The 55,231-nt window shown below is 64.0% G+C and carries 55 protein-coding genes and 1 tRNA gene (1 of these 56 running past the window's edge); 32 read left to right on the top strand and 24 right to left on the bottom strand.

The window, feature by feature from the left end; all coding sequences use genetic code 11:
* Positions 1–157: 157 nt before the first annotated feature.
* From EB815_RS08840 to argJ, 3 genes are read right to left on the bottom strand one after another with little or no spacing between them, the layout of a single operon-like run.
* Positions 158–580 (bottom strand): (deoxy)nucleoside triphosphate pyrophosphohydrolase, encoded by a 423-nt coding sequence (locus EB815_RS08840; RefSeq protein WP_056576212.1) that lies wholly within the window; start codon positions 578–580, stop codon positions 158–160.
* 8 nt (positions 581–588) lie between these two features.
* On the bottom strand, positions 589–1,341 hold the full coding sequence (locus EB815_RS08835; RefSeq protein WP_056576210.1) for a GNAT family N-acetyltransferase: 753 nt from the start codon (positions 1,339–1,341) through the stop codon (positions 589–591).
* A 29-nt stretch (positions 1,342–1,370) separates the two neighbouring features.
* A complete protein-coding gene (gene argJ / locus EB815_RS08830) occupies positions 1,371–2,612 on the bottom strand; it encodes a bifunctional glutamate N-acetyltransferase/amino-acid acetyltransferase ArgJ (RefSeq protein ID WP_056576207.1) in 1,242 nt (413 codons plus the stop codon).
* Between argJ and EB815_RS33410 the strand changes: the two genes are divergently transcribed.
* Complete coding sequence (locus EB815_RS33410; protein ID WP_210261675.1) at positions 2,557–2,868, top strand: hypothetical protein; 312 nt, start codon at positions 2,557–2,559, stop codon at positions 2,866–2,868. The genes argJ and EB815_RS33410 overlap by 56 nt on opposite strands.
* A gap of 21 nt (positions 2,869–2,889) precedes the next feature.
* On the opposite strand, the gene EB815_RS08825 is transcribed toward EB815_RS33410, so the two are convergent.
* Positions 2,890–4,107: an MFS transporter gene (locus tag EB815_RS08825; protein WP_056576594.1), complete on the bottom strand. Its 1,218-nt coding sequence runs from the start codon at positions 4,105–4,107 to the stop codon at positions 2,890–2,892.
* A 275-nt stretch (positions 4,108–4,382) separates the two neighbouring features.
* Here EB815_RS08825 and EB815_RS08820 point away from each other — a divergent pair, with 275 nt between their 5' ends.
* Entirely contained in the window at positions 4,383–4,982 is a 600-nt protein-coding gene (locus EB815_RS08820; RefSeq protein ID WP_056576204.1) for a TetR/AcrR family transcriptional regulator, read from the top strand.
* Between the two features lie 74 nt (positions 4,983–5,056).
* On the opposite strand, the gene EB815_RS08815 is transcribed toward EB815_RS08820, so the two are convergent.
* On the bottom strand, positions 5,057–5,968 hold the full coding sequence (locus tag EB815_RS08815) for a peptidylprolyl isomerase (RefSeq protein ID WP_056576201.1): 912 nt from the start codon (positions 5,966–5,968) through the stop codon (positions 5,057–5,059).
* A 262-nt stretch (positions 5,969–6,230) separates the two neighbouring features.
* Between EB815_RS08815 and secA the strand changes: the two genes are divergently transcribed.
* The 4 genes from secA to EB815_RS08795 all read left to right on the top strand — a co-directional run bounded on the left by secA (position 6,231) and on the right by EB815_RS08795 (position 12,987).
* The gene (secA, locus tag EB815_RS08810; RefSeq protein ID WP_056576198.1) at positions 6,231–8,963 is read left to right on the top strand and encodes a preprotein translocase subunit SecA; all 2,733 of its coding nucleotides are present in this window, start codon (positions 6,231–6,233) and stop codon (positions 8,961–8,963) included.
* Between the two features lie 322 nt (positions 8,964–9,285).
* Positions 9,286–10,686: an oligosaccharide flippase family protein gene (locus EB815_RS08805; RefSeq protein ID WP_056576195.1), complete on the top strand. Its 1,401-nt coding sequence runs from the start codon at positions 9,286–9,288 to the stop codon at positions 10,684–10,686.
* Positions 10,686–11,966 carry a GNAT family N-acetyltransferase gene (locus EB815_RS08800; RefSeq protein WP_056576193.1) on the top strand — a complete coding sequence of 427 codons (1,281 nt, stop codon included), beginning with the start codon at positions 10,686–10,688 and terminating at the stop codon, positions 11,964–11,966. The genes EB815_RS08805 and EB815_RS08800 overlap by 1 nt, the downstream gene beginning before the upstream one ends.
* Positions 11,967–12,312: 346 nt before the next feature.
* Complete coding sequence (locus tag EB815_RS08795; RefSeq protein ID WP_155772509.1) at positions 12,313–12,987, top strand: hypothetical protein; 675 nt, start codon at positions 12,313–12,315, stop codon at positions 12,985–12,987.
* Between the two features lie 115 nt (positions 12,988–13,102).
* Here EB815_RS08795 and EB815_RS08790 read toward each other — a convergent pair.
* Positions 13,103–13,187 (bottom strand) — tRNA-Leu (locus tag EB815_RS08790).
* A gap of 18 nt (positions 13,188–13,205) precedes the next feature.
* On the opposite strand from EB815_RS08790, the gene EB815_RS08785 reads away from it, so the two are divergent.
* The 3 genes from EB815_RS08785 to EB815_RS08775 all read left to right on the top strand — a co-directional run bounded on the left by EB815_RS08785 (position 13,206) and on the right by EB815_RS08775 (position 14,643).
* On the top strand, positions 13,206–13,367 hold the full coding sequence (locus EB815_RS08785; protein WP_155772508.1) for a hypothetical protein: 162 nt from the start codon (positions 13,206–13,208) through the stop codon (positions 13,365–13,367).
* A 90-nt stretch (positions 13,368–13,457) separates the two neighbouring features.
* Positions 13,458–14,045, top strand: coding sequence for a YqaA family protein (locus tag EB815_RS08780; RefSeq protein ID WP_056576186.1), 588 nt, complete (start codon positions 13,458–13,460; stop codon positions 14,043–14,045).
* A 79-nt stretch (positions 14,046–14,124) separates the two neighbouring features.
* Complete coding sequence (locus EB815_RS08775) at positions 14,125–14,643, top strand: disulfide bond formation protein B (protein ID WP_056576183.1); 519 nt, start codon at positions 14,125–14,127, stop codon at positions 14,641–14,643.
* A gap of 189 nt (positions 14,644–14,832) precedes the next feature.
* Here EB815_RS08775 and EB815_RS08770 read toward each other — a convergent pair whose 3' ends face one another.
* Together EB815_RS08770 and EB815_RS08765 are read right to left on the bottom strand one after the other, a co-directional pair.
* Positions 14,833–15,390: an HNH endonuclease gene (locus tag EB815_RS08770; protein WP_008874122.1), complete on the bottom strand. Its 558-nt coding sequence runs from the start codon at positions 15,388–15,390 to the stop codon at positions 14,833–14,835.
* Positions 15,391–15,518: 128 nt separating this feature from the next.
* Positions 15,519–16,160 carry a DNA-3-methyladenine glycosylase family protein gene (locus tag EB815_RS08765; RefSeq protein WP_056576591.1) on the bottom strand — a complete coding sequence of 214 codons (642 nt, stop codon included), beginning with the start codon at positions 16,158–16,160 and terminating at the stop codon, positions 15,519–15,521.
* A 75-nt stretch (positions 16,161–16,235) separates the two neighbouring features.
* Here EB815_RS08765 and gluQRS point away from each other — a divergent pair, with 75 nt between their 5' ends.
* Positions 16,236–17,111 (top strand): tRNA glutamyl-Q(34) synthetase GluQRS, encoded by an 876-nt coding sequence (gene gluQRS / locus EB815_RS08760; RefSeq protein WP_056576180.1) that lies wholly within the window; start codon positions 16,236–16,238, stop codon positions 17,109–17,111.
* A 145-nt stretch (positions 17,112–17,256) separates the two neighbouring features.
* Positions 17,257–18,171, top strand: a complete 915-nt coding sequence (locus EB815_RS08755; RefSeq protein ID WP_056576177.1) for a DMT family transporter — start codon at positions 17,257–17,259, stop codon at positions 18,169–18,171.
* A 105-nt stretch (positions 18,172–18,276) separates the two neighbouring features.
* Here the strand turns inward: EB815_RS08755 and EB815_RS08750 are convergent, their stop codons facing one another.
* A complete protein-coding gene (locus tag EB815_RS08750) occupies positions 18,277–19,128 on the bottom strand; it encodes a YihY/virulence factor BrkB family protein (protein WP_056576173.1) in 852 nt (283 codons plus the stop codon).
* 59 nt (positions 19,129–19,187) lie between these two features.
* On the opposite strand from EB815_RS08750, the gene EB815_RS08745 reads away from it, so the two are divergent.
* The 7 genes from EB815_RS08745 (at position 19,188) to EB815_RS08715 (ending at position 24,633) form a co-directional block, all read left to right on the top strand.
* Entirely contained in the window at positions 19,188–20,054 is an 867-nt protein-coding gene (locus EB815_RS08745) for an SDR family oxidoreductase (RefSeq protein ID WP_081295033.1), read from the top strand.
* Positions 20,055–20,080: 26 nt separating this feature from the next.
* Positions 20,081–20,272 (top strand): twin transmembrane helix small protein, encoded by a 192-nt coding sequence (locus EB815_RS08740; RefSeq protein WP_056576167.1) that lies wholly within the window; start codon positions 20,081–20,083, stop codon positions 20,270–20,272.
* 19 nt (positions 20,273–20,291) lie between these two features.
* Complete coding sequence (locus tag EB815_RS08735) at positions 20,292–20,873, top strand: cob(I)yrinic acid a,c-diamide adenosyltransferase (RefSeq protein WP_056576164.1); 582 nt, start codon at positions 20,292–20,294, stop codon at positions 20,871–20,873.
* Between the two features lie 31 nt (positions 20,874–20,904).
* The gene (locus tag EB815_RS08730; RefSeq protein ID WP_056576161.1) at positions 20,905–21,705 is read left to right on the top strand and encodes a rhomboid family intramembrane serine protease; all 801 of its coding nucleotides are present in this window, start codon (positions 20,905–20,907) and stop codon (positions 21,703–21,705) included.
* A 233-nt stretch (positions 21,706–21,938) separates the two neighbouring features.
* Positions 21,939–22,688 (top strand): electron transfer flavoprotein subunit beta/FixA family protein, encoded by a 750-nt coding sequence (locus EB815_RS08725; RefSeq protein ID WP_056576157.1) that lies wholly within the window; start codon positions 21,939–21,941, stop codon positions 22,686–22,688.
* A 20-nt stretch (positions 22,689–22,708) separates the two neighbouring features.
* The gene (locus tag EB815_RS08720; protein ID WP_056576154.1) at positions 22,709–23,638 is read left to right on the top strand and encodes an electron transfer flavoprotein subunit alpha/FixB family protein; all 930 of its coding nucleotides are present in this window, start codon (positions 22,709–22,711) and stop codon (positions 23,636–23,638) included.
* A 116-nt stretch (positions 23,639–23,754) separates the two neighbouring features.
* The gene (locus tag EB815_RS08715; protein WP_015315562.1) at positions 23,755–24,633 is read left to right on the top strand and encodes a 3-hydroxybutyryl-CoA dehydrogenase; all 879 of its coding nucleotides are present in this window, start codon (positions 23,755–23,757) and stop codon (positions 24,631–24,633) included.
* A gap of 24 nt (positions 24,634–24,657) precedes the next feature.
* Here the strand turns inward: EB815_RS08715 and EB815_RS08710 are convergent, their stop codons facing one another.
* From EB815_RS08710 to EB815_RS08700, 3 genes are all read right to left on the bottom strand, one after another.
* The gene (locus tag EB815_RS08710) at positions 24,658–26,637 is read right to left on the bottom strand and encodes a PAS domain S-box protein (RefSeq protein ID WP_244494128.1); all 1,980 of its coding nucleotides are present in this window, start codon (positions 26,635–26,637) and stop codon (positions 24,658–24,660) included.
* A gap of 164 nt (positions 26,638–26,801) precedes the next feature.
* Positions 26,802–27,440 (bottom strand): NrsF family protein, encoded by a 639-nt coding sequence (locus EB815_RS08705; RefSeq protein WP_056576147.1) that lies wholly within the window; start codon positions 27,438–27,440, stop codon positions 26,802–26,804.
* Between the two features lies 1 nt (position 27,441).
* On the bottom strand, positions 27,442–27,993 hold the full coding sequence (locus EB815_RS08700; RefSeq protein WP_056576145.1) for a sigma-70 family RNA polymerase sigma factor: 552 nt from the start codon (positions 27,991–27,993) through the stop codon (positions 27,442–27,444).
* A 289-nt stretch (positions 27,994–28,282) separates the two neighbouring features.
* On the opposite strand from EB815_RS08700, the gene EB815_RS08695 reads away from it, so the two are divergent.
* The 3 genes from EB815_RS08695 to EB815_RS08685 all read left to right on the top strand — a co-directional run bounded on the left by EB815_RS08695 (position 28,283) and on the right by EB815_RS08685 (position 32,125).
* Positions 28,283–29,290, top strand: coding sequence for an iron ABC transporter substrate-binding protein (locus EB815_RS08695; RefSeq protein ID WP_056576143.1), 1,008 nt, complete (start codon positions 28,283–28,285; stop codon positions 29,288–29,290).
* Positions 29,291–29,465: 175 nt separating this feature from the next.
* The gene (locus EB815_RS08690) at positions 29,466–31,046 is read left to right on the top strand and encodes an ABC transporter permease (protein WP_056576140.1); all 1,581 of its coding nucleotides are present in this window, start codon (positions 29,466–29,468) and stop codon (positions 31,044–31,046) included.
* Positions 31,043–32,125 (top strand): ABC transporter ATP-binding protein, encoded by a 1,083-nt coding sequence (locus EB815_RS08685; RefSeq protein WP_056576137.1) that lies wholly within the window; start codon positions 31,043–31,045, stop codon positions 32,123–32,125. The genes EB815_RS08690 and EB815_RS08685 overlap by 4 nt, the downstream gene beginning before the upstream one ends.
* 100 nt (positions 32,126–32,225) lie before the next feature.
* On the opposite strand, the gene ugpC is transcribed toward EB815_RS08685, so the two are convergent.
* From ugpC to EB815_RS08665, 4 genes are all read right to left on the bottom strand, one after another.
* Positions 32,226–33,326, bottom strand: coding sequence for a sn-glycerol-3-phosphate ABC transporter ATP-binding protein UgpC (ugpC, locus tag EB815_RS08680; RefSeq protein WP_056576134.1), 1,101 nt, complete (start codon positions 33,324–33,326; stop codon positions 32,226–32,228).
* A 12-nt stretch (positions 33,327–33,338) separates the two neighbouring features.
* Positions 33,339–34,253 carry an ABC transporter permease subunit gene (locus EB815_RS08675; RefSeq protein WP_056576132.1) on the bottom strand — a complete coding sequence of 305 codons (915 nt, stop codon included), beginning with the start codon at positions 34,251–34,253 and terminating at the stop codon, positions 33,339–33,341.
* Positions 34,254–34,260: 7 nt separating this feature from the next.
* Entirely contained in the window at positions 34,261–35,145 is an 885-nt protein-coding gene (locus EB815_RS08670; protein ID WP_056576131.1) for a carbohydrate ABC transporter permease, read from the bottom strand.
* Positions 35,146–35,309: 164 nt separating this feature from the next.
* The gene (locus EB815_RS08665) at positions 35,310–36,662 is read right to left on the bottom strand and encodes an extracellular solute-binding protein (protein WP_056576128.1); all 1,353 of its coding nucleotides are present in this window, start codon (positions 36,660–36,662) and stop codon (positions 35,310–35,312) included.
* 318 nt (positions 36,663–36,980) lie between these two features.
* Between EB815_RS08665 and EB815_RS08660 the strand changes: the two genes are divergently transcribed.
* Positions 36,981–39,431, top strand: a complete 2,451-nt coding sequence (locus tag EB815_RS08660) for a sensor domain-containing diguanylate cyclase (RefSeq protein ID WP_056576125.1) — start codon at positions 36,981–36,983, stop codon at positions 39,429–39,431.
* A 61-nt stretch (positions 39,432–39,492) separates the two neighbouring features.
* On the opposite strand, the gene tlpA is transcribed toward EB815_RS08660, so the two are convergent.
* Positions 39,493–40,173 carry a thiol:disulfide interchange protein TlpA gene (gene tlpA, locus EB815_RS08655; protein WP_056576122.1) on the bottom strand — a complete coding sequence of 227 codons (681 nt, stop codon included), beginning with the start codon at positions 40,171–40,173 and terminating at the stop codon, positions 39,493–39,495.
* 37 nt (positions 40,174–40,210) lie between these two features.
* Between tlpA and argH the strand changes: the two genes are divergently transcribed.
* From argH to EB815_RS08625, 6 genes are all read left to right on the top strand, one after another.
* On the top strand, positions 40,211–41,611 hold the full coding sequence (gene argH, locus EB815_RS08650) for an argininosuccinate lyase (RefSeq protein ID WP_056576119.1): 1,401 nt from the start codon (positions 40,211–40,213) through the stop codon (positions 41,609–41,611).
* 93 nt (positions 41,612–41,704) lie between these two features.
* A complete protein-coding gene (locus EB815_RS08645) occupies positions 41,705–41,911 on the top strand; it encodes a hypothetical protein (RefSeq protein WP_056576116.1) in 207 nt (68 codons plus the stop codon).
* A 69-nt stretch (positions 41,912–41,980) separates the two neighbouring features.
* A complete protein-coding gene (lysA, locus tag EB815_RS08640; RefSeq protein WP_056576113.1) occupies positions 41,981–43,249 on the top strand; it encodes a diaminopimelate decarboxylase in 1,269 nt (422 codons plus the stop codon).
* Positions 43,250–43,277: 28 nt separating this feature from the next.
* A complete protein-coding gene (locus EB815_RS08635; RefSeq protein ID WP_056576110.1) occupies positions 43,278–44,219 on the top strand; it encodes a threonine/serine dehydratase in 942 nt (313 codons plus the stop codon).
* Between the two features lie 193 nt (positions 44,220–44,412).
* A complete protein-coding gene (locus EB815_RS08630) occupies positions 44,413–47,013 on the top strand; it encodes a TIGR02302 family protein (RefSeq protein ID WP_056576097.1) in 2,601 nt (866 codons plus the stop codon).
* A 41-nt stretch (positions 47,014–47,054) separates the two neighbouring features.
* On the top strand, positions 47,055–47,426 hold the full coding sequence (locus tag EB815_RS08625) for a glyoxalase superfamily protein (RefSeq protein WP_056576094.1): 372 nt from the start codon (positions 47,055–47,057) through the stop codon (positions 47,424–47,426).
* On the opposite strand, the gene EB815_RS08620 is transcribed toward EB815_RS08625, so the two are convergent.
* Positions 47,405–48,286, bottom strand: coding sequence for a LysR family transcriptional regulator (locus tag EB815_RS08620; protein WP_056576588.1), 882 nt, complete (start codon positions 48,284–48,286; stop codon positions 47,405–47,407). The genes EB815_RS08625 and EB815_RS08620 overlap by 22 nt on opposite strands.
* A 223-nt stretch (positions 48,287–48,509) precedes the next feature.
* On the opposite strand from EB815_RS08620, the gene EB815_RS08615 reads away from it, so the two are divergent.
* Positions 48,510–49,457 (top strand): DMT family transporter, encoded by a 948-nt coding sequence (locus tag EB815_RS08615; RefSeq protein ID WP_056576090.1) that lies wholly within the window; start codon positions 48,510–48,512, stop codon positions 49,455–49,457.
* On the opposite strand, the gene EB815_RS08610 is transcribed toward EB815_RS08615, so the two are convergent.
* From EB815_RS08610 to EB815_RS08600, 3 genes are all read right to left on the bottom strand, one after another.
* Positions 49,458–49,829, bottom strand: coding sequence for a response regulator (locus tag EB815_RS08610; RefSeq protein WP_056576585.1), 372 nt, complete (start codon positions 49,827–49,829; stop codon positions 49,458–49,460).
* 121 nt (positions 49,830–49,950) lie between these two features.
* Complete coding sequence (gene hpt / locus EB815_RS08605) at positions 49,951–50,493, bottom strand: hypoxanthine phosphoribosyltransferase (RefSeq protein WP_056576087.1); 543 nt, start codon at positions 50,491–50,493, stop codon at positions 49,951–49,953.
* A 23-nt stretch (positions 50,494–50,516) separates the two neighbouring features.
* Positions 50,517–51,161, bottom strand: a complete 645-nt coding sequence (locus tag EB815_RS08600) for a hypothetical protein (protein WP_056576083.1) — start codon at positions 51,159–51,161, stop codon at positions 50,517–50,519.
* Positions 51,162–51,413: 252 nt separating this feature from the next.
* On the opposite strand from EB815_RS08600, the gene ftsE reads away from it, so the two are divergent.
* The 3 genes from ftsE (at position 51,414) to EB815_RS08585 (ending at position 53,895) form a co-directional block, all read left to right on the top strand.
* Positions 51,414–52,073, top strand: coding sequence for a cell division ATP-binding protein FtsE (gene ftsE / locus EB815_RS08595; RefSeq protein WP_010911739.1), 660 nt, complete (start codon positions 51,414–51,416; stop codon positions 52,071–52,073).
* Positions 52,066–53,058 carry a cell division protein FtsX gene (locus EB815_RS08590; RefSeq protein WP_056576079.1) on the top strand — a complete coding sequence of 331 codons (993 nt, stop codon included), beginning with the start codon at positions 52,066–52,068 and terminating at the stop codon, positions 53,056–53,058. Before ftsE ends, EB815_RS08590 begins: the two co-directional genes overlap by 8 nt.
* Positions 53,059–53,169: 111 nt before the next feature.
* Positions 53,170–53,895, top strand: coding sequence for a YdcF family protein (locus EB815_RS08585; protein WP_056576075.1), 726 nt, complete (start codon positions 53,170–53,172; stop codon positions 53,893–53,895).
* A 16-nt stretch (positions 53,896–53,911) separates the two neighbouring features.
* Here the strand turns inward: EB815_RS08585 and EB815_RS08580 are convergent, their stop codons facing one another.
* The 3 genes from EB815_RS08580 to EB815_RS08570 form a co-directional block, all read right to left on the bottom strand.
* Positions 53,912–54,544: a pyridoxamine 5'-phosphate oxidase family protein gene (locus EB815_RS08580; RefSeq protein ID WP_056576072.1), complete on the bottom strand. Its 633-nt coding sequence runs from the start codon at positions 54,542–54,544 to the stop codon at positions 53,912–53,914.
* An 85-nt stretch (positions 54,545–54,629) separates the two neighbouring features.
* Positions 54,630–55,100 (bottom strand): DUF1348 family protein, encoded by a 471-nt coding sequence (locus tag EB815_RS08575; RefSeq protein ID WP_056576070.1) that lies wholly within the window; start codon positions 55,098–55,100, stop codon positions 54,630–54,632.
* Positions 55,101–55,158: 58 nt separating this feature from the next.
* Positions 55,159–55,231, bottom strand: partial view of a carboxymuconolactone decarboxylase family protein gene (locus tag EB815_RS08570; protein WP_056576068.1) — the end only. 479 nt of this gene lie beyond the right edge of the window; 73 of the gene's 552 nt are visible here — the last part of the coding sequence; the start codon falls outside the window, past its right edge; it ends in the stop codon at positions 55,159–55,161.

Below are 55,231 nucleotides of genomic sequence, written 5' to 3'. Positions count from 1 at the left end.
CCATGCGGCCGCGACGACACGGCCATGCATCAATTTTTCATGATGAGATAAATCTTCCATTAACGCTGGCTGATATGGACCGTGGTCCCGATCGTCAGAGCAATTCCAGGAAAAGTGTGAAGCGGTTTTCTGTCCGGAATTGCGTCAAAACAAATCCTCAGAGCAGGTCGATGAGGAACGGAATCAGCGGCGCGTCGGCCGGCGGCATCGGGTAGTCGCGCATCTGCTTTGGCCGCACCCATTTCAGCGCCTGCCCTTCCCTGGGCTGCGCAATGCCCCGGAAGCGGCGGCACACAAACAGCGGCATCAGGAGATGGAAGTCGTCATAGGAATGGCTGGCGAAGGTGAGCGGCGCCAGGCACGGGATCTCGGTCTCGATGCCGATCTCCTCATGCAGTTCACGGATGATGCATTGTTCCGGCGTCTCGCCGGGTTCGACCTTGCCCCCGGGAAATTCCCACAGGCCGGCAAGCTGCTTGCCTGGCGGCCGCTGCGCCAGGAGCACGCGGCCGTCGGCGTCGACCAGCGCGCAGGCCGCGACCAGGAGCAGGCGCTTGGCGGTATTCACCAGGTCATTCATGCCTAACTTCACTCATGACCGGGCGGCCGGCGGTAGTGGTATCGGTAGACTTCGTCGAAGCCGAGTGAACGGTAGAGCGCAAGCGCCGGCGCATTGCCAGCCTCGACCTGCAGCCAGGCTTCGCGCGCGCCGCGCAGCCTCGCCCACTTGAGCGCCGACAGTATCAGGTTGCGGCCGTGGCCCTTGTTGCGCGCCGACTTGTCGGTGGCGACCTCGAACAGGCCGGCAAGATCGCCGTCATGCACACAGATCAGCGTCGCCAGCGCCTCCACTCCATCCTCGAGCGCGAACAGCCCGGCCTCGGGCTGAATGGCGCCTATGATCTCCGACAGGCCGGGCCGCAGCGAAACGTCCGAGCCGCTGACCTTGAGCGACGCGCCGATGAAGCGGCTGATGTCCTTGAGCGGAATCTGGTCCATGGCGGCGTCTAGTTGGGCATCGGCCAGCGGCAGCCGCATGACCAGCGATTCGTCGAACCGGCTCCAACCCTCGTTGTCGAGATGATTGGCCAGATCGGGACCCGAGAGCGGCGACATGCGGAACGTCAGCGGCCTTCCATAGGCATCGAAACGGCGGCTGGCCCGGCCGATACGGTCGGCGATGTGCTGGATGTCGCCGGGATCGAGCGGGTTGACCGAATTCAGCCGCTTGGCCGGATGGCCGGCTGTCAGCCGCACCACCCAGGTGCCGTCATAGTGGACGGCCGCCGCCGGCCAGGCGCGAAAGCCGGCCGCCTCGTAGCGACGCACGATCGCGAGCATGCTTGCCGGATGCCTGGGAGCCAAAACCGTCAGCTCCGATAATCGCCATTGATGGTAACGTATTCCTTGGTGAGATCGCAGGTCCACACCGTTGCCTTGCCGCGGCCGATGCCGATATCGGCGCGGATGCGGATATCGTCGCGCTTCATGTAGGCGGACGTCTTTTCTTCCGAATAGGCCGGATCACGCTCGCCCTCGTGCGCCAGCCGGTTGTCGCCGAACCAGATCGACAGCCGGTCGCGGTCAGCGGGCTCGCCGGCCTTGCCGACGGCCATCACGACGCGGCCCCAATTGGCGTCCTCGCCGGCGACTGCCGTCTTGACCAGGGGCGAATTGGCGATCGACAGCGCGATGCGCTTGGCCGAGCGGGCCGATTTCGCACCGGTGACGGTGACTTCGACCTGCTTGCGCGCGCCCTCGCCGTCGCGCACCACCTGCAGCGCCAGCGACTTCAGCACCTTGCCAAGCGCCCGGCGGAACTGGCCCAGGCGCGCATCTTTCGGGTCGGTGATCTCAGGCGCGCCGCGCTTCGCGGCCTTGCCGGTGGCGAAGATCAGCAGCGTGTCGCTGGTCGAGGTGTCGCTGTCGACGGTGACCGCGTTGAAGGTCTTGGCCGTGCCGCGCGACAACAGGTCCTGCAGCACCGGCGCCGCGATCGGCGCGTCGGTGGCGATGAAGGACAGCATCGTCGCCATGTCGGGAGCGATCATGCCGGCGCCCTTGGAGATGCCGTTGATGGTGACTTCGGTGTCGCCGAGCTTGATCGTCTGCGTCGCCACCTTCGGATAGGTGTCCGTGGTCATGATGGCCTTTGCAGCCTCGGTCCACAGGTCGGGCTTGCCATCGCTGACCAGCCCGGCGAGCAGATGGCTGAACTTGGTCGTGTCGAGCGGCTCGCCGATGACGCCGGTCGAGGCCAGGAACACCTCACCGGCCGTGCAGCCGGCGGCCTTGGCCGCGGCCTCGCCGGTCAGCGCGGTGGAGTCGCGGCCCTTCTTGCCGGTGAAGGCGTTGGCGTTGCCGGAATTGACCACCAGCACCCGCGCCTTGCCGGCGCCAAGGTTCTGGCGGCAGAAATCGACCGGCGCCGAGGGACATTTCGACTTGGTGAACACGCCGGCGACCGTGGTGCCGGCGTCGAACACCATGGCCAGGAGATCGGTGCGGTTCTTGTACTTTATCCCCGCTTCGGCGGTGGCGATGCGCACCCCTTCGATGACCGGCATCTTGGGGTACTTCTTCGGCGCGAGCGGCGAAATCGTCGTGGACATGGAGACCTCGGGCGGGAAAATCGCAAGGAAAGGCCGGTTTGCCCGATACGGCGCGCGGGCGCAAGGGCGTTTTCGCCGCGCCTGCCGGGGCGGCCAACCGCGCCGGATCAAGCCTGCATTTCAAACCTGTTGGCGTCGCCGGCGCCAGTGGCGCTATGATTGCGCGCCCATGGGCAGGGGGCGCGTCACGCTCGGGCTGGTCAAGGCCGCGGAGGGACGGCGCATCGAATCCGAAACCTCGCAAGCCATGCAATGAGCGCTGATCCGCGGCGCGAATTCACGTGCTTTCGCGCGACATGAATTCGGTGGCGAAACAGAGCAGTCCTGCAATCGGCAGTGCCAGCCCGATCCAGGACACCAGCGGCCAGCCGCCTTGCGCATACGCCCAGCCGCCAACGCCCGAGCCGATCGCGCCGGCGATGAAGAACGTCGCCATGTAGAGCCCGTTGAGACGGCTGCGATGTGCGGCGCCGAGCGCGAACAGGTCCCGATAACCGAGGACAAGGTTGGTCTGCACGCCGAAGTCGAGGACGATGGCGGCGACAATCAGCAGCGCCAACGAAAGCGTCGAGCCGGTGTGGGCGATGTGGGTTACGAGAAACGCGACGGCGACGCACAGCATGGCGAAGGCGGTGGCCGGCCGGCCCCATCCGCGGTCGGCGGCTCTTCCGGCGAGCGGCGCGGCGATTGCGCCGGCGACACCGGCCAAAGCGAACAAGCCGATGCCGCGCTGCGTCAAGTTGAAATCTGGACCGCCCAGCAGCAGCGGCGTCGTCGTCCAGAACAGGCTGAAAGCCGCGAAAAGGAATGCCTGGTAGAGAGCCCGACGGCGCAGGACCGGCGTCGTGCGCGCAATATGCACCATGGACGCCAAAAGCGCGCCGTAGCTTAGACGCGCCGTCGGCTCGCGCCTGGGCAGCGCAAACCGCAGCACCACGGCCAGCAGGATCATGACGGTGCAAGAGGTGAAGTAGACCACATGCCAGGACGACAGCGCTGTGATGAAGCTGGAAAACGGGCGTGACAGCATGATACCCAGCAACAATCCCACCGAGACATTGCCGACCACGCGGCCACGCCTTGCTTCCGGCGCCAGGTGCGCCGCATAGGGGATGAGCATCTGCACCGCGACCGAGCCGAGGCCGACAAACAGCATCGCGGCCAGAAAAGCCATTGGCTGCGTCGAAATCGCCGCGCCCAGCAAGGCGAGCGTTGCAATGGCGAGTATGCCAAGCACGAGCCCGCGGTTCTCCATGAGGTCGCCTAGCGGCACGATGAACAGCAGGCCCACCCCGTAGCCGACCTGGGCCATCGTAACGATCAGGCCCGCCGCATGTGGCGGCAGGCCAAGTTCGGCGCCGATCGGGCCGATCAGCGGTTGTGCATAATAGATGTTGGCGACAATCAGACCGCAGGCGGCTGCCAGCAGAAAGGTCATCCAACTCGAAATCGTCGTCTCGGCGGACGCGGAGCCGGATGCGATAATGGTCGTCATGGCGATACCCATCGGAACGGAACGTTCCGATGGGTAGAACGAACCGTTCCGTTTCGTCAAGCGATGATGTATGAACATCTCCATGCGTGGCACATCTTGGCATCAGCGCTTTTTGCGGCCAAATGGCTTCATTTGGCGTCCGCACGAATGCGGACAGGAAAACGAGCGCTTTTGCTCCGGATGGTTCCTGTCCGAGCAAGAATGTGGTGAGGCAAAGAGTTGCTGGCGGGTTGTTGTTCCAGCAGAGACGAGAACCGCTTCAGGAGGAACGGCCAATGAGCGAAATCGCCGATCCGGCACGCAGATCGATTGGCGCCAGGCGCAACCCCGACAGCGCCGAGGCGATTCTGGAGGCCGCCGAGGCCGTGCTGATCGAGGCCGGTTATGCCGGGTTCTCGATCGAGGCGGTGGCGCGGCGCGCCCGCGCCGGCAAGCCGACCATCTATCGCTGGTGGCCGAGCAAGGCGGCCCTGCTGCTCGAAGTCTACCAGCGCCAGAAGCGCGTCGACGTCCCCGATACGGGAAGCCTGGAAGAGGATCTCGTCGGCTTCCTGGTCAATCTGTTCGCGCACTGGCGCGAGACATCGTCGGGCAGCGTGTTCAGGTCGCTGATCGCCGAGGCGCAGTCGGATGAAACCGCGGCCGCGGCCCTCGCCGGTTATGCCGGAGGGCGCCGCACCCATACCGGCCTGATCATCGAGCGCGCCAAGGCAAGGGGCGAAATCCCGAGCGACATCGACCCTGGCGTGGTCGCCGACCTCGTCGCTTCCTATGCCTGGCGGCATCTCTTGACCAACCGGCTCGACGAGCCTGAGGCGACGATACACAAGATGGTCCGCTATCTCCTGCAAGGCATAGCTGCGCCCGGCGGATAACGGCATCGGCGCACCAACAAAAAGGGCGCGGCAACCCTTGGCTGCCGCGCCCCTCTTTGAAAAACCGTCCAGGCTTACTTGCCGGCTTCCATCGTATCGACGGCCTGCTTCAGCTTGGCGTCGGGGATCTCGACCTTGGCATCGGCGCGCAGCGACTTGACCAGCGCGAAATACTTGTCGCGGATGACCGCCTGCTTGGCCTGGTCCTTCACCTCGTCGAAGGCCGGCGGCTGCTTGGCCCGCTTGTCCTCGAGCTTGATGACATGCCAGCCGAACTGCGTCTGCACCGGCTGCTCGGTGTATTTTCCGACATCGAGCGCGAAGGCCGCCTTGTCGAATTCCGGCACCATCTGGCCAGGTCCGAACCAGCCGAGGTCGCCGCCATTGGACTTGCCGGAGGGATCGCTGGTGTGCTCGTTGGCGAGCTTCTGGAAATCGCCGCCGCCGTCGAGCTGCTTGATGATCGCCTCGGCCTCTTCCTTCGTCTTCACAAGGATGTGACGGGCATGCACCTCGTTGGCCGGCGGCGTGTTGGCGATTTCCTGGTCGTAGCGGGCGCGGACCTCGGCGTCGGTGACCTTGTCGACGACGCCCTTCTCGACCATCTCGCCATGCAGCGCGCGCTGCTGCAGGAAGGCCATGCGGCGCTGGAAGTCGGGATCCTTGTCGAGACCGTCGGTAACGGCCTTGGCGGCCATGACACGAATCTCGATGGCCGCCGAAAGGGCCGCCGCGCGGCGCTGTTCGGGCGGCAGCTGCGCGAATTGCTGCGACAGCTCGCCTTCGGCAAGCACCAGATCGGCTTCAGTCAGGGCCTGGCCGTTGACCGTGGCCACCACGGCGTTCGGATCGACCGGCGCCGCCGCGGGTGCGGCCGGAGCAGCAGGAGCGGTCTCCTGCGCCATCAGCGGCGACAGGCAAAGAGCCGACAAGCCGAAGGCCAAGCCAAGGCTGGCGAGCGACGCACGGCGGAACAACAAGGACATAAGGATGACTCCGGTGAAGGATTGTAAGGAGGGATGGCTTCCAGATCAGCCAGATTGTGGCGGAATTTGGCGCGACCGGCATGGCCAGCGCGGCGTTGACATCAGTTGAGCCCCCTCTTATCTGTCCAACGACTTGGCGTCCAGAACCGTTTTCCGGGCGCTTTTTGTGTTTGCCCGCATTCAGGCGGTGCGTTCACGCGGATTTGATGGGGCCGGCCGGCGCCTGTCTCAAGATTGAGAATTCTATCGAAAGGACCATTGGATGGTCAGTCTCGGCGGTCTCGCCCGTAAGGTTTTCGGTTCCTCCAACGACCGTCGGGTCAAATCAACCCGGCCCCGCGTCGAGGCGATCAACGCCATGGAAAACGAGATGCGGGCGCTCTCCGATGCCGAGCTTGCCGGCCGAACGGAGAAATTCCGCCAGGATATCGCCAATGGCGCCAGCCTTGACGACCTGCTGGTCCCGGCCTTCGCGACCGCGCGTGAGGCGGCGCGCCGCGTGCTCGGCATGCGCCCCTTCGACGTCCAGCTGATCGGCGGCATGGTGCTTCACAATGGCGGCATCGCCGAGATGCGCACCGGCGAGGGCAAGACCTTGGTGGCGACGTTGCCGGTCTACCTCAATGCGCTCGCCGGCAAGGGCGTCCACGTCGTCACCGTCAACGACTATCTCGCCACGCGCGACTCCGAATGGATGGGGCGCGTCTACAAATTCCTCGGCCTCTCGGTCGGCGTCATCGTCCATGGCCTGTCCGACGAGGAACGCAGCACCGCCTACGCTGCCGACGTCACCTACGCCACCAACAACGAACTCGGCTTCGACTATCTGCGCGACAACATGAAGTATGAGCGCGCCCAGATGGTGCAGCGCGGCCACAATTACGCGATCGTCGACGAAGTCGATTCCATCCTGGTCGACGAGGCGCGCACGCCGCTGATCATTTCCGGTCCGCTCGAAGACCGTTCGGAAATGTACAACACGATCGACACCTTCATCATCCAGCTGCAGCCGCAGGATTATGAGATCGACGAAAAGCAGAAGACCTCGATCTTCACCGAGGAAGGCACCGAGAAGCTGGAGAACCTGCTGCGCGACGCCGGCCTGTTGAAAGGCGAGTCGCTCTATGACGTCGAGAACGTCGCTATCGTTCACCACGTCAACAACGCGCTGAAAGCGCATCGGCTGTTCCAGAAGGACAAGGACTATATCGTGCGCAACGGCGAGATCGTCATCATCGACGAGTTCACCGGCCGCATGATGCCCGGCCGCCGCTATTCGGAAGGCCTGCATCAGGCGCTGGAAGCCAAGGAGCATGTGGCGATCCAGCCGGAGAACCAGACGCTCGCCTCCGTCACCTTCCAGAACTACTTCCGCCTCTACAAGAAGCTTTCCGGCATGACCGGCACGGCGCTGACCGAGGCCGAGGAATTCGGCAACATCTACGGTCTCGAAGTCACCGAGATCCCGACCAACCTGCCGGTCATCCGCAAGGATGAGGACGACGAGGTCTACCGGACGGTCGAGGAGAAGTACAAGGCGATCGTCAAGGAGATCCGCGAAGCCAGCGCCAAGGGTCAGCCGACCCTGGTCGGCACGACCTCGATCGAGAAGTCCGAGCAGCTGGCCGACCGCCTGCGCAAGGAAGGTTTCAAGGATTTCGAGGTGCTGAACGCCCGCCATCACGAGCGCGAGGCGGCGATCGTCGCCCAGGCCGGCAAGCCCGGCGCCATCACCATCGCCACCAACATGGCCGGCCGCGGCACCGACATCAAGCTCGGCGGCAATGCCGAGATGCGCATCGAGGAAGAATTGGGCGACATGCCTGCGGGTCCCGAGCGCGAGGCGCGGGAAAAGGAAATCCACGCCGATGTCGAGCGCCTGAAGGAAAAGGCGCTGGCCGCCGGCGGCCTCTATGTGCTGGCCACCGAGCGCCATGAATCGCGCCGCATCGACAACCAGTTGCGCGGCCGCTCCGGCCGCCAGGGCGACCCCGGCCGTTCGAAATTCTTCCTGTCGCTGCAGGACGACCTGATGCGCATCTTCGGCTCCGAGCGCATGGACGGCATGCTGCAGAAGCTCGGCCTCAAGGAAGACGAGGCGATCATCCATCCCTGGATCAACAAGGCGCTGGAAAAGGCGCAGAAGAAGGTCGAGGCGCGCAACTTCGACATCCGCAAGAACCTGTTGAAGTATGACGACGTCTCGAACGACCAGCGCAAGGTGGTGTTCGAGCAGCGCATCGAGCTGATGGACGGCGAAGGCCTCTCGGAAACCATTGCCGAGATGCGCGAGGGCGTCATCGACGAGATCGTCGCCAAGGCGATTCCCGAAAACGCCTATGCCGAGCAGTGGGATGTCGCGGGCCTGAAGGCCGAGGTCGCCGAATTCCTCAATCTCGACCTGCCGGTCGAGGAGTGGGCCAAGGAAGAAGGCATCGCCGAGGACGACATCCGCGAGCGCATCACGCAAGCCGCCGACGCCGCCGCCAAGGAGCGCGCCGAGCGTTTCGGGCCTGAAGTGATGAATTACGTCGAGCGCTCGGTGGTGCTGCAGACGCTCGACCATCTGTGGCGCGAGCACATCGTCAATCTCGACCATCTGCGCTCGGTGGTCGGCTTCCGCGGCTACGCCCAGCGCGATCCGCTGCAGGAGTACAAGAGCGAGGCATTCGAGCTGTTCCAGGCAATGCTCGGCAATTTGCGCCAGGCCGTCACCGCGCAGCTGATGCGCGTCGAACTGGTCCGCCAAGCCGCCGAGGCTCCGCCGCCGGAAGCACCCGACATGTTCGGCTCGCATATCGACGGCACCACCGGCGAGAACGATTTTGGCGACGGCGAGACGGCCCTTCTGGTGCGCCAGGAGCAGAACGCCGTCGTCGCCCCCGAGGACCGCGATCCGAACAACCAGGCGACCTGGGGCAAGGTCGGCCGCAACGAAGCCTGCCCCTGTGGCTCCGGCAAGAAGTACAAGCACTGCCATGGGGCGTTTGCGTAAGGACGCCGCTTCTTCCTTCTCCCCGTTTCACGGGGAGAAGGTGCCCGAAGGGCGGATGAGGGGCGCTGAGTTTCATGATTTTCGCGTGTCTCCGACCAAAAGCGATGAGACGCTCGCCCCACAAAGTCGCTTCGTCCGCAGATAGCTCTTCTTCCTCTTCCCTATCGGTGCAAAATTGCCGAAAGCCGGCGCTGCCCCTCATCCGCCTGCCGGCACCTTCTCCCCGTAAACGGGGCGAAGGGAGAACCCACCCAACCGTTTCTTAATGTGTCTCCGCTACACCAAAACCTGAAAAAGAGGCGGAAAACGGAGAGAGATCGGGGTGCGCTTTTCCGCGGCCACGACTGCCGGGCGGTTCTTGCCGCAGCGTTTGGCGCTGCGCGTGGAGCCGCTGCTCGGCCGCATCGACGCCGTGCTGTTCACCGCCGATGAACGCGGCGAGGCCGGCCGCATGTCGGTCATCGCCTTCTCCATCCGCATCGTGAGCGCCGTCATCGCCTTCATCAGCCAGGTGCTGATGGCGCGCTGGATGGGCTCGTTCGAATACGGCATCTTCGTGCTTGTCTGGGTGACGATGGTCATCGTCGGCAACCTCGCCTGCCTCGGCTTCCATACCTCGGTCATCCGCTTCATCCCCGAATACCGCGAGCGCGGCATGATGGACGAACTGCGCGGCATCGTGGTGGCCAGCCGGCTGTTCGTGCTGATCGCCTCGACGATCATCGCCGGGCTAGGCGCGCTCACCGTCTGGCTGGCGGCGCCCTGGATCGAAAACTACTACGTGATACCGTTCATCCTCGGCGCCTTCTGCCTGCCGATGATCGCGGTGTCGGATCTGTTGCAAGGCCAGGCCAGGGCGAACAGCTGGGCGCTTTTCGCCCTTTCGCCGACCTATCTGATAAGGCCGGTGCTGATCCTGCTGTTCATGGCGCTGATGCTTTTCGCCGGCTACGCCGCGGATGCCAGGACGGCGATTTTCGCCTCCATTGCCGCCACCTACGTCACCACGCTCGCTCAGCTCATCGGCGTCACCCACCGCATGGAAAGGCAGATCCCGGCCGGACCCATGAAGGTGCATTTCGCGCAATGGTTCGTCGTCTCGCTGCCGATCTTCCTGGTCGAAAGCTTCTTCTTCCTGCTCACCAACGCCGACGTGCTGATGGTCGGCGCCTATATGGATCCCAACGACGTCGCCGTCTATTTCGCCACGGTCAAGACGCTGGCGCTGGTGCATTTCGTCTATTTCGCGGTCAAGGCCGGCGTTGCCCAGCGCTATGCGCAATTCACCCATGGCGAGCCGGAAAAGCTCGCGGCCTTCGCTCGCGAGACCGTGTCGTGGACCTTCTGGCCCTCGCTGCTGATGGCGCTGCTGGTGCTGGCGCTGGGCAAACCCATGCTGGTGCTGTTTGGCCCCGAATTCACGTCGGGCTATCCGCTTCTGTTCCTGCTCGTCTTCGGCGTCGTGGCGCGCGCCGCCGTCGGTCCCTGCGAGAGCCTGCTCACCATGAGCGGCAACCAGAACATCTGCGCCGCCGTCTATGCCATGACACTGGCCTTCAACATCGGCCTCAACGTGATGCTGATCCCGCATTTCGGTCTGTGGGGCGCGGCCATGGCCACCGCCTTTGCCATGATCTTCGAGGCCAGCGCGCTGTCCTTCACGGTGTGGCGCAAGCTCGGCATCGTCATGGCGATCTTTGTGCCAGCCAAAGGAGCCGCCTGATGGCCGCCATCCCGTTGCTCGAGGAAACCAGCGGCGGCACCGCCGGCGCCATGGTGTCCGGCCTTGCCGGGCTGGCGCGCGACCCCGACCCCGCCCATATCGAGATCTTCGCCAACAACCGGCCCGAGCGCAAGCTTGCCATCTATCCGGCATCGGCCGGTTTCGACCTGGTCGAGGAACTGGACTATCTCTGCGCCCGCACGATCGAGCCGAACGTCTTCTTCAACCCGCGCTTCCTGGCACCCGCAATGCCCCGGCTGGAAGATCGCGAAGTGCGGCTGGCCGTGATCCGCGACGGCGACGAATACCGCAACCGGCTGCGCCTCCTGGTGCCGATCTCGGTGGAGCGCCCGGTGGTTCCGCTCGGCGTTCCGGTGTTGCGTACCTGGTCGAGCCCCTTCGGTCCGCTCGGCACGCCGCTGGTCGACCGCGACGATCCGGTCGGCGTCGTCGAGGACTTCTTCTCTATGCTGTCGCGCCCGCATCTCAAACTGCCGAAAGTCTTCGTGCTCCCCGACATCAGGCTCGATGGCCCGGTGGCGAGCCTGCTCGGCACCGTGGCCGAAACGCGCGGCCTGACGCTGGTCACCACCGGCCAGACCCTGCGCCCGGTGCTGGAGAGCCAGCTCGACGGCGACGACTATCTGAAGGCATCGCTGCGCTCGCACCATTATCGCGAGTTCCGCCGCCTGAAGCGGCGCCTTGCCGACCTCGGCAGGCTGGAGCATGTGGTGGCGCGCGGCCCCGAGGAAATCCGCCACGCCATAGAAAGCTTCCTGACGCTGGAAGCGTCCGGCTGGAAGGGCCGCGAGCGCACAGCCATGGCGATCGACCGCTTCCGCGCCGCCTTCGCCCGCGAGGCCGTGCACCGGCTCGCCGAACAGGACATGTGCCGCATCCATTCGCTGACGCTCGACGGCCGCACCATCGCCTGCCTGATCGTCTTCGTCGAAGCCGGCGTCGCCTATACCTGGAAGACGGCCTATGACGAGACGCTGGCCGCCTATTCGCCGGGCACGCTGCTGATGATCGAGGTCACCCGGCAGCACCTCGACGATCCCAACATCATGATGACCGATTCCTGCGCGGTGCCCGACCATCCGGTGATGAGCAGGCTGTGGAGCGAGCGCAAGCCGATCGGCACGCTGGTGATCGGGCTGACCACGGACGCCGACCGCCTCGCCCGCCAGGCCGCCTCGCAACTGCATCTCTACCGCGAGACCCGCAACATGGCGCGCCTGCTGCGCAACCGTATGAAGAGCCTGTTGAGACGGCGCTGAATGCCGGCCCCGGTTTGCGACAACCCGGCCTTTGGATGGCCTTGTTGATCGGCCTCTTGATCCTGCTCAAATATCTATTCGGGGACCGGATCTCCCTTCTGGCCATCGGCTGGATGGCTGGCCGGCCGCCGCGCAACCGGCCGGTTTGAGCGTGCCGCCGCCCGTCTCGCCGGTGTGGCCAATCTGCATCGCCGAGATCCTGCCGAGAGCTGTACGGCAAAACACGTCCACACGAACGGCACACCGTCACATAACTGTAATGGCGCGCGCCTAGCTAAATCGCCGCCACATCCCAACGCGCCGCTCTATCAGATGCGCCGCCACATCTCGAGGAAAGACCATGCTTTTGCGCACCATCGTCGCCCCATTGGGCGTTTGCTTGTCCATGGCCACATCAGCCTTTGCGGCTGATCTGGTCGAAGCCCCGCCACCGGCAGCGCCGACCTGGACGATTGGAATAGAGGGGAGCCCGGAATTCTACGCCATCAACAATGGCAGCAACACCGCCCGGTCGCTTGCCGACACCTATTTCAAGCTCAGCGTTTCACACAATTTCGACAACAATTTCGTCGGTGGCATCTTTATCCAGCCCACCTTCAAGACCGGTGGAAAATCCCAGTACTACGCCGAAGCCAGCCTCGGCTACAAAATCAAGGTCACGGATGCCTTGACCCTGACCCCCAGCCTGGGGCTCGGCTACACCTGGCACGATACGGGCATCATCAAGGATGCGGATGCCAATGCGAATGTTCCTTACTACGCCCTGTATATCGCGGGCGATTGGAAGGTCTCCAAGCAATGGACCTGGAACGTCTTCAACTTCCGCTACCGCAATGCCTTCAACACCACCTGGGAAACGCCAAAGCTGGCCACCGGATTGACCTACAGCATCGACTCCACCAACGCGGTCTATGCCAGCGTTGGCTATTCCTGGAAGAAGACCGACACCACTTCAGCCCCCTACAACGATCTCGCGGGCGACAAATGGAATATCGCGATCGGCTATAAGCATTCGCTCTGAGCGGACTGGAGAGGGCGCAGGCTGGCACTGAAGCTGGCCTGCGCCCTCAATCCTGTCGGCGGATTTGCCCTGCATTATGGGCAGGCGAGCAATACGATCAGGTCTGAACATGGAATGGTGCCCCTAGCCGGGATCGAACCAGCACTCCTTGCGGAACTCGATTTTGAGTCGAGCGCGTCTACCAATTCCGCCATAGGGGCTCAGGCCGGAGAGCCTGGATGGGCGCGGACTATACGGTCGGAGGCCTGTTCGTCAACTGGCCAATTCTCAGCTGTCCCCGGATGCGACCAACTGCGCCTTTCGATTTCATGGCGGCGCTGCCATTGTGCGGCGCGGAAAATCTTTCTAGACAGGCGGCGCATGAAGCGTGGCGGGTCTGAAGGCACCGACGCGCAAGCCTGGGCCCCTGTTTCGTCCCTGCCATTGTCCCCGGGCGGCTGCGCATTATGGACCATGCATTAGGAGAGCCGATGCTTCGCGGACTGTACGACTGGACCTTGTCGCTGGCGGCCCGCAAATCCGCGGAATGGTGGCTGGCCTTCATCGCTTTCGTCGAAAGCTCTGTGTTCCTGGTGCCGGCCGATGTGCTCTATCTGCCGATGGCGCTGTCGCGGCCGGATCGTGCTTATCGCTATGCGCTGATCGCCACCGCCGCCTCGGTGCTGGGCGGCATTGCCGGCTGGTTCATCGGCCACTACGCCTATGAGGCGGTGGCACGGCCGATCCTCGAATTCTACGGCAAGTATGATGAATTCGAGCAACTGCGCACCTCGTCGGGCATCGGCTTCATCATCCTGATGCTGATCACCTCGGGCGCGGCGCACCTGCCGCCGATCAAGGTGGTGACGATCCTGTCCGGCGTCATCGGCGTCAATCTGGCGCTGTTCATCGTGCTGGCCATCGTGGCGCGCGGCGCCCGTTTCCTGCTGCTGGCCTGGTTGTTGCGCCGCTACGGCGAGTCGATCCGCGAGTTCATCGAAAAGCGCCTTGGCCTGATCGTCGGCGCCGCCGCGGCTGCCCTGATTTTGCTCTATATCCTGATCAAATACGCGCTCTGAGGCCCCGGTCTCAAAACTGGGTGACGGTTTTGAGGAGCAAGCGGACCCGGCGGGTGGCGAACACAACGGACGAAAGCCCATGACAGCGACCATGAATATCGATACCGCACGTCAGCGGACGCGGACCGCCCTTTTTCTCGCCGTCGCCATGGCCGCGACCGTCGGCTCGGCGCTCGGCTTCCAGTATATTGGCGGCTACATCCCCTGCCATCTCTGCCTGGAACAGCGCACCCCCTACTATATCGGCGTGCCGCTGATGGTGCTGGCGGTGATCGCATCGATGCTGCGCGCGCCCGCTTGGCTGACGCGCGGCCTGCTGGGCATTGGCGGTCTCCTGATGCTCTACGGCCTCTATCTCGGCGTCTACCATTCCGGCGTCGAATGGCAGTGGTGGGCCGGCCCGACCGACTGCACGGCGGGCGCCGGCCCGGTCGACACCGGCGGCAAGGGCGTGCTCGACGCGCTCGACAAATTCGTGCCGCCCTCCTGCGACAAGGCGGCTTTGCGCATCCTCGGCCTGTCGCTGGCCGGTTGGAATGCCATCGCCAGCCTCGTCCTGGCCGCTGTCGCCTTCCGGGGTGCGCTGGCCCGCGACTGATCAAATTCGATTGTGCCCCACGGCGCATGGTTCGAGCAAAATTCGGCAGGCTGAGTCGAATGGCGCGGCTTTCGAGAACCGGAGCGGAGCGTACTTAGGTACGTGAGCAAAGTTCAACTGCGACGCAGTAGAACGGGGAAGCACAGAAAGCTGCGTCAAGCGGCCAGCATGGCGGATTTCTGCCGAACTCTATGGTTCGAGTTCGACATCCCAGTAGAGATAATCCATCCAGCTTTCATGCAGATGGTTCGGCGGGAACAGGCGGCCGTTGTTGTGCAGGTCGTGCACCGTCGGCTGGTAAGGCTTCTGCAGCGGCCACATCTTGGCGTGCGCCGGCATCATGCCGCCCTTCCTGAGGTTGCAGGGCGAACAGGCGGCGACGACATTCTCCCAGGTCGTCGCGCCGCCGCGATGGCGCGGGATGACATGGTCGAAGGTCAGATCCTCGGGTGTGCCGCAATACTGGCATTGGAAGCGATCGCGCAGGAACACATTGAAGCGGGTGAAGGCCGGATGCCTGGACGGCTTCACATAGGCCTTCAGGCTGACCACGCTCGGCAGCTTCATGGAGAAGGTCGGCGAAGACACCGCATGCTCGTATTCGGCGACGATGTTCACCCGGTCGAGGAACACCGCCTTGATGGCATCCTGCCAGGACCAGAGCGACAAGGGGTAATAGCTGAGCGGACGGTAATCCGCATTCAGCACCAGTGCTGGAAGCCCATCCGGAGATACGGCGACCGTCACGTGTTTACCTCCTTGGTTCTAGATCCGAACGGCGCGGATACTGTAAGCCCGACATGACAGGGATGTGAAGCGGATTGTCGCTTGCCCAAAGCGTCAAAAACCCCCGATTTTTATGCTTTTTTGCGGATTCAGGATGGCGGCGCGGCGTCCCTGCCCCTGGTTTCGCGATAATAGGACCAGAAAAGCCGCGATGCGACACCTCGCCACGGGCTCCATGATTCGGCCAATGCGATCAATGTTTTCTCCGGCGGACGCGGGTCGATGCCGAGCGCGTGGCCGACCGCCGTTTGCAGCGCGACATCGCGCGCGGGAAAGATGTCGGGGTGCCCGGCGGCAAACAGAAGGTACACTTGCGCCGTCCAGGGACCGATCCCGGGCACCGCGGTCATCGCAGTGATCGCATCGGCCGCGTCGAGCGAACAGAGGTGATTGAGGTCGAGCCCGTCGGCCACGGCCTGGGCAACCGCGATCAGTCCGCGCTGCTTGGGCCGCGACAGGCCGGCCTCGCGAAACATGTCCTCGCCGGCGGCCAGGATCGCCTGCGGCGTCAGCGGATCGACGAGCCTGGTCAGCCGGCCAAAGATCGCATCGGCGCTCGCCCGGGAGACCTGTTGCGAGACGATGATCGAGGCCAGGCTCCTGAACCCTGGCTCCGAAAGCCTGAGCGGCACCTCGCCGGCCATGCCTCGCACCTTTTCCAGGCGCGGATCGATGATGCAAAGCGCATCGAGCCCGCGGGCAATGTCGTCCAGTGTCGCGATGCGTTGCATGGTTTCCTTGTCCTGCAATGTGCCGCAAGGTAGCAACCGCCGAAACAGCAGCACAACCCGATTGCCGCCAGAGACATGACGCTCCTGACATTCCGCTTCGCGCCCAGCCCCAACGGCGAACTGCATCTCGGCCATGCCTATTCGGCGCTGCTCAACCAGGAACTGGCAAAGGCCAGCGGCGGCCGCCTGCTGCTGCGCATCGAGGATATCGACACCACGCGCTGCACGCCGCAATTCGAGGCGGGCGTGCTTGCCGATCTGAAATGGCTGGGGCTTGGCTGGGAAGAGCCGGTGCGCCGCCAGTCCGAGCATTTCGCGGAGTATCGGGCGGTGCTTGACCGGCTGATCCGTGAAGAACTCGTCTATCCCGCCTTCATGAGCCGAGGCGACATCAGGGCCTTCATCGCCGATAGCGAAAGGCGCGGGCGTGACTGGCCGCGCGATCCCGATGGCGTGCCGCTCTATCCCCCAGCAGACAAGGCGCTGCCGGTGAAAGAACGCAAACGGCGCATCGCCGGCAACGAGCCTTTTGCCTGGCGGCTGGATGTCGGCGCCGCCATGACGCGTGTCGGCAGGGATCTCGCCTGGACCGAATTCACCGATGAGACGCTATCCGCGACGCGCCCTGTCGAGGCCCGTCCACAGGATTGGGGCGACGTGATCGTGGCACGGCGCGACATCCCGACCAGCTACCACCTCGCCGTCATTGTCGACGACGCCCTGCAACGCGTCAGCCATGTCGTGCGCGGCCAGGACCTGTTTTCCGCCACCGGCGTGCAGCGCCTGCTGCAGGAATTGCTCGTGCTGCCGCAACCCGCCTATTTCCACCATCGGCTCATCCTCGGGCCGGACGGGCGAAAACTGTCGAAGAGCCTTGGCGACACCGGCCTTGCCAAGCTGCGCGGGGCCGGCGCGACACCTGACGACATCAGGCGGATGATCGGACTTTGACCTCCACGAGGTCGGGAGAACCGCATGCCGGACGCGCCGCCGATTGAATTCCCGTGATGCATGGATCAATCGTTTCGTTTTGCGCGCTGCGTTGAACGGGACTAGAGCATCGCCACGGTCAACTCTCTGCGGCGGTCTCCGGAAAATGCACAGCATCAAGCGGTTCATCCCCGCCACCTTCGTCGTCCTGTGGGCGACCGGCTTCATCGGCGCGCGCTACGCCATGCCATGGGCGGAGCCGTTCACCTTCCTCGCCGCGCGTTTCGTCATCGCCGCCATCCTGCTGGCTACCCTGATGCCGGTGCTGGGCTCGAAGCGAGCCACCCGCAAGGAGGCGCTGCACGCCACCGGCGCCGGCGTGCTCATGCATGGCGTCTATCTCGGCGCCGTCTTCTGGGCCATCCACAGGGGCATGCCGGCAGGGTTTTCAGCCCTGATCGTCGGCCTGCAACCGCTGATCACGGCAGTGCTTGCCGGCAAGTTCCTCGGCGAGGCAATCCTGCCGCGCCACTGGCTTGGCCTGGGCATTGGCCTGATCGGCATCGTCATCGTGCTGTGGCCAAAACTTGGGGCGCTTGGCGGCGGCGTCACCGCCGCGACCCTGACCGCCTCGTTGGTCTCGGTGCTCGGCATGAGCGCCGGCACCATCTGGCAGAAGCGTTTCGCTTCCGGCGGCGACCTCGTGGCCGCCACCATGTGGCAATATGTCGGCGGCGCCTCGCTGATGATCCTCGCCGCGCTTGCTTTCGAGACGCACACCGTCGTCATCAACGGCGAACTGATCTTCGCCATGGCCTGGCTCGTACTGGTGCTGTCGCTCGGCGCCATCTTCCTGTTGATGGTGATGATCCGCGACGGCGAGATGTCGAAGGTCGCCTCGCTGTTCTACCTCGTCCCGGCGGTAACGGCGGTCATCGCCTGGGCGTTGTTCGACGAGCAGCTCAACGCGCTGCAGATCGTCGGCATGGCCATCACGACTTTCGGCGTTGGCCTGGCAACGGCGCGGCAGACCAGGGGAAGCATTGCAGGCAAGGGAGGAATTGAGGAATTGAGGAATTGAGGAATTGAGGAATTGAGGAAAAAGCACGCCACGCCGGATATGGCCACTTTTCTTCACTTCCTCAATTCTCCAGCTCTTCAATTCCTCAATCCGACCGGCACCGCCTCATCCCACCCGGGCACGCGCCTCCAGATAACGGCTGATCGCGGCGTTGAGCTCGCCGCCAAGGATGAAGATCGCCGAGACGATGTAGAGGAAGACCACCGCGATCATGATCGAGGCCAGCCCGGCATAGGTCGTCACATAGGACGAGAAATGGTCGAGATAAGTGGCGAACATCGTCGAGCCGATGAGCCACGCCGCCAGTGTGAAGACGATGCCCGGCACCAGCGAGACGAAGCGGCGCTTGCCGGCCGGCAGCCAGTAGTGCACGGCAAACAGCCCGCCGATGATGACGGTTGAGGCGATGACGTAGCGCCACAGCGTGATCGTGCCGGTATAGGGCTTGATCCACTCGAAATGGGCTTCCGCCAGCCGCGCCAGCAAGGGCGCGAACACCAGGAGCACGCTGATGGCAAGGAACCCGGCGGTGGCGATCAGCACGAAGAAGATGCTCTGCACACGACGGTAGATGATGCCGCGCGTCTCGGTGACGCGATAGGCCCGGTTGAGCGACGTGCGCAGCGCCTCGATGCCGTTCGAGGCAAAGTAGGCGGCAAGCAGCACGCCATAGGTCAGCAGGTCGGTGCGCCGGACGGTCAGCACGTTCAGCACCTCATGCGCGATCGGCTTGGCGATCTGATCGGGCCAGGTGTCGAAGACCAGGTGCACGGCCGTGTCGGCAAAGGCCTCGGCGCCAAGGAAGCTGCCCAGCGTCGTGGCGAAGATCAGGAACGGAAACAGCGCCATCAGCGAAGTGATCGCCAGATGGCTGGCCATAGCCCAGCCGTCATCGGTGTTGAAATGGCCGAGAGCGTCGTAGAGCACGCGGCGCAGGGCGACAATATTCCGCAGCAAAAACGCGCGCTCCCCTTCGATTGTCTAGACGCCGCGAATATGGGAAGTGAATGCGGCAAATGGCAACCCTTCGTCAAACCACGAATTCTCCAGCGGCGGAGTTGCGCACCGTCATCGTCACCGGCGCGTCTTCAGGGATAGGCGCCTATTGCGCCCGCGCGTTGAAGGCCGAGGGCTGGCGGGTGTTCGCGACGGCGCGCAAGCCGGAAGACATCGCCGCCCTCGAAGCGGACGGCATCGAGGCTTTTTACCTCGACTACGGCGAACCGGATTCCATCGCCGTCCTGGTGACTTCAGTGCTCCAACGCACCGGCGGCCGGCTCGACGCCCTGTTCAACAATGGCGCCTACGCGCAGGCCGGTGCGGTCGAGGACCTGTCGGTGGCCGCGCTCAAGGAGCAGTTCGAGGTCAATTTCTTCGGCTGGCACGATCTGACCCGCCGTCTGGTGCCGGTGATGCGCCACCAGGGTCACGGCCGCATTGTCCATTGCTCGTCGATACTCGGCCTCGTGCCGGTGCGCTTTCGCGGCGCCTATTCGGCGTCGAAACATGCGCTCGAGGCGCTGATGCTCTGCCAGCGCCAGGAACTGGAAGGCAGCGGCATCCATGTTTCGCTCATCGAGCCGGGGCCGGTGAAATCGAAGATCGCCAGCAACGGCCTGCCCTGGTTCCTGAAAAACATCGATATCGAGAATTCCGTGCACAGTGCGGACTATGCCGCGCAGCTGGAACGGCTGCGGGCCGGCGGCAGCCAATCGACGCTGAAGCCTGGGCCGGAGGTGGTCCACAAGGTTCTGCGCCATGCACTTCTGTCGCGGCGCCCGCGCCCGCACTATGTGGTAACAGTGCCGGCCAGGATCGGCGTTGTATTCAAGCGCATCCTGCCGGCATCGATGCTCTACCGCCTGATGGCCAAACGCGCCTGAACGCGAAAACAACTGGAAACGCAACAATGGCAACCGTCTTCAATATCCTCGCCATTCTGGTCATGGCCGCCGTGGTGATCGTGCTGATCCGGGGCCTCGTCAACATGATGCGCGGCGGTACCGGCGTCACCTCGAACAAGCTGATGCAGGCACGCGTCATGCTGCAGGCCGTGGCGCTGGTGCTGATCCTGCTTGCGGTGTATTTCACCCGCAAATGAGGACCGTTCGGGAGGCGATGTGGTCAAGCTCAACAAGATCTACACCCGCACCGGCGATGACGGCACGACAGGACTCGGTACCGGGGAACGGCGGCTGAAATCCGACCTGCGGGTGGATGCCTACGGTACGGTCGACGAGGCCAATGCCTGCATCGGCGTTGCCCGTGTCCACACGGCAGTGAGCCACCCGGCGATCGATGCCATGCTTTCGCGCATCCAGAATGATCTGTTCGACCTCGGCGCTGACCTTGCCGTACCCGACGACGGCAAGCCGCTGGGATATGAGCCTTTGCGGATCACGCCCGTGCAGACCGACCGGGTCGAAAAGGACATCGACCTCCTCAACAAGGATCTGCAGCCGCTCAAATCCTTCGTGCTCAACGGCGGCACGCCGGCTGCCGCTGCCCTGCATCTTGCCCGCACCGTGGTACGGCGGGCCGAACGGCTGATGGTGGCGCTGGCTCAAGATCCGGCCGAGCATGTCAACCGCGACGGGCTGAAATACATCAACCGCGTCTCGGACTTCCTGTTTGTCGCCGCCCGGGCGGTCAATGACAATGGAAATGCCGACGTGCTATGGGTTCCTGGCAAGAACCGCTGAACGGACCGAAAGCGGGAGGGGCCAGACACGCATGTTCATCCCGCTTTACGACACCAACAGGCTGCGCCACATCCGCCTGCAATATGTGACGATCGGCCTGATCGTGGTCAACGCGCTGGTCTATTGCGCCACCGCGCTCGGCGGCGAGAATTTCACCAACGCCGCCGTGCTTGGCCTTGGCTTCATCCCGTCAGTCGTCCATGACACGGCCGAACTCGACCCTCGCTTTGTCATCATCCCCGAAAGCCTGAGCTACCTCACCTATTCCTTCCTGCATGCCGACATCTTCCACCTTGGTGGCAACATGCTGTTCCTGTGGGTGTTCGGCGACAATGTCGAGGATGCCCTCGGTCACATCCGCTACCTCATTTTCTATCTCCTGTGCGCCGTCGCCGGCGCCGCCTTCCAGAGCTTCGTCGCCTGGGACTCGCAGGTGCCGCTGATCGGCGCCTCCGGCGCCATCGCCGGCGTGGTCGTCGCCTACCTGATCCTCTATCCCAGGGTGAAGGTCTGGGTGCTTGCCTTTGCCCGCATACCACTGCGCATTCCGGCCTTCATCCCGCTTATCCTGTGGGTGCTGTTCCAGGTCTTCATGTTCGCCGCTGGCGGCGAGGATCAGATTTCCTGGGCCTGCCACATCGGCGGCATCATTGCAGGCGCGGTGCTGGTGCTTGTCCTGCGCAGCCGCGGCGTACCGCTTTTTGCCGGCGCCGATGAGGATACAGTGGTTCCCACTCCCGACCAGCCGACGGTTGCCGCTCGGCCAGCGGCGCCCGAACCGCCCGCCACCACGGCGCGCTGGGGCCGGGGAAACCCTTCTGGCCCAAACTGAACCGATTTGAGCCGCTTTCAGCGTATTGACGTCAAGGGTTGCCCCAACTACGGAAACGTCTCCGTCCGAGCCCAGGGCTGTTAAGGAGCAGTCAAGACGGGCAAAGACCAGAATTTCCATCCGGCCAGAATTCCGTCTGGCCGGAATTCAGTCAGGAATGTCGGCTTTCGACAACTCAGAAAGGGCGCAGGCTGTTATAGCGCGCCCAACTAGCGTGAAGAGGTGACAGGCAAATGAAGATCCTTGTGCCCGTGAAGCGGGTTGTGGATGCGAACGTCAAGGTTCGCGTGAAGGCTGATGGTTCGGCGGTTGAGCTCGCCAACGTCAAGATGGCGATGAACCCGTTCGACGAGATCGCGGTGGAAGAGGCCATCCGGCTGAAGGAAGCCGGTAAGGCCGAGGAGATCATCGTCGTCTCGATCGGCCCGCAGCAGGCGCAGGAGACGCTCCGCACCGCGCTCGCCATGGGCGCCGACCGCGCCATCCTGGTCAAGACCGACGAACAGACCGAGCCGCTCGGCGTCGCCAAGGTGCTGAAGGGCGTCGTAGAGGCCGAACAGCCCGGCCTCGTCATCCTCGGCAAGCAGGCGATCGACGACGATTCCAACCAGACCGGCCAGATGCTGGCGGCACTGCTCGGCTGGGCGCAAGGCACCTTCGCCTCCAAGCTCGTGCTCGACGGCGACAAGGCCAAGGTGACGCGCGAAGTCGACGGCGGCCTGCAGACGGTGGAACTGAAGATGCCGGCGATCGTCACCGCCGACCTTCGCCTCAACCAGCCGCGCTACGCCTCGCTGCCCAACATCATGAAGGCCAAGAAGAAGCAGCTCGACGAGAAATCGCCGGCCGACTACGGCGCCGACGTCAAGCCGCGCCTCAAGGTCATCAAGACCGAGGAGCCGGGCGGCCGCAAGGCGGGCGTCAAGGTCAAGAGCGTCGCCGAACTGGTCGACAAGCTCAAGAATGAAGCCGGCGTGCTCTGAGATCGGAAGGAACAGATAAAATGGCAATTCTCCTTATCGCGGAACACGACAACGCCACCCTTTCCGACCAGACCGCCAAGGCGCTGTCGGCGGCCCTGCAGATCGGTTCGGACGTGCATGTGCTGGTGGCCGGCAAGGGCGCCAAGGGCGCTGCCGACGCCGCCGCCAAATTGAAGGGCGTGAGCAAGGTGCTGCTCGCCGAAGCCGACGAACTCGCCGAGCGCCTCGCCGAACCGACGGCAGCCCTCGTCGTATCGCTGGCTGGCGCTTACGACACCATCATCGCCCCGGCGACCTCGTCGGGCAAGAATGTCGCGCCCCGCGTCGCGGCGCTGCTCGACGTCGCGCAGGTCTCCGAGATCATCGAAGTGGTCTCGCCCGACACATTCAAGCGTCCAATCTACGCCGGCAACGCCATCCAGACGGTGCAGTCGACCGACGCCAAGAAAGTCATCACCGTGCGCACCGCCTCCTTCCAGGCGGCGCCCGAGGGCGGCTCTGCCGCTGTCGAGACCGTCAAGGCGGCCGCCAATCCGGGCCTGTCCTCCTTCGTCGAGAACAGACTCTCGGAGACCGATCGTCCTGAACTGACCTCTGCCAAGATCATCATCTCGGGCGGCCGCGCGCTCGGCTCGTCGGAGAAGTTCCAGGAGGTCATCCTGCCGGTAGCCGACAAGCTCGGCGCCGCGGTCGGCGCATCGCGCGCCGCCGTCGATGCCGGCTATGCGCCGAACGACTGGCAGGTCGGCCAGACCGGCAAGGTCGTCGCCCCCGATCTCTACATCGCGGTCGGCATCTCCGGCGCCATCCAGCACCTCGCCGGCATGAAGGATTCCAAGGTCATCGTCGCCATCAACAAGGACGAGGAGGCCCCGATCTTCCAGGTTGCCGACTATGGCCTCGTCGGCGACCTCTTCGTCATTCTGCCGGAGTTGCAGAAGGCGCTTTGACGCTCTCTGGCAAAGCGTATTAAATGCTTGGGGTGGGGTAGACGAAGTCGCCCCGCCCTTTTAGTTTGCACCGCACAAAAAGCAGGCTGCAAAGGCCTTTTGACGGGATCGGTGTAATGAGCAAGATCGAGACGATCGGCATCATCGGCGCGGGCCAGATGGGTGGGGGTATCGCCCATGTCTCCGCGCTTTCGGGCTACAAGGTGCTGATCTACGATATATCGCCCGACCGCATCGAGAAGGGCATCGCCACCATCAGCGGCAACATGGCCCGCCAGGTGGGCTCCGGCAAGCTCGATGAGAAGCTGCGCAACCAGGCAATGGCGCGCATTGCCTCGGCACCGACGATGGCGGATCTCGCCGGCGCCGATCTGGTGATCGAGGCGGCAACCGAGGACGAGACCGTCAAGCGCAAGATCTACGCGCAGCTCTGTCCGCAGCTCAATCCCGAAGCCATCCTGGCGACCAACACCTCGTCGATCTCGATCACCCGACTTGCCGCGCAGACCGACCGGCCGGAGCGTTTCATCGGCATACACTTCATGAACCCGGTGCCGCTGATGAAGCTGGTCGAACTGGTGCGCGGCATCGCCACCGAGGACCAGACCTTCGAGGCGGCGAAGACCTATGTGAAGCAGCTCGACAAGACGATCACGGTCTCGGAGGACTTCCCGGCCTTCATCGTCAACCGCATCCTGCTGCCGATGATCAACGAGGCGATCTACACGCTCTATGAGGGTGTCGGCTCGGTCGACGCCATCGACACCGCAATGCGGCTCGGCGCCAACCATCCGATGGGGCCGCTGCAACTGGCCGATTTCATCGGCCTCGACACCTGCCTGTCGATCATGCAGGTGCTGCATGACGGCCTGTCGGATTCGAAGTACCGCCCCTGCCCGTTGCTGGTGAAATATGTCGAGGCGGGCTGGCTCGGCCGCAAGACCGGGCGTGGCTTCTACGACTATCGCGGCGAGCATCCCGTTCCGACGCGCTAGCCTGACGTTTCGGCCGGCCGCCGCTCACGACGCCGCGGCGAGCGGCTTGGGCGCTGCCGATCCGTGGTCGGCAATACTGCCGTCCGGCGCCACGCAGACGCATCCGCGGCCGGCGGCCTTGGCCGCATAGCAGGCCGCATCGGCCCTTGCGATGATCTCATCGGCTTCGCCGCAATCGGCATTGATCGCCGCCAGCCCGATACTGGCGCCGATCGCGTGCGGCCGGCCATCCCAGGTGAAGTTCAGGCCGGCTATCGCATCGATGATGGAGCGCGCCGCGATCCTGGCACCGGCGGTCGAACCCGATTTCAGGATGACGGCGAATTCGTCGCCCCCAAGGCGCGAGACGATGTCCTCGGGACCAAGCACGCCGCGCACGGCTTCGGCGACCCGCTTCAGCAAGGCGTCTCCGGCGGCGTGACCACCCGTGTCGTTGACCAGCTTGAAATGGTCGAGGTCGATGAACATGAACTGATGGCCACCCCCGGCCGTCGTGCCGTCCTTGCGTGACTGCTCGACCAGTTCCTCCATCGTTCGGATGAAGCTCGAGCGATTGGCAAGGCCGGTCAATGCGTCATGTGCCGCGGCGTGGGCAAGCTGGCGCTGCAGCGCGCGCGCATCGGTGAAGTCCTGGAAGACGATGACCAGCCCGCAGAATTCATTGCGCTCGTTCATGATTGGCGACACGACCTGGCGGATGCTGCAACGCGTGTTGTCGCGGCGGACCAACACGGCGCGGCTGTTCTGGTCGGCGGGAGCCTCCCCGCCGATCGCCGGCCGCGTCACGCCGATCCTGTGACCCGTCTCCTCGTCGACCGCCCAATAGACATGGCCGAGCGTCTTGCCGAGAGCCGCCTCGCCGGAAACGCCGGTCAGTTTCTCGGCAACCGGGTTCATGAAGGTGACGCGGTTCGCCGCATCGGTGCAGATAACGGCATCGCCGATCGACTGCAGCGTCACCCGCAGCCGCTCCTTCTCATCGGCCAGCATTGCCGCCGACACGGTCAGGCGCTCCTCGATCTCCTTGCGCCGGGTGATGTCGGTCAAGCTGCCGATGGCCCTGATCAGACGCCCGTCCTCGTCGCGCTCGATGGCTTTGCCGCGATCGAGTATCCAGATCCAGCGGCCGTCCTTGTGGCGCATCCTGAATTCGGCTTCGAAGAATGGCGTCTTGCCGTCAAGGTGGGCACGATCCGCTTCGGCGACGGTCTCGCGGTCGTCGGGATGGATCATGGTCAGCCAGCGGTCGGGATCGCCATCAAGCTCGCCCTCATCGAACCCCAGCATCTTGACCCAGGTCGAGGAATAGGTTGTGCCGCCCTTGCGCATGTCGAGGTCCCACACGCCCTGACCGGCGCCGGCGAGCGCGAAATTCCAGCGCGTCTCAGCCTCGGCGATGCGCGCCTCGGCCTGCTTGCGCGCGTCGATGTCCTCGATCTGCGAGACGAGATAGAGCGGACAACCGCTTTTCTCGTCACGAATGACGGAGCCGGCGAGATGCGCCCAGACCGGCGTGCCGTCCTTGCGCAGGTAGCGCTTCTCGAAGTGGAACGCATGGGCGGTCCCGGCTTTCAAATCCTCCATCGTTTCGCGGCCGATCTGCAGATCGTCGGGATGCGTGATCTGGAAAAAGGTCAGCGCCTCGATTTCTTCGCGGCTGTAGCCAAGCATGGTCGCGAAGGCCGGATTGGTTTCGAGTATGCGCCCGTCCAGCGCGACAATGGCGATGCCGATCACCGAATCCTGCATCGCCCGGCGAAAGCGCTGCTCTCCCTCCGCCATCTGTCGTCGATCTTCCGAGATGCGACCGATGAAAAGATAGGCGAAGAAAAGCGCGCAAACTGTCACCGCTACCGATATCTGAAGACAAAGTCTGAGCGCTTCGGCGCCAAGGTCCAGCCTGGACAGCACAAGGGAGGCCGACATCACGCCAAAACCGGCCACAAGCAGCGCCAGCGCTGGATGCTTGTAGGCTCCCGGCCCGATCATTCCTCGCAAAGTCACGATCCGTACCACCCCCGTGGGCAATCGCTTTTTCCCGCTAAAACCCTGAAGGATCGATTTTAAGGAAAGGTTGCCCCGGGGCGTTGGCGACATGGACAACCGGCAAACAATTGCCGGCATGATTAAGGATCGGTATGCGCTATGGGGTGGTCGCAGGTATCCTGCTACCAGCGCACGAAGAACCGCCCGCCGAGCGCGCCAAGCAAGGCGAGCGCGGCGATCGCGATCGTGTACCAGGTGGCGACGAACAGCGGCGAATCGTCGAAGCAGTGCGCGGCGTAGAAGGTCGCCGCCAGTCCACCGGCAAGTAGGCCCGCGACAGCGCCGGCAAGCACCGGCCGCGTCGGCGCGCCGTAGCGCAGCATCCACAGGAAGATCGCCAGCGGGCCAATGCCGATCAGCGGAATGAAGCTCATGCAGATCATCATGTTGGAACCGACCATGCGCGTGCCCCACAACGCCTCCGGCACCATGAAGAGCTCCAGAACCACGGCCACGGCCACCAGCAGAGGCGCGGCCAACATCCCTGCCATCGCCCGACCCGTCGACGCACCCGGCGTCGACAAAGCGCGGATCAGGGCGAAGGCGCTGACGGCCAGCACGATGGTGAAAACGAATTTCGACAGGAAGCGCATCGTATGCGCGGCCACCATGAAGTCGGGGCGCGGGCCGATCGTCAGCAGGAAAACGACGGCCGCGATGACAATGGCCGCACCGGCAGCCAGCCACCAGGCCGAGCGCAACGGCATCGCCTTGCTGCTTGCATCGGCGTCGAGCGCCTTGATGAGATCCTCGGTCCTCATGTCATTCCCGCCCAAATCGCCCTTGCCCAAATCGCTTGGCTATGGCGGCAAGCCCGCGATGCAGCGACACACGCACCGCCGTCTCGCTGATGCCGAACTTCGCTGCCGTCTCGCCGATCGAGCGGCCTTCCACCGATACGGCCGAGACCACGGAACGCTGTGCCGGCGGCAGCCCGTCAAGGGCACGGTTGATGTCGCGCTCACTGACGGTTTCGGTTTCCGGTTCGGCGAAGGTCTCGGCGATATCGTCGACATCGATCTCGATGCGCCGACCGCGCCGCCGGAACGCGTCGATCAGCTTGAAGCGGGCGATCGCATAGACCCAGGGCAGGACCGGTGCGTCCTGGCGCCAGGTATGCCGTTTCACATGAATGGCCAGCAAGGTTTCCTGCACGACATCCTCGGGATCGACCCCGCCCTGCACGATCTTGCGCCTCACAAAACCGCGGATCAGTGCGGCAATCCGGTGGAGAAAGTCGGCATAGGCCTTTTCATCTCCCGCGATCGCGGCCCGCAACAGCCGGGAAAGCTCGGCCTCGTCCTTGCCGCTCACAAGAGTTCACTCCCCGGTTTTCGCACCTCGGCGCAGATTTGTTACGTGGCCGGCGAAATAATGTCCAAGCCAAACTATGGGCAAGTCACGAAAGTTTGCGAGGCGGCCCATGAATTCCATGTCGATGGCTGTATCCCGGAGCCACGGCCACCGGGCCACCTATCGGGTGGCATGTCGTCTCGGTGCCGCGAAGCGCAAAACCGTGATGAACGGAATTCAATCTTGACTAGTGCATTCATGAATTGATACTCGGTCGCATCCGCAGCGCGGACAACCCGAGGAGTACCCCATGAAATCGCCCCTTCTTGCCCTTGCCGGTGTCGCCGCATTTGCAATCAGCCTGGCTGCCGGTCCGGCAATGGCCGAGGATGCGGGCATCATCGTCTACAACGCCCAGCATGAAAGTCTGGCCAAGGAATGGGCCGAAGGTTTCACCAAGGAAACCGGCATCAAGGTCACGCTGCGCAATGGCGGCGACAGCGACTTCTCCAACCAGATCGTCGCCGAGGGTGCCGCCTCGCCCGCCGACGTGTTCCTCACCGAAAACTCGCCGGCCATGGTGCTGGTCGAGAATGCCGGCCTGTTCGCGCCGGTCGACGCCGACACGCTGGCTCAGGTGCCGCAGGACTATCAGGCGGCCAGCGGCAAATGGGTGGGCGTGGCCGCGCGCAGCACCGTCTTTGCCTACAACACCACCAAACTCAAGGCCGACCAGTTGCCCAAGTCGCTGCTCGACCTTGCCGACCCGAGCTGGAAGGGCCGCTGGGCGGCATCGCCCTCGGGCGCCGATTTCCAGGCCATCGTCAGTGCGCTGCTGCAGCTCAAGGGCGAGGCCGCCACGGCGGACTGGCTGAAGGCGATGAAGGATAACTTCACCGCCTACAAGGGCAACAGCACCGTGATGAAGGCGGTCAATGCCGGCGAGATCGAAGGCGGCGTGATCTACCACTATTACTACTTTGGCGATCAGGCCAAGACCGGCGAGAACAGCAAGAACGTCGCGCTGCACTATTTCAAGAACCAGGATCCGGGCGCTTTCGTCTCGGTCTCCGGCGGCGGCGTGCTCGCCTCGAGCAAGCATCCGAAGGAAGCCCAGGCTTTCCTGAAGTGGGTGACGGCCAAGGGCGGCCAGGAAGTGCTGAAGAACGGAACCTCCTTCGAATACGCGGTCGGCAAGGGCACGGAATCCAATCCGAAACTGGTGCCGCTGGCCGATCTGCAGGCACCGAAGGTCGACGCCGCGACGCTGAACTCCAAGAAGGTCACCGACCTGATGACGGCAGCCGGCTTGCTTTAGTTGCTGTTCGTCCTAATAAGGACAGACCGACCGAGCTCCCGCGGGACTTCGCCTTCCGCGGGAGCGTTTTGTTTTTCGAGATGGCATTCGTCGATGACGACACGCTGCGTTCCTGACCGCGATCGTGGTCCCTCTATTGCCGCCACCGCACCCCAACCGTGTGGTGTCTGAGCCGATGCAGCCCGCGGTCCATCTCGCGCGCGCTGGCTTGCCGCCGACGATGCGCCGAAACGCGCGGCGGCGGGCGGCACCCTGGCTTGTCACCGCCGCTCTTCTGGTCTCGCTGCTCGCCCTTCTGCCGCTCGCCTTCATCATCTGGACCGCGGTGCAGACGGGCTGGGAAACCGTTTCGGCGCTGGTCTTTCGGCCTCGCGTCGGCGAACTGTTGGTCAACACCACCCTGCTGGTCCTGCTGGCAGTGCCGATCGCCATCGTGCTGTCTGTCGCGCTGGCCTGGCTGACCGAGCGCAGTGACCTGCCTGGCGCCAGGCTTTGGGCCTGGCTGTGCGTGGCGCCGCTTGCCATTCCGGCTTTCGTGCACTCCTATGCCTGGATCACCATGGTTCCCGGGCTGCACGGCCTGTGGGCCGGCGTACTGGTGTCCGTGATCGCCTATTTCCCCTTCCTGTATCTGCCCGTATCGGCGGCGCTGCGCCGCCTCGACCCCGCCCTGGAGGACGCGGCCTCAGCCCTTGGCCTCGGGCCTTGGCGCGTGTTCTGGCGTGTCGTGGTGCCGCAACTCAGGCTGGCCATCTGCGGCGGCTCGCTGCTGGTCGGACTGCATCTGCTGGCCGAATATGGCCTCTACGTCTTCATCCGCTTCGATACCTTCACCACGGCGATCGTCGACCAGTTCCAGTCGACCTTCAACGGCCCCGCCGCCAACATGCTGGCCGGCGTGCTGGTGACCTGCTGCTTCGTGCTTCTGGGCCTCGAAGTGCTGGTGCGCGGAGAAGAGCGCTACGCCCGCGTCGGCTCCGGCGCGGCGCGCCACCAGCAACGCATGCGCCTCGGCCGCGCCACCATCCCGAGCCTGGCCTTGCTTGCCGTCACCACGTTGCTGGCGCTTGGCGTGCCGTTCGTGACCATCGGCCGCTGGCTCATCGCCGGCGGCGCCGAAGTCTGGCGTCTCGACGAGATAAGCCTGGCACTGGGCCAGACGCTGTTCCTGTCGCTTGCCGGGGCCTTGCTTGCCACCGTCGCCGCCATGCCGATGGCCTGGATCTCGATCCGCGCGCCGGGACCGTTGCAGCGCCTGCTTGAAGGGTGCAACTACATCGTCGGCTCGCTGCCGGGTGTCGTCATCGCGCTGGCGCTGGTCACCATCACCGTGCGTATCGCCCTGCCGCTTTATCAGACGCTGTTCACCATCCTGGTCGCCTATGCACTCATGTTCCTGCCGCGCGCGCTGGTCAGCCTGCGCGCCTCGATCGCCCAGGCCCCGGTCGAGCTCGAGCGCGCCGCGTCCAGCCTCGGCAGGCCGCCGCTCAACGCGCTGTGGTCGACGACCATCCGCCTGTCGGCGCCCGGCGCCGCGGCCGGCATGGCGCTGGTGGCGCTCGGCATCATGAACGAGCTGACCGCGACCCAGATGCTGGCGCCAAACGGCACCCGCACGCTGGCGATGGCGTTCTGGTCCTACAGCGGCGAGATCGATTACGCCTCGGCGGCACCTTACGCCTTCATCATGGTGGCGATGTCGCTGCCTCTGACATGGCTGCTCTATGTCCAGTCGAAACGGATGGCGGGACGATGAGCTTCCTCGAAATCAGCGGCCTGAAAAAGCATTACGGCCCGGTCGCGGCCCTTGCCGGCATCGACCTCGATGTCGCCAGCGGCAGCCGGACCGCGATCGTCGGCCCCTCCGGCTGCGGCAAGACGACCTTGCTGCGGCTGATCGCGGGCTTCGAGGCACCGGACCAGGGCCGTATCATGCTCGACGGCAAGGTGCTGGCCAATGGCGGCGCCGCCGTCCCGGCACATCGCCGCGGCATCGGCGTGGTGGCACAGGACGGTGCCCTGTTCCCGCACCTGACCATATTGGACAATATCGGTTTCGGCATGGACCGGGGCGAGGACAAGCGCGCCGAGCGCATCGTCGAGCTCGCCTACATCGTGGGGCTGGACAAGGCGATCCTCAAGCGCCGCCCGCACGAACTTTCAGGCGGCCAGCAGCAGCGTGTGGCGCTGGCCCGCGCCATGGCGATGAAGCCGCGGCTGATGCTGCTGGACGAGCCGTTCTCGGCACTCGACACCGGCCTGCGCGCCTCGATGCGCAAGGCGGTGGCCGAGCTTCTGGAGGCGGCCGGCATCACCACCATCCTGGTGACGCACGACCAGGCCGAGGCGCTGTCCTTCGCCAGCCAGGTGGCGGTGATGCGCGACGGCATATTCTCGCAGGTCGGCACGCCGCGCGATCTCTACCTCAAGCCGAAGGACAGGATGATCGCGGAGTTCCTCGGCGATGCCATCATCCTGCCGGCGAGCATCTCGGGCGGCTTCGCCAGCTCGCCGCTTGGCCGCATCGCCGTCGACACTTCGGACAGCCGCGATGTCGCCCGCATCATGCTGCGGCCGGAGCAGATCGGGCTGAAACGGACGTCGCGCGAAGGCATGTCAGGCACGCCGGACATGTTGTTCGGCGAGGTGACGGAATCGGAATTCGCCGGCGCGACGTGCACGATCGCGGTGCGGCTCCTGAACAACGCCGATCCGCCGGACGCCGCCGCGATAGGCAACACGCCGCTGATCCTGCGCAAATCCGGTATGGACGCGCCGGCCGTCGGCGAGATCGTGCGGCTCACCGTGTCGGGAAAGGCGCATGTGTTCGCCTGAAGCGCGACGGCACCGCCGGCGCGCAATGGACAGTTCAGGCGGCGATGCGTTCGCGGGTATCGGCTGACCAGATCGGCCACTGCTCGAGGAGGCCTGAAGATCAGAGCGCCGGTTCGGGCACGGACGCCTTGAAGACATCGAGGCGGCTTCCCGTCTCCGACGAGAAGAAATGCATGTCCTCGGGCAAGATCTTCAAGCCAACAGCACTGCCGGGCTCGGGGCGGACCGCCTCGGACGTCATCACCGAAAACGGCGCGCCGTCGAGATCGACATGGATCACCCTCCCCGCGCCCAATTCCTCGACCAGGTCCACGGTGGCGTCGAGCGCGCCGGCCGTGCCCGGTGCCACCAGCCGTACGGCTTCCGGCCGGATGCCCATCGCCACCTTCGTGCCGACCGGCAGGCCGGCGCGAGCGATAGCCAGGCGCCGTCCGCCGCCAAGCAGCGACAGCCCGTCGAGCTCGACCGTGCCTTCCAGAATGTTCATCGCCGGCGCGCCGACAAAGGTGGCGACGAAGCGGCTGGCCGGGCGGGTGTAGATTTCACCCGGTGTGCCGACCTGTTCGACGCGTCCGCCATTCATCACCACCAGCCGGTCGGCGAGCGTCATCGCCTCGACCTGATCGTGCGTGACGAAGACGGAGGTGGCGTTCAGGCGGCGATGCAGCTTGCGGATTTCCGAGCGCATCTGCACGCGCAGCTTGGCGTCGAGATTGGACAGCGGTTCGTCGAACAGGAACACCTTCGGTTCGCGGATCATCGCGCGGCCCATGGCGACGCGCTGACGCTGGCCGCCGGAAAGCGCCATCGGCTTGCGGTCGAGCAGATGTTCAAGCTCCAAAGTGCGGGCAACCGCCTGGATCCGCTGCGTGCGTTCGGCCGAGGGCACACCGGCGACCTTGAGCGAATAGCCGATGTTCTGGGCGACGCTCATATGCGGATAGAGGGCGTAGTTCTGGAACACCATGGCGCAGCCGCGCTCGCGTGGCTCCAGCTTGTTGACGACAGTGCCGTCGATCGCGATCTCGCCGCCGGAAATCTCTTCCAGCCCGGCGATCATGCGTAGCAGCGTGGACTTGCCGCAGCCGGACGGTCCGAGGATGACGACGAATTCGCCGGAGGCGAAGTCGAGGTCGACACCGTGCACGACCTGCGTCCTGGCATAGTTCTTCTTGACGCCGCGTATTGCGATGGAGGCCATTTTTGTCTCCTCTTATTTCTCGGTGGCGATCAGACCGCGCACGAACCAGCGCTGCATCAGCACCACGACGATCAGCGGCGGCAGCATGACGATCAGCGTCCCCGCCATGGCGATGTTCCATTCCGGAATGCCGCCGACATTGGGGATCAGTTGCTTGAGCTCGGTGACCGCCGTGGCGTGCGACTGGTCGGTGGTGATGAGCAGGGGCCAAAGATACTGGTTCCAGGCCCATAGGAACATGATGGTGCCAAGTGCCGCCATGTTGTTGCGCGACAGCGGCAACAGGATATCGATGAAGAACCGCAGTGCCCCCGCGCCGTCCATGCGCGCCGCCTCGGTCAGTTCATCCGGCACCGTCAGGAAGAACTGCCGGTAGAGAAACGTGCCGGTGGCCGTCGCGATCAGCGGCATGATCAGCCCGGTATAGGAATTGAGCAGCCCGAGACTGAGCGAGACCTGCACGCCCGACACCTTCTCGATCAGCCAGCTCAGGCCGGTCACGTCCAGAATCGCCTGATAGGGCGACAGCACATTGGCAACGACCGCGTAGGTCGGCACGATGCGCACCTCCAGCGGCAGCATCAACGTCACGAAGATCAGCCAGAAGATGAAGTTGCGCCCGGGATAGCGGAAATAGACGATCGAGAAGGCGGTGAGCGCCGAGATGATCACCTTGCCGGCGGCGACACCTGCCGCCATGATGAAGCTATTGAGCAGCTTGGGGCCGAGGTCTGCCGTCGTCCAGGCGGTCTTGATATTGACCCAGAAGTCGCTGCCCGGCAGCAGCGACATCGGCACGTCGTTGACATCCCTGAGATTGTGCGACGCGGCGATCGCAACGACCACGAACGGCGCGATGCAGAAGACGAAGCCGATGAACAGGATCAGGTGCGTGAAGAAATTGAGGAACGGAGTGCGCTCGACCATGGCGATCTCACCTGTAATGCACGCGCCGCTCGATGAAGCGGAACTGGAAGATGGTGAGCACGATGATAAGCAGCATCAGGATAATGCTCTGCGCGGCGGCGCCCGAATAATCGAGGCCTTTGAAGCCGTCTGAATAGATCTTGTAGACCATCAGATTGGTGGCGTTCGCCGGGCCGCCAGCGGTCATGATGTCGACGATGCCGAACGAATCCTGGAAGCTTTCGGTGATGTTGATGACCAGCAGGAAGAAGATCGTCGGCGTGATTAGCGGGAACTGGATGTCCCGGAAACGCCTGATGACACCGGAACCGTCCATCGCGGCGGCCTCGATCAGCGAACGCGGGATGGCCTGGAAGGCGGCCAGGAAGAAGATGAAGTTGTAACCGACATATTTCCACGAGAAGGCGACGATGATCGAAGCCATGGCGTCGGCGCCGTCGAGGCCGGGATCCCAGAAGCCGGGCCAGACCCGGTTGACCACGGCCATGAAGCCGGCTTCCGGCGCCAGGATGAAGCGGAACGCCATCGCCAGCGCCGGCGCGGCGATGCCATAGGGCCAGATCAGCACCACGCGATAGAGACGCGAGCCGGCGAGTTGCCGATCGGTCAGGGCCGCGAGCACCAGCGCGATGAACATTGCAAGCCCGGTGCTGATCCCGGCAAAAATCAGGCTGGCGGTGATGGAGTTCCAGTAATCGGCGTTGGACAGGATCGAACGGAAATTGTCGAGCCCGACCCAGATGTTGCCGCCGCCCCAGGGTTGCTGCAGCGTCAGCGACCAGTAAACGGCCTGGCCGGCGGGCCAATAGAAGAACGTGAAGATCAGGAGGAGCTGCGGCACCGCGAAAAGGATGCCGATCGTCCATTTGCCGAAAGTGACGCGTTTTTCCATCGATCCGCCGATGCCGTTGAACCGCCGGTCCGCTTTCCCGGCGGAAGACTACTGCATGTCTCCGAAACGGATCCCGGTTTCGGGATAAGGGCATGCGTAAATCAAAACTTGTACGAAATGGCCGTCCGTCGAGTCCCGACGGACGGCCGCTCCGCTATCCGGGATTAGGGCAGGGTCTTGCCCGGATAGGTCTGCTGGAAGCGGTCGAGGATGGCATCGCCATTCTTGACCAACGTATCGAGGCCCTCCTGGACGCTGACCTTGTTGGCGAAGATCGCCTGCATCTGCGTACCGAACTCGGCGCGGATCTGGGTGAAATTGCCCAGGCGCACACCGCGGGTGATTTCGGTCGGTTCGGAAGCGGTCAGGCTGGCGATCGCGACTTCACGGCCCTTGTAGGGAGCCTTGTCGTAGAACCCGCTCGACTTCATGTAGTCGAAGCCCGACTTTGTCACCGGGATGTAGCCGGTGTTGGTCGACCAGAACAAGGCGGTCTTGGGGTCGTGGATGAAGTTGAGGAACGCGGCCGCGCCCTTGTATTCCGCATCCGACTTGCCCGAGAGAACCCACAGGGAGGCGCCGCCGACGAGCGAATTCTTGCGCTCGGTGCCAGCATAGACGGGCAGCTCGGCGACATCCCAGTTCATGCCTTCCTTCTGCGTCTTGCCGACGGTGCCATGGTCGCCGACCGAGGTCAGGATGACCTGGCAGGTGCCCGAGGCGAAGGCCTGGACCATGTCCTGGCCAAGATCCTTGGACTTGATCTTGATGAGACCGGCGTCATACCACTTCTTGAGATCGGTGACGTACTGGACGAATTTGGTCTTGTTGACTTCCAGGCGCGCGTCGAGGCCGTCATAGCCGTTGCTCTTGGTGGCGATCGGCTGGTTGTGCAGCGCCGAGAACTGTTCCATCAGCTGCCAGCTTTCGTTGGCCGAGATGTTGATCGCCATCGGGCATTCGTAGCCGGCTTCCTTCATCGCCTTGAGATCGGCGCCGACATCTTCCCAGGTCTTCGGCGCCTCGGTCTTGCCGATCTTGGCGAAGGCATCCTTGTTCCAGTACATCAGCGCGGTCGAGGAATTGAACGGGAAGGACAGCATCTCGCCCTTCGACGTCGCGTAGTAGCGCGCGATGCCGGGGAAATAGTCCGCGTAGTCGATCTTGTAGCCGTTTTCTTCCATCAGCTTGTCGGCGGGCTTGTAGGCGCCGGACAGCATCATGGTGGCGGTGCCGACATCATAGACCTGGACGACGGCCGGCTGCTTGCCGGCGCGGAAGGCGGCAATGGTGTTCTGCAGCGTGGCGTCGTAGTTGCCCTGACTGGTGCAGACGACTTCATAGTCCTTCTGCGACTCGTTGAAATTCTTGCACAGCGTGTCGACGACGCGGGCGAGGTCGCCCGAAAGGCCGAACCAGAAATCGAATTTTACCGGCTCCGCAAAGGCAGGCATCGCCAGCGCGGTGCTGAGTGCACCTGCGGCAAGGGCAGCAAGGCCCCGCTTGATCATGGTCATGGTTTTTCCCTCTTGAGTGGCTGGTGACAAGGGTCTTGCGCAAGTCCTTGCCCGCTCTCTTAGAGAAGGTATGTGACAGTTCTGCTGTGGCGTTCAGGCCTTTGCACGGCTGCTCGCTGCTCTCCCTCGGCGGCTTGACCGGCATCAAAACGTCGCACCGGCGCCTTGGATAGCTAGGGCGACCGAAATCCTGGCATGCTACGGGCTCCACGTCGGAAATGCACGCTACAGTTGCAGGCGACTTCATCGATCCTTCAACGGCCAAGCATTAATCAGTCATATTTCGTTTTTTATTTCCGATGGGCTTGGGGAAATAAGATGTTGACGGTCTATAATTGCATCGTGAACCAGCACGATCTGAGACTGGTCGCACTCGCCGCGCTGATCTGCGGAATTTCCTGTTTCTCTGCTGTCAATCTGCTTCACCACATCAGCCGCTCGACGGACAGGAACCGGCTTGCCTGGCTGATGATCGCGGCCACCTCGACCGGCTTTGGCATCTGGGCAACGCATTTCATCGCCATGCTTGCGTTCACGCCGGGCATACCCAGCGCCTACGATCCGGGGCTCTCCGTGCTCTCGCTGGCCGCTTCGGTGACGCTGACGGCGGCAGGTATCTGGATCGCCACCTTGCGGGACGAACTTGACTATCATCTCGTCGGCGGCGCCGTTCTAGGTGGTGGCATCGCGGCCATGCACTACACGGGCATGGCGGCATTCGAGGTTCAGGGCCGGATCGAGTGGAACCTGTTGCTGGTCGCCGTTTCCCTGCTGGCGGGCGTAATGCTCGCGGCGCTGGCGCTGCGTGTCGTGCTGCGCCGCCCCTCCTTGCCGGCGACGTCCGTCGGCGCGGTGCTTCTGACGCTGGCGATCTGCACCTTGCACTTCATCGGCATGAGCGCCGTCTCGATCTTTCCCGATTCCTCGATCACCATCTCCGAATATACGATCGCGCCGACCTCGCAGGCCTTCGCGGTCGCCGCCGCCACGCTGGTCATCCTGGTGCTGTCGGCATCGGCGCTGTGGATCGACCTGCGTTTCCGTCGCCAGAAGCTCGAGGTCGACCGCATGCACGGCCTGGCCAATGCCGCCGTGGAGGGGCTGATCGTCTGCGACGGCAACCGCATCGTCAGCGCCAATGACAGCATGGGCAAGCTGGCCGGCACGCCAGCCGCGGCGCTGCACGGCAAGGAACTGGGCGAGCTCTTCGACGAACGCACCGCAACCGACGCGGCCAGCCTGGAAGGCCAACCGCGAGAGGCGGAGTTGAGGAACAGCGACGGCGCGCAAATTCCCGTCGAACTGATCGCCCGAAGCATCGACTATTGCGGCAAACCCCACAATGTCATCGCCGTCCGCGACATCCGCGAACGCAAGAGGGCTGAGGAGGAAATCCTTCGCCTCGCCCATTTCGACCCGCTGACAGGGCTTGCCAATCGCCGCAGTTTCTCGAGCCGCCTCGACGCGGAAATCGCATCCATGAACCGGGCCGGCACTGCCGAGACGGCCGTCAAAGGCCGGCATCTCGCACTTCTGCTGTTCGACCTCGACCGTTTCAAGGAAGTGAACGACCTCTACGGACACGGCGCCGGCGATGCGATGCTGCAGAAGGTGGCAAGCTGCGCGGCGGGCGTTCTGCGCCAAGGACAATTGCTTGCACGCCTTGGCGGCGACGAATTCGCCATCATCGCCCCCAACCTGCCCGACCCGCAGGCGGCGGGCCGCATCGCAGGCTCGGTTCTCGCCGCCATGCGTGAAGAAAACCGGTCAGCGGCAGGTGGCGGGCTGGTCTCTGCCAGCATCGGCATCGCGATCTATCCGCTCGATGCCGGGGACCAGACCAGCCTGATCAGCCATGCCGATACGGCACTCTACCGGGCCAAGACCGAAGGCAGGGACACCTATCGCTATTTCGAGGCGTCGATGGGCACCGAGGCCCGCGACAGGCGCGTGATGGAGCACGAATTGCGCCAGGCCGTCGCGCGTGGCGAATTCTACCTCGTCTATCAGCCGCAGAAAGAGATCAGCAGCGGCAGGATGGTTGGCTTCGAAGCCCTGATCCGCTGGCGCCATCCCGAACGCGGCGACGTTTCCCCGGCCATATTCATCCCGGTCGCCGAGGACAGCGGCGCCATTGGGCAGATCGGCGACTGGGTGCTCGACGCGGCCTGCGAGGAAGCCGCCCGCTGGGAGAATCCGCTGATGGTCGCCGTCAACGTCTCCGCGGTACAGCTTCACAATCCCAATTTCAGCCGCAAGGTCCATGAGACCCTGCTGAAGACAGGCCTTGCCCCGACACGACTGGAACTCGAGATCACCGAAACAGCGCTGGTGAAGGACATGCCGCGCGCGCTGGCAACCCTGCGGCAGGTCAAGGCGCTTGGCGTGCGCGTCGCCATGGACGATTTCGGAACCGGCTATTCCTCCCTCTCCAACCTGCGCGCCTTCCCGTTCGACAAGATCAAGATCGACGCCTCCTTCATCAAGGCGGTCGACACGAACGGTCAGGTAGCGGCGATCGTGCGCGCCGTGCTGGGGTTGGGACGTGGCCTCGGCCTGCCGGTCCTTGCCGAAGGCGTCGAGACGCTTGGCGAGCTCAAATTCCTGGACGCGGAAGCCTGCGAGATCGGCCAGGGCTACTATCTCGGCAAGCCGGCGCCGATCGAGGCGTTTGACGATCTGACCGGCCATGGCAAGCGCGCTCCGGTGCGCGTCGCTCCCCAGGACGGCAATCTCGTCTTGCTCAAACCAAACGTGCGCTCCGCGTGAGCAATTCGAGGAAATGGGTAAAACGGTTTTCCCCGGGAATTGCGTCAAGACACTCTGATGTTCACGATCCGAGCGCCGTCTCGACCAGCCGCTTGGCGTCAGGCCCCGACCATTCGGCCGGACCGTTCATATGGGCGATCAGGCAGCCTTCGCCATCGATCAGCAGGGTGACGGGAAGGCCGAGTGCCAGGCCCCGTGCCTTGAGGTCGTTGAACAGGGCCACCGTCGAATCCCGGTAATAGCCGAGCGCCTCGACGCCGGTGTCCTTGAGGAACTTCTTCGGCTTCACATCGTCGCCGGCATCGACATTGACGGCGACGACTTGGAAGGCGGCGCTGCCTTTCTCCTTCTGCAGCGCATCGAGCGCAGGCATTTCGGCGCGGCACGGCGCGCACCATGTGGCCCAGAGGTTGAGCAGCACCGTCTTGCCCGCATGGTCGGCGATCGTCATCGGCTTGCCATCCGGGCCATTGAAGGCGAGGCTCTTCATGGATTGCGGCGGATCGGCGGGCAAAAGTGCGGCGACCTCGCCGGTGGCCGAGGCCGCTACCTTCTTGGCGCGGTCGTTCTTGGCGGCACAGGCGATGTCGTCCTTGCTCTCGCCGACCGCCGCTTGGGGCGCGGCGTTGTTGCCAGACCGGCTCTCGCTGACATATACCGCGACCGCGCCGGCCAGCGCTCCCGCCACCAGGGCGGCGAGGATCAGGCGCGGGGCCGGGAAAAATCTGTTTCCGTCTGCCATTTTCTCAAAACTGCTCCGAAGCACGGGTTTTATAGCGATGAGCGACAAGAAGACCAGCAACCAGATGTGGGGCGGACGATTTGCCTCGGGTCCGGCCGCGATCATGGAAGCGATCAACGCGTCGATCTCGTTCGACCGCAAACTCTACGCGCAGGACATACGCGGCTCGATCGCCCATAGCGAGATGCTGGCGCAAACGGGCATTATTTCGGCGGCCGATCAAGAAAAAATCGCTCACGGCCTGAACACGATCCTGAAAGAGATCGAGGCCGGCGGCTTCGAGTTTTCGACCAAGCTTGAAGACATCCACATGAATGTCGAGGCTCGCCTCGCCGACCTGATCGGCCCCGCAGCCGGCCGCCTGCACACCGCCCGCTCGCGCAACGATCAGGTGGCGGTGGATCTGAGGCTGTGGGTCAAGGACGAGTGCTTTCGCGTCGCCGAGGCGCTGAAAGGGCTGATCACCGCGCTGCTGGAGCGGGCCGAGGAGCACGCGGCGACCGTTATGCCGGGCTTCACCCACATGCAGGCAGCACAGCCCGTGACCTTCGGCCATCACTGCATGGCCTATGTCGAGATGTTTTCGCGCGACCTGTCGCGCGTGCGCGATGCGATCGAGCGGATGGACGAGAGCCCGCTTGGCGCCGCCGCCCTGGCCGGCACCAGCTTCCCCATCGACCGCCATAAAACGGCCAAGGCGCTCGGCTTCCGCGAGCCTATGCGCAATTCGCTGGACAGCGTCTCCGATCGTGATTTCGCGCTGGAATTCCTCGGCATGGCGGCGATCTGCGCCACGCATCTGTCGCGGTTGGCCGAGGAGATCATCATCTGGTCGACGCCCCAATTCGGCTTTATCAGGTTGTCGGACAGTTTCTCCACCGGCTCCTCGATCATGCCGCAGAAGAAGAACCCCGACGCCGCCGAACTGGTGCGCGGCAAGACCGGCCGCGTCAACGGCCATCTGGTCGGCCTGCTGACGGTGATGAAGGGCATGCCTTTGACCTATGGCAAGGACATGCAGGAGGACAAGGAATCGGTCTTCGATGCCGCCGAGACGCTCGACCTGATGCTGGCGGCGATGACCGGCATGATCTCGGACATGACGGTCAACGCCGCCGCCATGAAGAAGGCCGCCGGCTCCGGCCACGCGACCGCGACCGACCTCGCCGACTGGCTGGTGCGTACGTTGGGCCTGCCGTTCCGCGAGGCGCATCATGTCACCGGCCGTGCGGTGGCGCTTGCCGAAGACAAGAAGGTGGGGCTGGAGAAGCTTTCCCTGGAGGACCTGCAGTCGATCAATCCGGGCATCACATCCGATATTTTCTCCGTGCTGGCGGTGCAGAATTCGGTCAAGAGCCGCACCAGCTTCGGGGGCACCGCGCCGTCGGAAGTGAGGAAGCAGATCCGCTACTGGAAAAAGCGGCTGGCGAAGGCGTGATGCCCGATATTGCGATCGCAATATCCGGGGTGCAATGCGCCGAGAACTCGGCTAAAAGCGGCGGCTGACAGAACGTTTCGGACGGATGGATCGATGACCGGAAGCAGGATTTTGGTGACGCTGACGCTGCTGGCGGCGATGGCAGTCGTGACTGCCTGCGGCCGCAGGGCCGGTCTCGACACGCCCTACGAGGCGGCCGTCCAGGCGCGCAAGGATGCCGAGAGGGCCAAGCAGCCCCTGCCGCCGGAGCCGGAAAAACCGGTCAAGGACAAGAAATTCATCCTTGACCCGCTGATCTAGAACCGATCGGACCGGGTTTGGTCTTCTGAACCCGATCTCATCGTGCTCCAACTTTCCGGAACCACTCTCGTGAACCATTTCGACTACCGCGACGGCGTGCTGCATGCCGAGGACGTGGCAATCCCCGATATCGCCGCTCAGGTCGGCACGCCGTTCTACTGCTATTCCACCGCCACCTTGACCAGGCACTACCGGGTGTTCGCCCAGGCCTTTGCCGGCCTCGACACGCTGGTCTGCTACGCCATGAAGGCCAACTCCAACCAGGCCGTGCTGCGGACCCTGGCCAAGCTCGGCGCCGGCGCCGACGTGGTCTCGCAAGGCGAATTGCGCCGTGCGCTGGCCGCCGGCATTCCGGCGAGCAAGATCCTGTTCTCCGGCGTCGGCAAGACCGCGCGCGAAATGGACTTCGCGCTCGAAGCCGGCATCCTTTGCTTCAACGTCGAATCCGAACCGGAGCTTGACCTCCTCTCGGCCCGCGCCGTGGCACTCGGCAAGGTGGCGCCGATCTCGCTGCGCATCAATCCAGATGTCGATGCCAAGACCCACAAGAAGATCTCCACCGGCAAGGCCGAGAACAAGTTCGGCATTCCGTGGCAGCGCGCACGGCAGGTCTATGCCCGCGCCGCAACGCTTCCGGGCATCAAGATCACCGGCATCGACACCCATATCGGCAGCCAGATCACCGAACTGCAGCCCTTCGACGACGCCTTCGCCCTCCTTGTCGACCTGATCGGCGCGCTGCGTGCCGATGGCCATTCGATCGAGCACGTCGATCTCGGCGGTGGGCTGGGCATTCCCTACCGCGTCGACAACAACCCTCCGCCCCTTCCCGACGCCTATGCCCAGATCGTCAGGAAGCATGTCGCCAAACTCGGGCTGAAGGTGATGTTCGAGCCGGGCCGGCTGATCGTTGGCAATGCCGGCATCCTCATCTCGGAAGTGATCTTCGTGAAGGAAGGCGACGCGAAGAATTTCCTCATCGTCGACGCCGCCATGAACGATCTGATACGGCCGACGCTCTACGATGCCTTCCACGACATCAGGCCGGTCGTGCAGCCGCCGGCCGATACGCCGCGCATGATGGTTGATGTTGTCGGCCAGGTCTGCGAGACCGGTGACTATCTCGGCCTCGACCGTGACCTGCCCACGCTGAAGGCCGGCGACCTCGTCGCTGTTTTCACGGCCGGCGCCTATGGCGCCGTGCAGGCCGGCACCTACAACACCCGCCTGCTGGTGCCCGAGGTGCTGGTCGACGGCGACCGCTTCCACGTCGTGCGCCCGCGCCTGACCTATGACGACCTGATCGGGCTGGATTCGGTCCCCGACTGGCTCGCATAAGGCGCAATCTCACGACGAGGAGCAAGTCATGGCGCAAGGCAACACCGTCACCCGCGAACGCATTGCCGCGATGGAACCGCGCATCCGCCCCTATGTGCGCCACACGCCGGTGCTGCGCGTCGACATGGCCGACTTCGGCCGGCCGCCGCTGGCCATCGACCTCAAGCTCGAATGCCTGCAGCATTCCGGCTCGTTCAAGGCGCGTGGCGCCTTCACCAATCTGCTCGAGCGGCAGGTTCCGGCGGCCGGTGTCGTCGCGGCATCGGGCGGCAATCATGGCGCCGCCGTCGCCTATGCCGCCATGCGGCTCGGCCACAAGGCGACGATCTTCGTTCCCGAAGTGAGCCCGCAAGCCAAGCTCGACCGCATTCGCGGCTATGGCGCCGACCTTGTCGTCGGTGGCGCTCGCTATGCGGAAGCCCTGGCCGCCAGCGAACGTTTCGCCGAGGAAACCGGCGCCTTGCAGATCCACGCCTTCAACCAGGAGGAAACGCTTGTCGGCCAGGGCACGCTCGGTCTCGAAATCGAGGCGGACTTGCCTCAGATCGACACGTTGCTGGTCGCCGTCGGCGGTGGCGGCCTGATCGGGGGCATCGCCGCCTGGTACGCCGGCCGCATCCGTATCGTCGCCGTCGAGCCCGAGGGTGCGCCGACGCTTCATCGCGCCTTCGAGGCCGGCCATCCAGTCGACGCGCCGGCCGAAGGCATCGCAGCCGATTCGCTGGCGCCGAAGCGCGTCGGCGAAATGATGTTCCCGATCGCCGAAGCCTTCGTCGAACGCTCCATCCTGGTCAGCGACGACGATATCATTGCTGCCCAAAAGGCCCTGTGGAACCGCGTTCGCATCATTTCCGAGCCGGGCGGGGCGGCAGCCTTCGCCGCGGTGCTGTCCGGTCGCTATGCGCCGGCGCCGGGCGAACGGGTCGCCGTGCTGGTCTGCGGCGCCAACGCAAACCCCGCCAATTTCTGATTGCAGCCGTTTCGGCCGGGTTCACGTTTTTTCAAACTGCCTCGCCTTTGCCGTGTTTGCTGGTATTCTTCGAGTCGTGAGGCTTGGGCTATCCTGCCCCGCCCCACGGCATGATCTCGAAAACAGATCATGCTCAAAGAGACAGAGCCCCACCCCGTTTCTTTCGGGATGGAACAGGCTCTAGGAAGGGCCGATGACCGAACGACCCACCTTCAGCAACGACCGCGGCCTGGCCGGGCGCCTTGCCTTGAGCCGGCTGGCGACACGGGTCTCGATGATGATCGAGCGCGGCTGGCCGCTGCTGCTCCCGCTGCTTGTTGTCGCCAGCCTGTTCCTGAGCGTGTCCTGGTTCGGCATCTTCTCCCGGCTGCCGGATATCGCGCGCATCGGCGTCGTCGCGGCATTCGGCCTGGCAGGGCTGGCGGCGCTCTATCCGCTGCGCTTCTTCCGCATGCCCTCGGCCGCCGAGGTCGATCGCCGCATCGAGGCCGCCAACAGGCTGCTGCACAGCCCCGTGCTGGTGCAGACCGACCGGCCAAGCGGCCGGGAGAGCAGCTTCTCGCAGGCGTTGTGGCGCGAACATCAGAAGCGCATGGCCGCAAAGCTCGACGGCCTCGGCGCCGACCTGCCGCGCACGCGCGTGCCGGAGCGCGACCCCTGGGGGTTGCGCGCTGTGGCGGCGCTGCTGCTCGTGACCGCCTTTGCCTTCTCCTTCGGGCCGACCGGCGGCAGGATAGCCGACGGCTTCAGCGCCCACGGTGCGCATGATGCCGTGCCGCCGCGCATCGATGCATGGGTGACGCCGCCGGCCTACACCGGCAAGCCGCCGGTTTTCCTGACCGCCGACGCCAACCAGGCGACGCCGACGTTTCATGTGCCTGAGGGCAGCGATGTCTCCTTGCGCGTCACCGGCGGCTCGGGCGAGGAAACGCTTGCCTATGCCGACAAGGATGGCAATTCGCGCGCCATCGACCCGGCCGCCGCGACGGCCAAGCCTGCCGCAACCCCGGCGGCGCCGTCCGCCAACTCATCTTCGAGGGTGCGCCAATTCATCGGCAAGCTGACCGGCGATGGCACGCTGACGTTGAAATCGGGCGAGGATCAGCTTGGCCGCTGGGCCTTCGCGGTGATCCCGGACAAGCCGCCGCAGATCCGCTTCGTCGGCGAGCCAAAGCGCGCCGCCAACGGCGCCTTCGAACTCAACTACCAGATCGATGACGACTATGGCGCCGCCACCGCCAAGGCGGTGTTCGCGCTGGCCGACCCGCAGGCGCCGGATGCGCATGCGCTCTACGGCCCGCCCGAAATGCCGCTGACGCTGCCGCGCCGCGGCGGCAAGTCGAATGCCGCCAAGACGACGAAAGACCTGACCGAACATGTCTGGGCCGGCAGCAGCATCAAGCTGACGCTGGTCGCCACCGACGATGCCGGACACACCGCGTCCAGCGAGACCAAGACGCTTGTTATGCCAGAACGCCCGTTCGCCAACCCGCTGGCGCGTGCGGTGATCGAACAGCGGCGCCTTCTGGCGCTCGACGCCAATGCCAAGCCGCGCGTACTCGACCTGATCGACGCCATTACGCTGCGGCCGGAAGACACGTTCGACAACATGTCGCACTACCTCGCCATCGTGAGCGCGCGCAGCCGGCTGAAGCTGGCCGGGAATGACGATCAGCTGCGCGGCGAGGTCGGCTATCTCTGGGAAATCGCGCTTGGCATCGAGGAGGGCAACCTCTCGGCGGCCGAGAAGCGGCTGCGCCAGGCGCAGCAAGCGCTGCAGGACGCCATCAAGAACGGCGCCAGCGACCAGGAAATCGAAAAGGCGATGAAGGAACTGCGCGAGGCGATGAACCAGTTCCTGCAGGAATTCGCCGAACGCGCCAAGCAGAACCCGAACGCGCCGCAGATGCAGCAGAACGGCCAGGAACTGCGCCAGAGCGACATCGACCGGATGATGGATCAGATCGAAAACCTGGCGAAGTCGGGCGATCGCGACAAGGCGCAGCAATTGCTGTCGCAGTTGCAGGACATGATGAACAATCTCCAGGCCGGCCGTCAGCAGCAGGGCGGCGAGCAGGACAGCCAGATGCGCCAGCAGATGGATAAGCTCGGCGAGATCCTGCGGCGCCAGCAGGAGATGATGAACGACACCTTCCGCATGGACCAGATGAGGCGCGGCGAACGCCAGCGCGGAAAGAACCGAGACGAGCAGCTTGGCCAGGATGGTGGCGAGGACCAGGACAAGCCCGGCGTCGGCCAGGACCGCGACCCGCTCGCCAGACAGAAGCCGATGACGCCGCAGGAATTCGCCGATGCGCTGAAGCAGTTGCAGGAAGGCCAGGGCCAGCTGAAGAGCGATCTCGACAAGCTGAAGAAGAGTCTCGAAGGCATGGGCATGGAGCCCAATGAAGGATTTGGCGAGGCGGGCAAGTCCATGGGCAGCGCCGAGCAGGCGCTTGGCGAGGGCCAGGGCGACGAGGCCGTCGGTCACCAGGGCCGGGCACTCGAGGCGCTGCGCAAGGGCGCCAAGGACATGATGAAGCAGATGCAGGCCATGCAGGGCGACCAGGGCGGCAGCCAGGAGGGTGGCCGCCAGCAGAATGCCGACCGCGACCCGCTCGGCCGGCCGCGCGCCAGCCAGGGTCCCGATTTCGGCGATTCGGTGAAGGTGCCCGACGAGATCGACGTCCAGCGCGCCCGACAGATCCTGGAAGCGATCCGCAAGCGGCTCGGCAACGCGCTCAGCCCCGACATCGAGCGCAGCTATCTGGAACGGCTGCTTGAGCTGAAATAGGAACCGCCGCTCCCAAATCCGGCCCGAACGGTCACAGCACCATGCCGAAGCTCGGTACTGTCACGCCCATCCTGCGCATCTTCGATGTCGCCAAGGCGCATGAATTCTACGTCGGTTTTCTCGGTTTCGAGGTGCAGTTCGAACACCGCTTCGAAGACAACACGCCGCTTTACACAGGCGTTTACCGCGACGGCTGTGTCTTGCATCTGAGCGAACATCATGGCGACGGCGCGCCGGGCTCTCATGTCCGGATCGAGACGACCGACATCGCCGGGCTCCATCGCGAGTTGACCGAAAGAAAGTACCGCTTTGCCAGGCCGGGGTTGGAGGAGACGCCTTGGAAGACGAAGGAGGTCACGGTCAACGATCCGTTCGGCAACCGCCTGACCTTCTATGAGGATGCAAGAGACTGACCTTGCCGGTTGACGAACGCTTCGCGGATCGCCTCCTGCATGCCGTCGATCGCCTCGCCCGATGCATTCGAGTTGCGATGCATCACCACATTGGAGGAATCGATGTCGCCGAATCCATCGGCGGACGTCAGTTCGCGGCAGCCGTCGGGAATGTTGCTGCGCGATATCGGCGCGATCGCCAGTCCGGAGGTGACGGCAAGCTTCAGGCCGCCTGTGGTGTCGCTGGTATAGGCGACACGATAGGCAAGCCCGCGCTGCTCCAGCGACTTGATGGCGAAGTCCTTGCACCAGCTCACCCGGTTGTAGAGCGCGATCGGCACCGGCCGTTCCTCGTGCATGTGATGCAGGGCCGACGTCACCCACACGGTCGGGTCGTGCATCAGCACTTCGCCGCCGGCCGGGTCCTGCCATTCAAACACCACGCACAGATCGAGTTCGCCGGCGGCAAGCGCCGCCAGCTGCGCCTCCGAATGCGCGTAGCGCACGGTGACCTCGACCTTGGTGTGGCGCTTCGAAAATGCGCCGAGCGCGCGCGACAGGATGGCGTGGCCATATTCCTCCGGAATGCCGATGCGCACCGGTCCGCCGAGCGGCGCGGCCGCCATCGACGCCGCCGTTTCGTCGAGCAGCGAGACGATGCGGCGGGCGTTGACGATGAGTTCGCCGCCGCGCCGCGTCAGCGCGACGCCGCGCGAGCCGCGCTCGAACAGGCTGTCGCCGATCAGTTCTTCGAGCTTCTTCATCTGCATCGACACCGCCGACTGGGTGCGGCCGGCCTGCTCGGCTGCCCTGGTGAAATTGCCGGCCTCGGCGATGGCGACGAAGGTGCGCAGGAGATCGCTGTCGAGGGTCGGACGCATGATTTCCATCATAAGAAAATTTGATTGCTGATATCATTCCAATTCGTTTGCAACATGTCAAACGCCGGATGATAGTCGCCATACCCATTGGATAAGCGGCCGCGAAATCGGCCGCGGACCAATCAAAGAGTCCTCACTCGTGCCCGCTGCCCGAAAAGGTGGCGGGTTCTTTTTACTCCGCAAGCGACAGCTTCGGGCCATACGCGCAGGAGCCGGAAACCAGATGCAGAATAGGATGGTGCGCGGCATCCTTAGCCTGTGCCTGGGCGTGCTGGTTTTCTCGCTGCAGGACCCGCTCGTCAAAGCCGTGTCGAGCTCCTATCCGGTGACCGAAGTGATGGCGATCCGTTCGATCGTCGCTTTGCCCATCCTGATCATCCTCGTCCACGCCGATGTCGGGCTGCCGGCAATCCTGTCGAAGCGGTTCGGCTTGCTGACGATACGCGCCTTCATCCAGTTCACCTCCTACACGGTGTATTATCTGGCCATCGCCGCGCTGCCGCTGGCTGACGCCGTGGCGCTTTATTTCATGGCGCCGCTGTTCATCATGGCGCTGGCCGGACCTTACCTTGGCGAACGCGTGTCCTGGCGGACGCTGGCGACGGTGTTGATCGGACTGCTTGGCGTCATCGTGATGGTGCGTCCAGGCGCGGGACTGTTCGACTGGGCGGCGCTGCTGTCGCTGGGGTCGGCCCTGCTCTATGGGTTCTCGCAGTTGATGGCGCGCAAGATCGGCGATACCGAATCGTCCACGGTCATGGCCTTCTACCAGAACGGCGCCTATCTCATCGGTGCGGCCGTGGTTGCCGGAACATTCCACCTGGCCGGCATAACCCACGCCGTCCATCCGAGCCTTGAGTTCCTGGTGCGGCCGTGGATATGGCCGACGCTACCGGATTTCCTCAAGATGGCCGCCTGCGGCTTCGTCGCCTCCGCCGGCATGATCCTTCTGTCGCAGGGCTACAGGCTGGCACCGGCCAATCGGGTCGCCACCTTCGAATACACCGGCATTTTGTGGTCGCCGCTCTGGGGCTTTCTGTTCTTCGCCGAGGTACCCAGGTCGACGACCGTGATCGGCGCGGCCCTCATCATCGGCGCCGGCCTGCTGGCGCTCAACACGGAACGGCGCAGGAGCCCAGCCCCCGGGCTGGCAACTGCCGGTCCGGTCTGATCAGGCGAAGCAGATCAGCGCCCGTTCGACGCGCGAGCGGATTTCGGCCAGTGTGAAGGGCTTTTGCACGACGTCGAGGATGATGCCGTTCAACTCCTCGGCGCGCTCGCGCTGGTCGGCGTAGCCGGTCATCAGCATGATCTTCATTGCCGGGAAGAGGGCAGCCGCCGCGACCGCCATCTCGATGCCGTCCATCTCCGGCATGCGGATATCGGAGACGACGAGATCATAGCCGCCATGCGCGGCGCGTATCAGCGCCAGGCCTTGAGCGCCGTCCGCCGCGATATCGATTGCGTGGCCGGCGCGTTCGAGCGCGCGGGCTGCGAGGGTGCGGACGGATTCATCGTCCTCGACGATCAGAAGCTTTGCCATGGCCGGCATATTTGGCGGGCAAAAGTTGACTTTTCCTGAAAGCCCCGACGCTCGACAGGCGTTAATTTTCCCGACGCCGTTAAGGCCTTTTTCAAAAATTCGCCGCCGCGAGGCGCTCGCCTCACGCATCGCCTTTCACAACACCGACAAACGGCAATTCACGGAAGGCGTGCGCGACATCCATGCCGTAGCCGACGACGAAGTAATCGGGGCAGTCGAAGCCGACATAGTCGGCGGTGAGCGCGGTCTGGCGGCGCATGCGCTTGTCGAGCAGCACGGCGATGGCACAGCTTTTGGCCCCACGCGCCAGCATCAGGTCGCGGGTGAAGGTCAGCGTCTTGCCCGATTCGAGAATGTCGTCGATCAACAGCACGTCGCGGCCGGCGACTTCATTGTCGATGTCGCGCAGCACCCTCACCTCGCCGCTGGTGGTGCCGGCGCCATAGCTGGAAATGAAGATGAACTCGACCTCCGGCGACAGGCCGACATCATGCATGGCGCGGATCAGGTCGGCGGCGAAGATGAACGACCCCTTCAGCACCGAAATCACCAGCAGATCATGATAGTCGTGCCCGGCGATCTCCTTGGCGAGTTCGAGATTGCGCCGGGCGATCGCCGACGCCGAAAACAGGACTTCGATGTCCTTGTCGCGTACGATGGGCATTGGTGGTCTTCCCCGGTGATCGCCTACTCTGCGAAAGTAACCAAAACGGTTCTTACGCCGTTCTTAGGCACGTCGAGCCGGCTGGCAAAGCCGAATCTTTCACCGGACGCCAGCGAATGGCCGGATGTCCCCAACGTATAGCGGGTTGTGCGCCCGTCATTGCCCGTCACCCGGATTTCAAGCGGTGGCATTGTCACCGGCCCCGTCCCGTCATTGGCGGCCTCGCCATCGACGAACAGCACCGGATTGGCTCCCGAGGCGTCGACGCGTGAGGTGACGCCTGAAATGGTCAGAGCCGACGCCTGCGCGCCAGATGGGAACGGTGCCTGGCGTACCAGCGCATGTCCGCCGGAGACCCAGAAGGCGGCAAGGGCGGCACCGATGCCGGCGATCCAGAAAATCGGCCCGCCACGGGCGGCCGGCGGCCGTTCCGCCGGCGCTTCCGGTTTGCGCAGCATGTCCATGCCCTCGATGGACGGCGTGACGATCAGGCGCGGTGGCGGTGAAACGCTTTCCACCGTAGGGACAAAGCGCGGCATCACTTCATAGTCCGCATCGACGATATCGGCCGCCGGACCGCGCGCGATCCGGTCCGCCACGGCAATTGCCGGGGGATCGGTCATGATTTCGCCGGAAACCGGGCGCGCGGTTCGTTCGTCAGCCATCATGGCCCCGTTATTGCGCGTGTTCGCTTTTCGTTTCTTTTGCGTAAACATAAATGGTTAACGCTTCCCCACCGGAGCCGTCGTGACACGCCGAAACAGCACAGGAATTAACCGCCGGTTAACCATGCCGGCCGATGGTCTTTTCCCAGAACGGGATGGCTCGCCACTGGTTCTAAAAGAGACAGAGCATGATGTCGTCCGAAAACCGCGTCATACTTTTCGGCATCATGCTCTAGGAACTTCAGGTCGTCGAAATTGATTCGCTTCGAAAATGTCGGCCTCCGCTATGGCATGGGTCCGGAAATCCTCCGTGACATTTCCTTGCATATACCGGAGCGCTCCTTCCAGTTCCTGAGCGGGCCTTCGGGTGCCGGCAAGACGACCTTGCTGCGCCTGCTGTTCATGTCGCTGAAGCCGACACGCGGCCTGATCACCATCTTCGGCAAGGACCGCTCGCGCATCTCGCGCACCGAACTGCCGCACCTGCGGCGCCGCATCGGCGTGGTGTTCCAGGATTTTCGCCTGCTCGACCACATGACCACTTATGAGAACGTCGCATTGCCGTTGCGCGTGCGCGGGCGCGAGGAGGCGAGCTACCGCACCGATGTCACCGAGCTGTTGAAATGGGTGGGGCTGGGCGAGCGCATGCATGTGCTGCCACCGGTTCTGTCGGGCGGCGAGAAGCAGCGCGCCGCGATCGCGCGGGCGCTGATCGAGCAGCCCGAGATCCTGCTGGCCGACGAGCCGACCGGCAATGTCGATCCCCCGCTGGCGCGGCGGCTGCTGCGGCTCTTCATCGAGCTCAATCGTCTCGGCACCGCCGTGGTGATCGCCACCCATGATCTTGGCCTGATGGAGCAGGTCGACGCGCGCCGCATGATCCTGGCCGGCGGAAGGCTGGATATCTATGACTGACCTGTCCGCCGAACATTTCGAAGAGCAAGAGCAGGACGCCGAGGCAACTGTGGCACGGCCGCGTGCGCAGCGCCGGATGGCGCCGATCGTGCCGGCTCAGAACATTGCCGGCCGGGCGCTGGTCCTGGTCATCGCCATCATGACCTTCCTGTCCTGCCTGACCTTTGGCGCGGTGACGCTGGTGCGCGACACCGCCTCGGTCTGGGAAAACCAGATCTCGCGCGAGGCGACGATCCAGATCAAGCCGGTCGACGGCCTCGACATGGAGGCCGCCCTCACCCAGGCCTCGCGGATCGCCGGCGAATTCCCCGGCGTGAAGTCGACAAGGATCATCGATCGCGAGGCGACCGCCAGGCTGCTGGAGCCATGGCTGGGTTCGGGCCTCAACATCGACGACCTGCCGGTGCCGCGCCTGATCATCGTCACAATCGACGAGAACAGCCCGCCCGACTTCGCCGCCATGCGCGCCGCGATCACGCCGAAGCTGCCAAGCGCGTCGCTCGACGATCACCGAACCTGGGTCGACCGGCTGGTGGCGATGGCGCGCACGACGGTGACCATCGGCATTGCCGTGCTGGCGCTGATGCTGTCGGCGACCGTGCTGACGGTGGTGTTCGCCACGCGCGGCGCCATGGCCGGCAACGGCCACATCATCGAGGTGCTGCATTTCGTCGGCGCCGAGGCGCGCTTCATCGCGCGCGAATTCCGCCGGCATTTCCTGGTCACCGGCATGAAGGGCGCTGCCGCCGGCGGCGCGGCGGCGGTGCTCGTCTTCATCGTCTTTTCCTGGTGGTCGTCGCGCAACATGGCAACGCCGCAGGCCGACCAGGCAACCGCCTTGTTCGGCAATTTCGCCATCGGCTCTGCGGGTTATCTCGGCGTCGTCCTCATGGTGCTGGTGATCGGCGCGCTGACGGCGGCAACCTCGCATGCCACCGTCGTCGCCTATCTCAGCGACATCGACGTTCGCCAACCCGACGCGTGAGAAGCGAACATGCTTTGGCGAGGTCGAAAGCAAGGTGATCACGGATGGAGAAACGGCGTAACGCAAAGTGCGTCTTTTACCTACCAAAGGCCGCATTTCAGGATTAACCCTATGGCCATGGACGTGCGGGATTCGACCGGGACGGCTGGACAGATGCCAGTGGTGGTTGCTCGTTTGCGCGACCACGGCCGGATTAGCCGTTTAAAGACCGCACTTCGGGTTTCCGCGCTCTCTCTTCTCGTCCTCGCAACCCTATTTGCCGGCGGCTTCGGCTGGTTCGCCAACAAGGTCAGCCATCTGACCACGCCCGCCAATCCGGCCAAGGCCGACGCAATCATCGTACTCACTGGCGGCCAGTCCCGTCTCGACGCCGCGATGGAGCTGCTGGCGTCCGGCAAAGGCGAGCGCCTGTTGATCAGTGGCGTGCATCCCTCGGCGAGTCGGCGCCAGTTGCAGGTAGCGACCGGCGGCGACAAGAAGTTGTTTTCGTGTTGCGTCGACATCGACCGCGCCGCGCTCGACACGATCGGCAATGCCGAGGAAAGCGCCAAATGGGTCGAAAGCCACGCCTACAACACGGTGATCCTCGTCACCAACAACTACCACATGCCGCGCAGCCTGCTTGAAATGAGCCGGCTTCTGCATGGCGCCAAGCTGGAACCCTATCCGGTGGTCAATTCCAACCTCGACAATGGTGGCTGGCTGACCAAGCCGCAGGCCTTGCGCGTACTGTTCACCGAGTACAACAAATATCTGCTGGCGCTGGCACGCGGCATCGTACCGGTGAAACCGACCCCGGACGGCATCGCGCTGGCCGAGACCGCCGCCGGCGGCTGACCCCTCGGCTGTACCGTCATTCCTTGTCTGTCCCCGTCGACGCCTGCTTCAGGCGCGCGATCTCCTGCTCGAGGTGCTGGATACGCTTGTCGCGTTCACCAAGCGCTGCCGCGACATCGGCGGCCTCGAAACGCTGCGGAATATGTTGCGGGCAGTTGGCATCCCATGCCGAGACGGTGAACAGGATGACCTGCTCGGGACGAGCCTTGTAATCCTGCGGCATCAGCTTGGCCATCAACTCGGCATCGTCTTCTACCACGCGCGCCGTACCCCAGATCTTGATACGCTGGCGCAGCATATAGTCGATCAGGAACAGAAAGGCGCGTGGGTTGTCGGCCAGGTTGCCCTGCGTGATGAACTGCCTGTTGCCGGAAAAATCCGCGAAGCCGATCGTCTTTTCGTCGAGCACCTTGAGAAAGCCGGCCGGCCCGCCGCGATGCTGGATATACGGCTGGCCATCGCCATTGGCCGTCGACAGGAAGACGCTGGTCTGCATCTCGATGAAGGCGGCAAGGTCCGGCGTGATCACCGATTTCCAGCCACCGCGCTCCTCGACGCGGGAGTAGGACTGGCGCGAGCCCTTGCGCGTCTGGATCGCCTTGACGGTCGGCGTGAAGGCGACGTCGCTGGCAAAAGCATGTGCGTTCATCGAAAGCCTCCTTGCATGGGGCGGGGCTTGCGGCGGTTGGCGCAATTCCTGTGGGAAACCGTTTCGCACTTTTCCCGGAATTGCTCTAAAGCCCGAGCTCCGACAATGTTGGGTGATCATCCGGGCGGCGCCCGAGCGGCCAGTGATATTTACGGTCGGCTTCCGCGATCGGCAGGTCGTTGATGCTCGCGATGCGCAGGCGCATCAGCCCGTGCTCGTCGAACTCCCAGTTCTCGTTGCCATGGCTGCGGAACCATGAACCGCTGTCGTCGTGCCATTCATAGGCGAAGCGCACGGCGATGCGGTTGCCGTGGAAAGCCCAGACTTCCTTGATCAGTCGATAATCGAGCTCGCGGCTCCATTTGCGCGTCAGGAAAGCCTGGATGGCATCGCGACCTTGCAGGAATTCAGCGCGGTTGCGCCAGCGGCTGTCGGTCGTGTAGGCAAGCGCGACCCGCGCCGGATCGCGTGAATTCCAGGCATCCTCGGCCGTGCGCGCCTTCTGCGCGGCTGTTTCGGCGGTGAAGGGCGGAAGCGGCGGGCGGCTTTCAGACATGGGAATCCTCTGCGGCGTGAAGGGTGGGACCGGCGGACACCGCATGCCCTTTCCGGTTTCAGGCAGCATCGCGGATAGAAACAACCGGAAAATCGATCTCGGTCTGGGCGACTTCATTGATATAGTTGGTC

The organism is Mesorhizobium loti, from assembly GCF_013170705.1.
GTDB classification, from domain to species: Bacteria; Pseudomonadota; Alphaproteobacteria; order Rhizobiales; family Rhizobiaceae; genus Mesorhizobium; species Mesorhizobium loti_D.
This window is presented reverse-complemented; position numbering and strand designations above follow the sequence as displayed.

Bases quoted from the DNA above. Each gene is read 5' to 3' on its own strand.
- EB815_RS08670 (WP_056576131.1), bottom strand. From the start codon at position 35,145: ATGGAAAAACGCGTCACTTTCGGCAAATGGACGATCGGCATCCTTTTC.
- EB815_RS08620 (WP_056576588.1), bottom strand. From the start codon at position 48,286: ATGCGTCCGACCCTCGACAGCGATCTCCTGCGCACCTTCGTCGCCATC.
- EB815_RS08675 (WP_056576132.1), bottom strand. From the start codon at position 34,253: ATGGTCGAGCGCACTCCGTTCCTCAATTTCTTCACGCACCTGATCCTG.
- EB815_RS08740 (WP_056576167.1), top strand. From the start codon at position 20,081: ATGGCAACCGTCTTCAATATCCTCGCCATTCTGGTCATGGCCGCCGTG.
- EB815_RS08720 (WP_056576154.1), top strand. From the start codon at position 22,709: ATGGCAATTCTCCTTATCGCGGAACACGACAACGCCACCCTTTCCGAC.
- EB815_RS08730 (WP_056576161.1), top strand. From the start codon at position 20,905: ATGTTCATCCCGCTTTACGACACCAACAGGCTGCGCCACATCCGCCTG.
- EB815_RS08645 (WP_056576116.1), top strand. From the start codon at position 41,705: ATGACCGGAAGCAGGATTTTGGTGACGCTGACGCTGCTGGCGGCGATG.
- EB815_RS08725 (WP_056576157.1), top strand. From the start codon at position 21,939: ATGAAGATCCTTGTGCCCGTGAAGCGGGTTGTGGATGCGAACGTCAAG.
- EB815_RS08825 (WP_056576594.1), bottom strand. From the start codon at position 4,107: ATGACGACCATTATCGCATCCGGCTCCGCGTCCGCCGAGACGACGATT.
- secA (WP_056576198.1), top strand. From the start codon at position 6,231: ATGGTCAGTCTCGGCGGTCTCGCCCGTAAGGTTTTCGGTTCCTCCAAC.
- EB815_RS08755 (WP_056576177.1), top strand. From the start codon at position 17,257: ATGCACAGCATCAAGCGGTTCATCCCCGCCACCTTCGTCGTCCTGTGG.
- EB815_RS08705 (WP_056576147.1), bottom strand. From the start codon at position 27,440: ATGAGGACCGAGGATCTCATCAAGGCGCTCGACGCCGATGCAAGCAGC.
- EB815_RS08600 (WP_056576083.1), bottom strand. From the start codon at position 51,161: ATGATGGCTGACGAACGAACCGCGCGCCCGGTTTCCGGCGAAATCATG.
- EB815_RS08775 (WP_056576183.1), top strand. From the start codon at position 14,125: ATGACAGCGACCATGAATATCGATACCGCACGTCAGCGGACGCGGACC.
- EB815_RS08785 (WP_155772508.1), top strand. From the start codon at position 13,206: ATGGGCGCGGACTATACGGTCGGAGGCCTGTTCGTCAACTGGCCAATT.
- argJ (WP_056576207.1), bottom strand. From the start codon at position 2,612: ATGTCCACGACGATTTCGCCGCTCGCGCCGAAGAAGTACCCCAAGATG.
- EB815_RS08835 (WP_056576210.1), bottom strand. From the start codon at position 1,341: ATGCTCGCGATCGTGCGTCGCTACGAGGCGGCCGGCTTTCGCGCCTGG.
- ugpC (WP_056576134.1), bottom strand. From the start codon at position 33,326: ATGGCCTCCATCGCAATACGCGGCGTCAAGAAGAACTATGCCAGGACG.
- hpt (WP_056576087.1), bottom strand. From the start codon at position 50,493: ATGCCCATCGTACGCGACAAGGACATCGAAGTCCTGTTTTCGGCGTCG.
- EB815_RS08745 (WP_081295033.1), top strand. From the start codon at position 19,188: ATGGCAACCCTTCGTCAAACCACGAATTCTCCAGCGGCGGAGTTGCGC.
- EB815_RS08690 (WP_056576140.1), top strand. From the start codon at position 29,466: ATGCAGCCCGCGGTCCATCTCGCGCGCGCTGGCTTGCCGCCGACGATG.
- EB815_RS08590 (WP_056576079.1), top strand. From the start codon at position 52,066: ATGACTGACCTGTCCGCCGAACATTTCGAAGAGCAAGAGCAGGACGCC.
- EB815_RS08580 (WP_056576072.1), bottom strand. From the start codon at position 54,544: ATGAACGCACATGCTTTTGCCAGCGACGTCGCCTTCACGCCGACCGTC.
- EB815_RS08635 (WP_056576110.1), top strand. From the start codon at position 43,278: ATGGCGCAAGGCAACACCGTCACCCGCGAACGCATTGCCGCGATGGAA.
- EB815_RS08695 (WP_056576143.1), top strand. From the start codon at position 28,283: ATGAAATCGCCCCTTCTTGCCCTTGCCGGTGTCGCCGCATTTGCAATC.
- EB815_RS08625 (WP_056576094.1), top strand. From the start codon at position 47,055: ATGCCGAAGCTCGGTACTGTCACGCCCATCCTGCGCATCTTCGATGTC.
- EB815_RS08715 (WP_015315562.1), top strand. From the start codon at position 23,755: ATGAGCAAGATCGAGACGATCGGCATCATCGGCGCGGGCCAGATGGGT.
- EB815_RS08780 (WP_056576186.1), top strand. From the start codon at position 13,458: ATGCTTCGCGGACTGTACGACTGGACCTTGTCGCTGGCGGCCCGCAAA.
- EB815_RS08665 (WP_056576128.1), bottom strand. From the start codon at position 36,662: ATGACCATGATCAAGCGGGGCCTTGCTGCCCTTGCCGCAGGTGCACTC.
- EB815_RS08575 (WP_056576070.1), bottom strand. From the start codon at position 55,100: ATGTCTGAAAGCCGCCCGCCGCTTCCGCCCTTCACCGCCGAAACAGCC.
- EB815_RS08840 (WP_056576212.1), bottom strand. From the start codon at position 580: ATGAATGACCTGGTGAATACCGCCAAGCGCCTGCTCCTGGTCGCGGCC.
- EB815_RS08800 (WP_056576193.1), top strand. From the start codon at position 10,686: ATGGCCGCCATCCCGTTGCTCGAGGAAACCAGCGGCGGCACCGCCGGC.
- EB815_RS08685 (WP_056576137.1), top strand. From the start codon at position 31,043: ATGAGCTTCCTCGAAATCAGCGGCCTGAAAAAGCATTACGGCCCGGTC.
- EB815_RS08820 (WP_056576204.1), top strand. From the start codon at position 4,383: ATGAGCGAAATCGCCGATCCGGCACGCAGATCGATTGGCGCCAGGCGC.
- EB815_RS08610 (WP_056576585.1), bottom strand. From the start codon at position 49,829: ATGGCAAAGCTTCTGATCGTCGAGGACGATGAATCCGTCCGCACCCTC.
- EB815_RS08585 (WP_056576075.1), top strand. From the start codon at position 53,170: ATGGCCATGGACGTGCGGGATTCGACCGGGACGGCTGGACAGATGCCA.
- EB815_RS33410 (WP_210261675.1), top strand. From the start codon at position 2,557: ATGACCGGCATCTTGGGGTACTTCTTCGGCGCGAGCGGCGAAATCGTC.
- gluQRS (WP_056576180.1), top strand. From the start codon at position 16,236: ATGACGCTCCTGACATTCCGCTTCGCGCCCAGCCCCAACGGCGAACTG.
- tlpA (WP_056576122.1), bottom strand. From the start codon at position 40,173: ATGGCAGACGGAAACAGATTTTTCCCGGCCCCGCGCCTGATCCTCGCC.
- EB815_RS08660 (WP_056576125.1), top strand. From the start codon at position 36,981: ATGTTGACGGTCTATAATTGCATCGTGAACCAGCACGATCTGAGACTG.
- argH (WP_056576119.1), top strand. From the start codon at position 40,211: ATGAGCGACAAGAAGACCAGCAACCAGATGTGGGGCGGACGATTTGCC.
- EB815_RS08815 (WP_056576201.1), bottom strand. From the start codon at position 5,968: ATGTCCTTGTTGTTCCGCCGTGCGTCGCTCGCCAGCCTTGGCTTGGCC.
- EB815_RS08615 (WP_056576090.1), top strand. From the start codon at position 48,510: ATGCAGAATAGGATGGTGCGCGGCATCCTTAGCCTGTGCCTGGGCGTG.
- EB815_RS08765 (WP_056576591.1), bottom strand. From the start codon at position 16,160: ATGCAACGCATCGCGACACTGGACGACATTGCCCGCGGGCTCGATGCG.
- EB815_RS08630 (WP_056576097.1), top strand. From the start codon at position 44,413: ATGACCGAACGACCCACCTTCAGCAACGACCGCGGCCTGGCCGGGCGC.